Origin of the sequence: Lysobacter soli (assembly GCF_009755585.1) — a bacterium.
Classification (GTDB): Bacteria; Pseudomonadota; Gammaproteobacteria; order Xanthomonadales; family Xanthomonadaceae; genus Lysobacter_J; species Lysobacter_J soli.
The window spans coordinates 3,523,498-3,581,168 of the sequence record NZ_CP046603.1; the positions used below are offsets into that span (position 1 = coordinate 3,523,498).

Annotated in this window: 44 protein-coding genes, 2 tRNA genes, 3 rRNA genes, 1 other RNA gene and 1 riboswitch (1 of these 51 running past the window's edge); of the genes, 27 read left to right on the forward strand and 23 right to left on the reverse strand. The window is 67.0% G+C overall.

Annotated elements, in window-relative coordinates:
* Positions 1-11: 11 nt before the first annotated feature.
* Positions 12-551 (reverse strand): UPF0149 family protein, encoded by a 540-nt coding sequence (locus GOY17_RS16025; protein WP_157031766.1) that lies wholly within the window; start codon positions 549-551, stop codon positions 12-14.
* A gap of 133 nt (positions 552-684) precedes the next feature.
* Here GOY17_RS16025 and GOY17_RS16030 point away from each other — a divergent pair, with 133 nt between their 5' ends.
* From GOY17_RS16030 to GOY17_RS16065, 8 genes are all read left to right on the forward strand, one after another.
* A complete protein-coding gene (locus GOY17_RS16030; protein ID WP_157031126.1) occupies positions 685-5,247 on the forward strand; it encodes an EAL domain-containing protein in 4,563 nt (1,520 codons plus the stop codon).
* A gap of 77 nt (positions 5,248-5,324) precedes the next feature.
* Entirely contained in the window at positions 5,325-5,546 is a 222-nt protein-coding gene (locus GOY17_RS16035) for a TIGR02449 family protein (protein ID WP_115844110.1), read from the forward strand.
* Between the two features lie 7 nt (positions 5,547-5,553).
* Positions 5,554-5,853, forward strand: coding sequence for a cell division protein ZapA (locus GOY17_RS16040; protein ID WP_115844112.1), 300 nt, complete (start codon positions 5,554-5,556; stop codon positions 5,851-5,853).
* 125 nt (positions 5,854-5,978) lie between these two features.
* A non-coding RNA gene (ssrS, locus tag GOY17_RS16045) (6S RNA) lies at positions 5,979-6,165 on the forward strand.
* 161 nt (positions 6,166-6,326) lie between these two features.
* Positions 6,327-6,914, forward strand: a complete 588-nt coding sequence (locus GOY17_RS16050) for a 5-formyltetrahydrofolate cyclo-ligase (RefSeq protein WP_157031127.1) — start codon at positions 6,327-6,329, stop codon at positions 6,912-6,914.
* Positions 6,911-7,381 carry an EVE domain-containing protein gene (locus GOY17_RS16055; RefSeq protein ID WP_157031128.1) on the forward strand — a complete coding sequence of 157 codons (471 nt, stop codon included), beginning with the start codon at positions 6,911-6,913 and terminating at the stop codon, positions 7,379-7,381. The genes GOY17_RS16050 and GOY17_RS16055 overlap by 4 nt, the downstream gene beginning before the upstream one ends.
* A 49-nt stretch (positions 7,382-7,430) precedes the next feature.
* On the forward strand, positions 7,431-8,093 hold the full coding sequence (rpiA, locus tag GOY17_RS16060; protein ID WP_157031129.1) for a ribose-5-phosphate isomerase RpiA: 663 nt from the start codon (positions 7,431-7,433) through the stop codon (positions 8,091-8,093).
* Positions 8,094-8,225: 132 nt separating this feature from the next.
* Complete coding sequence (locus GOY17_RS16065; RefSeq protein WP_157031130.1) at positions 8,226-9,701, forward strand: DNA polymerase Y family protein; 1,476 nt, start codon at positions 8,226-8,228, stop codon at positions 9,699-9,701.
* Positions 9,702-9,855: 154 nt separating this feature from the next.
* Here GOY17_RS16065 and rrf read toward each other — a convergent pair.
* From rrf to GOY17_RS16090, 5 genes are all read right to left on the reverse strand, one after another.
* Positions 9,856-9,970, reverse strand: a 5S ribosomal RNA gene (gene rrf, locus GOY17_RS16070).
* A 160-nt stretch (positions 9,971-10,130) separates the two neighbouring features.
* A 23S ribosomal RNA gene (locus tag GOY17_RS16075) occupies positions 10,131-12,994 on the reverse strand.
* A 233-nt stretch (positions 12,995-13,227) separates the two neighbouring features.
* Positions 13,228-13,304: transfer RNA gene (locus tag GOY17_RS16080), tRNA-Ile, on the reverse strand.
* 21 nt (positions 13,305-13,325) lie between these two features.
* Positions 13,326-13,401, reverse strand: a tRNA-Ala gene (locus GOY17_RS16085).
* Between the two features lie 109 nt (positions 13,402-13,510).
* Positions 13,511-15,055 (reverse strand): 16S ribosomal RNA (locus GOY17_RS16090).
* Together the 16S, 23S and 5S rRNA genes with 2 tRNA genes alongside form the textbook arrangement of a ribosomal RNA operon.
* Positions 15,056-15,618: 563 nt before the next feature.
* On the opposite strand from GOY17_RS16090, the gene GOY17_RS16095 reads away from it, so the two are divergent.
* Positions 15,619-16,065: a DUF192 domain-containing protein gene (locus tag GOY17_RS16095; protein WP_157031131.1), complete on the forward strand. Its 447-nt coding sequence runs from the start codon at positions 15,619-15,621 to the stop codon at positions 16,063-16,065.
* Positions 16,066-16,083: 18 nt separating this feature from the next.
* Here the strand turns inward: GOY17_RS16095 and GOY17_RS16100 are convergent, their stop codons facing one another.
* A complete protein-coding gene (locus GOY17_RS16100; RefSeq protein WP_157031132.1) occupies positions 16,084-16,275 on the reverse strand; it encodes a rubredoxin in 192 nt (63 codons plus the stop codon).
* Positions 16,276-16,345: 70 nt separating this feature from the next.
* Here GOY17_RS16100 and thiE point away from each other — a divergent pair, with 70 nt between their 5' ends.
* Together thiE and hemL are read left to right on the forward strand one after the other, a co-directional pair.
* The gene (thiE, locus tag GOY17_RS16105; protein WP_157031133.1) at positions 16,346-17,014 is read left to right on the forward strand and encodes a thiamine phosphate synthase; all 669 of its coding nucleotides are present in this window, start codon (positions 16,346-16,348) and stop codon (positions 17,012-17,014) included.
* On the forward strand, positions 17,011-18,297 hold the full coding sequence (hemL, locus tag GOY17_RS16110; protein WP_157031134.1) for a glutamate-1-semialdehyde 2,1-aminomutase: 1,287 nt from the start codon (positions 17,011-17,013) through the stop codon (positions 18,295-18,297). The genes thiE and hemL overlap by 4 nt, the downstream gene beginning before the upstream one ends.
* A gap of 63 nt (positions 18,298-18,360) precedes the next feature.
* Here the strand turns inward: hemL and GOY17_RS16115 are convergent, their stop codons facing one another.
* From GOY17_RS16115 to GOY17_RS16130, 4 genes are all read right to left on the reverse strand, one after another.
* Positions 18,361-19,593, reverse strand: coding sequence for an acetylornithine/succinyldiaminopimelate transaminase (locus tag GOY17_RS16115; RefSeq protein WP_157031135.1), 1,233 nt, complete (start codon positions 19,591-19,593; stop codon positions 18,361-18,363).
* A gap of 65 nt (positions 19,594-19,658) precedes the next feature.
* Positions 19,659-20,756, reverse strand: a complete 1,098-nt coding sequence (locus GOY17_RS16120) for a glutathionylspermidine synthase family protein (RefSeq protein WP_157031136.1) — start codon at positions 20,754-20,756, stop codon at positions 19,659-19,661.
* 7 nt (positions 20,757-20,763) lie between these two features.
* Positions 20,764-21,150 carry a hypothetical protein gene (locus GOY17_RS16125; protein ID WP_157031137.1) on the reverse strand — a complete coding sequence of 129 codons (387 nt, stop codon included), beginning with the start codon at positions 21,148-21,150 and terminating at the stop codon, positions 20,764-20,766.
* On the reverse strand, positions 21,150-21,548 hold the full coding sequence (locus GOY17_RS16130) for a DUF350 domain-containing protein (RefSeq protein ID WP_157031138.1): 399 nt from the start codon (positions 21,546-21,548) through the stop codon (positions 21,150-21,152). The genes GOY17_RS16125 and GOY17_RS16130 overlap by 1 nt, the downstream gene beginning before the upstream one ends.
* A 109-nt stretch (positions 21,549-21,657) precedes the next feature.
* Here GOY17_RS16130 and GOY17_RS16135 point away from each other — a divergent pair, with 109 nt between their 5' ends.
* On the forward strand, positions 21,658-22,533 hold the full coding sequence (locus tag GOY17_RS16135; protein WP_157031139.1) for an ion transporter: 876 nt from the start codon (positions 21,658-21,660) through the stop codon (positions 22,531-22,533).
* 3 nt (positions 22,534-22,536) lie between these two features.
* On the opposite strand, the gene GOY17_RS16140 is transcribed toward GOY17_RS16135, so the two are convergent.
* Together GOY17_RS16140 and GOY17_RS16145 are read right to left on the reverse strand one after the other, a co-directional pair.
* On the reverse strand, positions 22,537-23,385 hold the full coding sequence (locus GOY17_RS16140) for an SDR family oxidoreductase (protein ID WP_157031140.1): 849 nt from the start codon (positions 23,383-23,385) through the stop codon (positions 22,537-22,539).
* Positions 23,386-23,447: 62 nt separating this feature from the next.
* Positions 23,448-24,116, reverse strand: coding sequence for a protein kinase family protein (locus tag GOY17_RS16145; protein WP_157031141.1), 669 nt, complete (start codon positions 24,114-24,116; stop codon positions 23,448-23,450).
* Positions 24,117-24,238: 122 nt separating this feature from the next.
* Between GOY17_RS16145 and GOY17_RS16150 the strand changes: the two genes are divergently transcribed.
* Positions 24,239-26,248 carry a bifunctional DedA family/phosphatase PAP2 family protein gene (locus GOY17_RS16150; protein ID WP_157031142.1) on the forward strand — a complete coding sequence of 670 codons (2,010 nt, stop codon included), beginning with the start codon at positions 24,239-24,241 and terminating at the stop codon, positions 26,246-26,248.
* Here the strand turns inward: GOY17_RS16150 and GOY17_RS16155 are convergent.
* The 3 genes from GOY17_RS16155 to GOY17_RS16165 all read right to left on the reverse strand — a co-directional run bounded on the left by GOY17_RS16155 (position 26,237) and on the right by GOY17_RS16165 (position 29,092).
* Positions 26,237-26,824, reverse strand: a complete 588-nt coding sequence (locus GOY17_RS16155; RefSeq protein WP_232338459.1) for an LON peptidase substrate-binding domain-containing protein — start codon at positions 26,822-26,824, stop codon at positions 26,237-26,239. The two genes, GOY17_RS16150 and GOY17_RS16155, sit on opposite strands and share 12 nt — an antisense overlap.
* Positions 26,825-26,878: 54 nt before the next feature.
* Positions 26,879-28,285, reverse strand: coding sequence for a Mur ligase family protein (locus GOY17_RS16160; protein WP_232338620.1), 1,407 nt, complete (start codon positions 28,283-28,285; stop codon positions 26,879-26,881).
* 228 nt (positions 28,286-28,513) lie between these two features.
* Positions 28,514-29,092, reverse strand: a complete 579-nt coding sequence (locus GOY17_RS16165; RefSeq protein ID WP_157031143.1) for an adenylate kinase — start codon at positions 29,090-29,092, stop codon at positions 28,514-28,516.
* Positions 29,093-29,283: 191 nt separating this feature from the next.
* Between GOY17_RS16165 and GOY17_RS16170 the strand changes: the two genes are divergently transcribed.
* The 3 genes from GOY17_RS16170 (at position 29,284) to GOY17_RS16180 (ending at position 32,106) form a co-directional block, all read left to right on the forward strand.
* Positions 29,284-30,540: a 6-phosphofructokinase gene (locus GOY17_RS16170; protein ID WP_157031144.1), complete on the forward strand. Its 1,257-nt coding sequence runs from the start codon at positions 29,284-29,286 to the stop codon at positions 30,538-30,540.
* A 165-nt stretch (positions 30,541-30,705) separates the two neighbouring features.
* A complete protein-coding gene (locus tag GOY17_RS16175) occupies positions 30,706-31,437 on the forward strand; it encodes a hypothetical protein (protein WP_157031145.1) in 732 nt (243 codons plus the stop codon).
* A gap of 3 nt (positions 31,438-31,440) precedes the next feature.
* The gene (locus GOY17_RS16180) at positions 31,441-32,106 is read left to right on the forward strand and encodes a hypothetical protein (RefSeq protein WP_157031146.1); all 666 of its coding nucleotides are present in this window, start codon (positions 31,441-31,443) and stop codon (positions 32,104-32,106) included.
* A 63-nt stretch (positions 32,107-32,169) separates the two neighbouring features.
* On the opposite strand, the gene GOY17_RS16185 is transcribed toward GOY17_RS16180, so the two are convergent.
* Positions 32,170-32,694: a hypothetical protein gene (locus GOY17_RS16185; protein WP_157031147.1), complete on the reverse strand. Its 525-nt coding sequence runs from the start codon at positions 32,692-32,694 to the stop codon at positions 32,170-32,172.
* A gap of 198 nt (positions 32,695-32,892) precedes the next feature.
* On the opposite strand from GOY17_RS16185, the gene GOY17_RS16190 reads away from it, so the two are divergent.
* Positions 32,893-34,920, forward strand: coding sequence for a sodium-translocating pyrophosphatase (locus GOY17_RS16190; protein WP_157031148.1), 2,028 nt, complete (start codon positions 32,893-32,895; stop codon positions 34,918-34,920).
* Positions 34,921-35,187: 267 nt separating this feature from the next.
* Positions 35,188-35,736: an inorganic diphosphatase gene (gene ppa, locus GOY17_RS16195; RefSeq protein ID WP_157031149.1), complete on the forward strand. Its 549-nt coding sequence runs from the start codon at positions 35,188-35,190 to the stop codon at positions 35,734-35,736.
* Between the two features lie 83 nt (positions 35,737-35,819).
* On the opposite strand, the gene GOY17_RS16200 is transcribed toward ppa, so the two are convergent.
* From GOY17_RS16200 to thiC, 6 genes are all read right to left on the reverse strand, one after another.
* A complete protein-coding gene (locus GOY17_RS16200; protein ID WP_157031150.1) occupies positions 35,820-36,809 on the reverse strand; it encodes an aspartyl/asparaginyl beta-hydroxylase domain-containing protein in 990 nt (329 codons plus the stop codon).
* Between the two features lie 147 nt (positions 36,810-36,956).
* Positions 36,957-39,761 carry a TonB-dependent receptor gene (locus GOY17_RS16205; protein ID WP_425482313.1) on the reverse strand — a complete coding sequence of 935 codons (2,805 nt, stop codon included), beginning with the start codon at positions 39,759-39,761 and terminating at the stop codon, positions 36,957-36,959.
* A 289-nt stretch (positions 39,762-40,050) separates the two neighbouring features.
* Positions 40,051-40,977 carry a helix-turn-helix domain-containing protein gene (locus GOY17_RS16210; protein ID WP_157031152.1) on the reverse strand — a complete coding sequence of 309 codons (927 nt, stop codon included), beginning with the start codon at positions 40,975-40,977 and terminating at the stop codon, positions 40,051-40,053.
* Positions 40,978-41,121: 144 nt separating this feature from the next.
* A complete protein-coding gene (locus tag GOY17_RS16215; RefSeq protein ID WP_157031153.1) occupies positions 41,122-43,503 on the reverse strand; it encodes a winged helix-turn-helix domain-containing protein in 2,382 nt (793 codons plus the stop codon).
* Positions 43,504-43,834: 331 nt separating this feature from the next.
* The gene (locus tag GOY17_RS16220; protein ID WP_181902869.1) at positions 43,835-44,521 is read right to left on the reverse strand and encodes a potassium channel family protein; all 687 of its coding nucleotides are present in this window, start codon (positions 44,519-44,521) and stop codon (positions 43,835-43,837) included.
* Between the two features lie 106 nt (positions 44,522-44,627).
* Positions 44,628-46,505 carry a phosphomethylpyrimidine synthase ThiC gene (thiC, locus tag GOY17_RS16225; protein ID WP_157031154.1) on the reverse strand — a complete coding sequence of 626 codons (1,878 nt, stop codon included), beginning with the start codon at positions 46,503-46,505 and terminating at the stop codon, positions 44,628-44,630.
* A gap of 66 nt (positions 46,506-46,571) precedes the next feature.
* Positions 46,572-46,669, reverse strand: a riboswitch (TPP riboswitch).
* A 351-nt stretch (positions 46,670-47,020) separates the two neighbouring features.
* Here thiC and thrA point away from each other — a divergent pair.
* The 9 genes from thrA to GOY17_RS16270 form a co-directional block, all read left to right on the forward strand.
* Positions 47,021-49,558 carry a bifunctional aspartate kinase/homoserine dehydrogenase I gene (gene thrA / locus GOY17_RS16230; RefSeq protein WP_157031155.1) on the forward strand — a complete coding sequence of 846 codons (2,538 nt, stop codon included), beginning with the start codon at positions 47,021-47,023 and terminating at the stop codon, positions 49,556-49,558.
* Positions 49,555-50,538: a homoserine kinase gene (locus GOY17_RS16235; RefSeq protein ID WP_157031156.1), complete on the forward strand. Its 984-nt coding sequence runs from the start codon at positions 49,555-49,557 to the stop codon at positions 50,536-50,538. The genes thrA and GOY17_RS16235 overlap by 4 nt, the downstream gene beginning before the upstream one ends.
* On the forward strand, positions 50,535-51,854 hold the full coding sequence (gene thrC / locus GOY17_RS16240; RefSeq protein ID WP_157031157.1) for a threonine synthase: 1,320 nt from the start codon (positions 50,535-50,537) through the stop codon (positions 51,852-51,854). The genes GOY17_RS16235 and thrC overlap by 4 nt, the downstream gene beginning before the upstream one ends.
* 76 nt (positions 51,855-51,930) lie before the next feature.
* Positions 51,931-52,122 carry a hypothetical protein gene (locus GOY17_RS16245; protein ID WP_157031158.1) on the forward strand — a complete coding sequence of 64 codons (192 nt, stop codon included), beginning with the start codon at positions 51,931-51,933 and terminating at the stop codon, positions 52,120-52,122.
* A gap of 103 nt (positions 52,123-52,225) precedes the next feature.
* Complete coding sequence (gene ilvD, locus GOY17_RS16250; RefSeq protein WP_157031159.1) at positions 52,226-53,980, forward strand: dihydroxy-acid dehydratase; 1,755 nt, start codon at positions 52,226-52,228, stop codon at positions 53,978-53,980.
* 37 nt (positions 53,981-54,017) lie between these two features.
* Positions 54,018-55,034, forward strand: a complete 1,017-nt coding sequence (gene ilvC / locus GOY17_RS16255) for a ketol-acid reductoisomerase (RefSeq protein WP_157031160.1) — start codon at positions 54,018-54,020, stop codon at positions 55,032-55,034.
* Positions 55,034-56,773: an acetolactate synthase 2 catalytic subunit gene (ilvG, locus tag GOY17_RS16260; protein ID WP_157031161.1), complete on the forward strand. Its 1,740-nt coding sequence runs from the start codon at positions 55,034-55,036 to the stop codon at positions 56,771-56,773. Before ilvC ends, ilvG begins: the two co-directional genes overlap by 1 nt.
* Positions 56,757-56,993 (forward strand): ACT domain-containing protein, encoded by a 237-nt coding sequence (locus GOY17_RS16265; protein ID WP_115844200.1) that lies wholly within the window; start codon positions 56,757-56,759, stop codon positions 56,991-56,993. The genes ilvG and GOY17_RS16265 overlap by 17 nt, the downstream gene beginning before the upstream one ends.
* A protein-coding gene (locus GOY17_RS16270; RefSeq protein WP_157031162.1) for an aminotransferase class IV crosses the window boundary here: on the forward strand, positions 56,984-57,671 show its 5' portion. Its footprint extends 269 nt past the window's final position; only the first 688 of its 957 coding nucleotides appear in the window; its start codon is at positions 56,984-56,986; its stop codon lies beyond the right edge, outside the window. Before GOY17_RS16265 ends, GOY17_RS16270 begins: the two co-directional genes overlap by 10 nt.

Consider the following 57,671-nt stretch of genomic DNA (forward strand, 5'->3'; position numbering starts at 1 on the left):
GGGCCACGACGTCAGTTCAACTTCTGCCGATGCTGCGCCGCCAGCACGCAGTCGCCGTGCAGCAGCAACACGGCCACGCGCACGAATTCCTCGATCTCCACCAGCGCTTCCTCGTCTTCCTCGTCGCCGTCGCTCTGCGGCTGCGCGGCGGCGAGCTTGGCCAAGTCGCCCAGCGCTTCGGCACCTTCGTCCGAGAGCTTCGGGCGCGAACCGGTCGACAGGCCGAAGCCGCCGAGGAAACCGCGGCACCACTCGAACAGCGCGCCGCTGCGCTCGGCGAGCGAGGCGTCGGGTTCCGGCAGCAGCAGGGCGAAGTCGAAGCTGCGGTCGGCCAGCTGCGCGGCACTGGCCAGGCGCAGTTCGTCCAGCGCGCTGCCCGCAGCGGGCGCGGGGAGCGCGTCGTCGGCCAGCACCTTTGCCGGCCATTCGCGCACCGAGGCGCCGCCGCCGGCCAGCCAGCCGCACAGGCCGCCGTGCAGTTCAAAGGGCGAAGCTGCGAGCGCCAGCTGGCGGCTCTCGGCCTCGATCGCGGAGACGGAAGGCAGTTCGATTTCGGACACGATCGGGCGCGAAGTGCGGGAAAGAGGGGGACGGGCGGCAGTGTAACAACCTGATGGTTGTTGCCGGCGCGAACGCCTGCCTACACTGCACGCAGCAACGCTGGAGTCGTTGCCGGGGGTGTTCGTGTTCCGCCAGACCTTGATGCCAGCCGCCCGGCTCGCCGGCGTGGTGTTCGTGCTCGCTGCAGCCCTGGCCGGGACGGCCGGCGCGGCCACGCGCGACTTCTATTTCGACCGCCCCGGCAGCGAGCGCGGCCTGGTCCAGAACACCGTCACCGCCTTCGCGCAGGACACGCAGGGCTACGTCTGGGTCGCCACCCAGGGCGGGCTGCACCGCTACGACGGCCAGCGCTACCTGCCCTACCGCCACAACCCGCGCGACGCCGCGAGCCTGCCTGACAGCCACATCACGGCGCTCGCAATGGACGGCGACCGCGCGCTGTGGGTCGGCACGTACTCGGAATACCTCAGCCGGCTGGACCTCGCGAACGGACAGATCAAGCGCTTCAAGGCCTCCGGCGCGGCGCATCCGCACCGGCAGGTGATGGCCGTGCTGCCGCAGCGCGGACAGGTGTGGGTCGGCACCGTCGCCGGCCTCGAACGCCTGGATCCGGCCACCGGCAAGCGCCAGACGGTCGTGCCGCTGGAGACGCAGGTCATCGGCAACGCCAGCCGGCAGAGCCTGCTCGCCGCACGCGACGGCGTGGCCTGGTGGGGAGGTCCGCAAGGCCTCTACCGGCTCGACGGCAGCCTGCCCGAGCGCATCGGCCCCGAGGACGCGGTCACCGCGTTGTTCCAGGACGCCGGCGGCCAGCTCTGGGTCGGACGACGCGACGGCCTGTTCCGCCTGCACAGCAATGGCCCCGAACTCATGCGCGCGTGGCCGGAACAGCCGATGCCGGGCGAGGACGCGCCGGTGGTGCGCGCGATCGCGCAGGCGCCGGACCGGCAGCTCTGGTTCTCCGTCTACGGCTACGGCCTGCGCCGGCTCGATCCGGTCAGCGGCCACGTCGAGGAAGTCCGCGAAGAACCTGGCATCGATGCCAGCCTTCCGGACGATTCGATCAACGCATTGATGATCGACCGAGGCGGCATGCTCTGGATCGGCGGGCAGTTCCGCGGCGTCGCCGTCGCCGATCCGCGCGGCACGCGCTTTCGCTACGTGTTCAACATGGAGCACCCGCGCCGCCCCGACAGTCCGGCGTCGGCCGACAGCATCCGTTCGATCGTCCAAGGCCAGGACGGCGCGCTGTGGCTGGGCACCGACAACGCGCGCCTGTTCCGCTACGCGCTGGACGACGACCGCTTCGAGGACCTGAGCGCGCTGCTGGCCGACCAGGGCCGCACGCCGCACGTCACCGGATTCGCGAAGGCGGGCCCGGATGATCTGTGGGTCGCCACCGACACCGGCCTCTATCGCCTCGATCCGCAGCGTCGCACCGCGCGCCCGCTGCCGATACCGGAACTTGGCCGCACGCCGCTTCGCACGCTCGCGCTCGGACGCGACGGCTCGCTCTGGATCGGCAGCCACGGCTACGGGGCGTACCGCTACCGGCCCGACACCGGCAAGCTCGCGCACTTCGCGTATCGCGAGAACGATCCCAGCGGACTGAGTTATCCGGTCGTGCACGCGATCGTCGAAGACCGCCACGGCCACGTGTGGTTCGGCACCGGCGACGGGCTGGACGTGCTCGATCCGGCGACCGGTCGCCTTCGTCACTTCCGCCATCTCAATACCGATCCCCAGAGCTTGCCCGGCAATCGCGTGCGCGCGTTGCACGTGGCCAGCGACGGTTCGCTGTGGGTCGGCACGCACGCCGGCCTGAGTCGCGTCGTCGAGGAGAAGGACGGCAGCGTGCACTTCGCGCATCCGCTCACCGGCACGCTGAGCAGCGACCTGGTGCCGGTGGTGTTCGCGATCGCCGAAGCGCCGGCGGGCCGGCTGTGGCTGAGCACGCAGGCGGGGATCATCAGCTACGACATCCGCGACGAGCGCACGCGCAGCTACGGCCTCGCCGACGGCCTGCAGGACCTGGAATTCCACGGCGGCTCGGTCGCGCAGCTGGGCGACGGACGCATCGCCTTCGGCGGCGTGCGCGGCCTGAACCTGTTCGATCCGCGTCGTATGCACGAATCCGGCTACACCGCGCCGCTGCGACTGCTGGGCGCATGGGTCGGCAACCAGGCGAAGGCCGATCCGAGTTCGCTGTGGCAGGCGCCGAAACTCGATCTGGACGAAGGCGACGGCCTGCTGCGACTGCGCATCGGCGCGCTGGATTTCGCACCCACCGCGGCCACGCGCTACCGCTACCGCATGGACGGTTTCGATCGCGACTGGATCGACAACGGCACCGCGCAGGACGTCACCTATTCGCGCCTGCCGTCGGGCAGCTACAACTTCCTCGTGCAGGCCACGAACCGGCCTGGCGCCTGGAACGAAGCGACCCTCGACATCCCGGTGCATGTAGCGCCGCCGGTGTGGCGGCATCCGCTGGTGATCGCCGCCGCCGTGCTGGCGTTCCTCGCATTCGTAGGCGGACTGACCTGGCGCCGCCTGCAGGACCGCCGTCGGGAGCGCGGCTACTTCGCGCAGATCCGCGAACGCGACGAGCGCCTGAAGCTCGCGCTGTGGGCATCGGGCGAACAGTTCTGGGACTACGATCTGGAGCGCCGCGTGCTGCGCCGCACGCGTGCCGACGAGCAGGCGGGCCTCACGACCGATCTCGGCGTGCAGACGCTGGTCGATGCGAACCTGCAGATCCATCCGGATGATCTGCCGCGCGCCATCGCCTCGCTGCGTCGCCATCTGCGCGGCGAAACGCCGCTGTACGTGTCCGAACACCGCGTTCGCGAAACCGACGGCAAGTGGGTCTGGATGCGCGCGCGTGGCCGCGTGGTCGAACGCGACGGCACCGGACGCGCCTTGCGCGTGGCCGGCACGGCGCGCGACATCACCGCCAACCGCAGCGCCGAGCGCGATCGCCGCATCGCCGGCCAGGTGCTCGACAGCATGATGGAAGCGGTGGCGGTGTTCGACCGCGAATTCCGCTTCGTGTCGGTCAACCCGGCCTTCACCCGCATGACCGGTTACAGCGACGCGGAAGTGATCGGCCGCCCAACGCGCCTGCTCGACAGCGACCAGCACGACCCGGCGTTCTACCAGCACGTACGCGCCGAGCTGCGCCGCAACGGGCGCTGGTCGGGCGAGATCTGGCAGCAGCGCAAGAACGGCGACGAATTCCTGTGCTGGTTCCAGGGCAGCGAAGTGCTCGACGCCGGCGGTCAGCACGGCCATTACGTCGCGGTGCTGGGCGACATCACCGACCAGAAGCGCGCCGAGCAGGAACTGCGCTACCTCGCCAACTACGACACCCTCACGAGCCTGCCGAACCGCGCGCTGCTGTCCGAGCGTCTGTCGCGCGCGATCGTGAAGGCGCGCCGCGGCAACACGCGCATCGCGATGCTGTTCCTCGACCTGGACCGCTTCAAGGACATCAACGATTCACTCGGCCACGCTGCGGGCGACCGCATCCTGCGCGCGGCCGCGCATCGCCTGCAGCATGCCGTCGGGCCGACGCACACGGTCGCGCGCCTGGGCGGCGACGAGTTCACGGTGTTGCTGGAAAACCTGGAAAGCATCGAACACGCCGAGCAGGTCGCGCGCGACGTGCTCGCCTCGTTCGAAGCGCCGCTGGACATCGACCAGCGCCACGACGTGGTGATCTCGCCGTCCATCGGCATCAGCCTGTACCCCGACCACGCGCTGGTGCCGACCGACCTGCTCAAGCACGCCGACACCGCGATGTACCAGGCCAAGGCCGCGGGACGACGCACGTTCATGCGCTACACCGAGGCGATGGACGTCGAGATTCGCGGGCGCGCCACTATTTCCGCTGCGTTGCGCGGCGTGCTCGACCGCAACGAGCTGCGGCTGGTGTTCCAGCCCAAGCTCTCGCTGGACCATTCGCGCATCACCGGCGTGGAAGCGCTGCTGCGCTGGACGAGCCCCGAACTCGGCGCCATCTCGCCGGCGCAGTTCATCCCGCTGGCCGAGGAAAGCGGCCTCATCCTCGACATCGGCGAATGGGCGCTGCGCGAAGCGTGCAGCGTGCTCAAGGGCTGGCGCATGAAGGGCCTGGACCAGCTGACGATGGCGGTGAACGTCTCCTCGCTGCAGTTGCTGCGCGGCAACCTGCCCAAGCAGGTCGCGCGTGCGCTGGTCGAAAGCGGCGTGCCGCCGGAGATGCTGCAGCTGGAGCTGACCGAGAGCGTGATCATGGCCAACGCCGGGCAGACCTCGGCGACGCTGGATGCGCTGCGCTCGCTCGGCGTGGGCCTGGCGATCGACGACTTCGGCACCGGCTATTCGTCGCTGGCCTACCTCAAGCGCCTGCCGATCCACACGCTGAAGATCGACAAGGAATTCATCGGCGACCTCACCCGCGACGCCGACGACGAGGCCATCACCACCACGGTCATCGCGATGGCGCATTCGCTGGGCCTGACGGTGATCGCCGAGGGCGTGGAAACCGAGGCGCAGATGCAGTTCCTGCGCGGGCGTGGCTGCGACGAGATCCAGGGGTACTGGCTCGCGCGTCCGCTGGAAGCGGCCAGCTGCCTGTCCTTCATCCGGGCCTGGACGCCGCACTCGGTGCCGGTCGGCAGCGGGACCGTGGACACGGTCTGACGGCAGGCGTGAACGGGCGCGCAGCCCCACCCGGCCGCGCCCTTGACCCGTCACCCCGCCCTGCTATCGTGCCCGGCATGGAACAGGCCCAACTCCTCGCGCAACTGCAGTCGCTCGCCGACCGTGTCGAGCAGTTGGCCGACCGCGCGCGTCGCCTCTCCGAGGAAAACCGCAGCCTGCGCCAGCAACAGGAACAACTGATGGGCGAACGCTCCGCGCTGCTCGCCAAGAACGAACAGGCGCGCACGCGGGTCGAAGCGATGATCGCGCGGCTGAAATCGCTGGAACAGCACACGTGAGATCGCAATGACCAGCGAAGTCGTCAGCATCCGACTGCTCGATCGCGAATACACCGTCGGTTGCGAACCCGGCGAGCGCGACAGCCTGCAGGCCGCCGCGAAGTTGCTGGACGGCAAGATGCGCGAGATCCGCGGCACCAACCGCATGGCCGCGCTCGATCGCGTCGCCGTGCTGGCCGCGTTGAACCTCGCGCACGACCTGCAGCAGATGCGCGACGAACTGGCCACGCGCGACCGCGAACTCGAACGCACGCTCAACACCCTGCATCGCCGCCTGGACGACCTGTTCGACGTACCGGCACGTTGAAGCGCGACGTTGCGTTCACACTGAATGCGCAGATCGAACTCAATGCATTCGTGCACTGAATCGTTCCCGAGCCGGCACCGACGAGCGGACACGCAGCGGTAGGTCGCCGCGCTATACTTTCCCCTCGTCCTCTGCTGTGCGCGACAGCGTGCGCAAACATTCGCCTTGTCCCTTAATGACGACCACGGGGGCGCGGCGGACGCCCGGAGTGCAGGTCCGCCTCGTAGCGGGAAGCCCGAAGGCATCCAAGCGTCCCCACTTGAACCCCGGGTTCAAGGTCGTTTCGCAAGCATCGCCATTGGCGGAGGACTTCCATCTCACGGTCGCGGCAGAAATGCCGCACCCCGGTTCGGGCGCGGATTCGCGCCCGAATTTTTATGTGGCCGCGCGCGGTCGCGCCCGGCTTTCGTAACTTCGTTGATTCCCGTCCACCGGCCGCCTTCGCGGCGCCGCACTACAGGATCCCGCGCTGCATGACGGTCGACCGCACGGCGCTGCGCCGCGAGCTCCGCAACCGCCGCCGTGAACTGCCTGCCGGCGAGCGCATCGCCGCCGCCGAACGTCTCGCCGCGCAGTTGCTCGCGCTCCCCTTCGCGCCCTCCTCGGGTTACGTCGCCGGCTACTGGGCCATGGATGGCGAGATCGCGCTGCACGTGTGGCAACTGCGCCTGCCGCGCGAGTGTGTCTACTGCCTCCCTGTACTCAACGACGATGGTCGCCTGCGCTTCGCGCCGTGGCGGCCGGGCGACGCGCTGGTGAGCAATCGCCACGGCATCCCGGAGCCGGACATCGCCGAAACCTCGATGCTCGAACCGGAACAGATGGACGTCGTCGTCGCTCCGCTCGTGGGCTTCGACGGTCGCGGCCATCGGCTCGGCATGGGAGGCGGCTGGTACGATCGCAGCTTCGCCTTCCGCCACCAGCGCCCTGGGCCGCCGTGGCTGGTCGGAGCCGCGTTCGACGTGCAACGGGTCGAGACGCTCGACCGCGCGGATTGGGATGTCGCCCTGGACGCGGTGTGCACGCAATCGTCCACGCTCGACTGCAGGAGTTCCGAATGAGCGCCCGTCGCCGTTACTGGCTGATGAAGTCCGAACCGGACACGTTCTCCATCGACGATCTCGAACGCGTGCGCACCGAACCCTGGAACGGCGTGCGCAACTACCAGGCGCGCAACTTCATGCGCGATGGCATGCAGGTCGGCGACGGCGTGCTGTTCTATCACTCCAACACCGACGTGCCGGGCATCGTCGGCACCGCGACGGTGGCGAGCAAGGCGTATCCCGACGAGACGCAGTTCGACCCGAAATCCGACTATTACGACGCCAAGAGTTCGCGTGAGGAACCGCGCTGGTTCCTGGTCGACGTCGCGTTCGAGCGCAAGTTCAAGCGCACCATCACGCTGGACGAACTCAAGCAGCACGCCGGCAAGCTCGGCGAGGACTTCGCGCTGATTCGCCGCGGCAATCGCCTGTCGGTGTTGCCGGTGTCGGCTGCGCAATGGAAGTATCTGCTGTCGCTCGAGTGACGCCGGCGCGCGTCGCGCCTTTCCAATTTCCACTACCCACGCAGCCCACATGAGCGAAAGCAAGCGCCTGGCCGGCGAACAGGCCATCGAGTACGTCGAGGACGGCATGATCGTCGGCGTTGGCACCGGTTCCACCGTGGCCTTCTTCATCGACGCGCTCGCGCGCATCAAGGACCGCATCAAGGGCGCCGTGTCGAGCTCCGACCAGAGCACCGCGCGTCTGCGCCAACACGGCATCGAGGTGCTGGATCTGAACGCGACCGGCCCGCTGTCGCTCTATGTCGATGGCGCGGACGAATGCGATCCGCACAAGCGCCTGATCAAGGGCGGCGGCGCGGCGCTCACGCGCGAGAAGATCATCGCCGAGGCGAGCCAGAAGTTCGTGTGCATCGTCGATCCGAGCAAGCGCGTGGACGTGCTCGGCAGATTCCCGCTGCCCGTCGAGGTGATCCCCATGGCGCGCAGCCTCGTCGCGCGCGAGATCCAGGCGATGACGCGCGGCCAGCCGGTGTGGCGCCAGACCGCAGACGGTGCGGGCGTGGTTACGGACAACGGCAACGTCATTCTCGACATCCATGGGCTCGCGATCGTCGATCCCGTCGGACTGGAGCAGGCGATCAACCAGATTCCGGGCGTGGTCAGCGTCGGCCTGTTCGCGCGCCGGCCGGCCGACGTGGTGATCGTCGGCGGCGAGCCGCCGATCGTCCTGTAATTCCGTGGTGGGCCGGTCTCAAGACGTGAGACCGGCAGCGTCGACAATCGGCTCGCATACACGCCGGCGACGCCGGCGCGCGACACTTTCCTCCGGTGCTCTCGCTTTTCCGGGTGCATTCGCCGGTACGCCATGACCCTGCGCTGCCTCTTCGTCGACTTCAATTCGTACTTCGCCTCGGTGGAGCAGTACGACGAGCCGGCGCTGCTCGGCCGGCCCGTTGCTGTCGTGCCCGTCATGTCGGCCACGACCTGCGCCATCGCCGCCAGTTATGAGGCAAAGGCCTTCGGCGTGAAGACGGGCACGCCAGTGTGGGAAGCGCTGGAGCTCTGCCCCGATATCGTCCTGCGCGAGGCGCGACCCGCCCGATACATCGCGATGCACCATCGCCTGATGGCCGCCATCGAGGAGTGCATTCCGCACGGCAAGGCCGAATCGATCGACGAGGTGCCGTGCTGGCTGATCGGCCGCGAGCGCGAGCGCGCCAATGCGGAGGCGATCGCCAAGCGCATCAAGCAGCGTCTGGTCGACGAGGGCTTCAGTCCGGCGATCCGTTGCTCGATCGGCATTGCGCCGAACCGGTTCCTTGCGAAGACGGCTTCGGACATGCGCAAGCCGGATGGACTGACCGTCCTGGAAGAGGCGGATCTGCCAGGTGCGCTGCATTCGCTGGCGCTTAGGGAGTTCTGCGGCATCGGGCCATCGGTCGAGCAGCGCCTGCTGCGCGCCGGGATCCATACGTCCGAGCAGCTCTGCGCTGCATCGCGATCCCAGTTGCGCGCCGCGTGGGGCAGCATCGAAGGTGAACGCTATTGGCTGCAGTTGCGCGGGCATGAATTACCGGGCCGGACCGAGCGCCGCGCGTCGCTGGGCCACTCGCACGTGCTCGGTCCTGAACTGCGCACGTTCGAGGGCGCGCGCGCCGTTCTCTTCAAGCTGCTGGCGAAGGCCGCGATGCGATTGCGGCATGAGCGCTACCTTGCGGGCGGGCTTTCGATCCGCATTCGTTTTGTCGGGATGGAAAACCGCTTCGAGCGCGACCTCACGTTTGCGCCCCTCGACGACACGCCGACCTTGTTGCGTTTACTCGGCGATGAACTCGCTTCGCTCGAAACCGCCATCCAGCGGAAGCGCTGGAACGCCAGGCGGCACCCGCCGCTATCCGTGGCCGTTACGCTGACCCAGCTCGAACCGGTTGGCAGCATCACCCAGGAACTGATGGCCACGCGCGGGCGCGCGAAGGCAATCAGCGCCACGCTCGACTCCATCAACCGGCGCTACGGCAACAACACGCTCTACTTCGGCGCAATGCAGGAGGCGCTGGAGCAGGACGCGGCGCCGATGCGGATTCCGTTCGCCACGATTCCGGAGGCGGGGCTGGAGGAAGACGTGGCGGCGCGCAGCAAGCCCACGGATTCAGTGGAAGAGCTGTGGCTCGAGCGCGAACGCCAGTTCAAGGTGCTGGCCGAAGAGGCGCACCGGAAAGCTCGGGAGCAGCCTGAGAGGATCAAGGCGGTTACCGCGAAGCCTTTTGGCGCTGGAGGTTGGACGCGCGGAACCTCGAAGGAACCACCTGCGGCACCGGGAACGACGGGATCGCTGTTCTGATTCTCGTGGCGCGGGGGATCGGCCGCCGTTGAATCTCGCAAGGTTCTGCAGCGCATGCCTGTGCTGACGTTCGTCAAGCGATGCGCCAGTTTGCTTTTTTGATCGCGCAAAAGAAGAAGGCCGGTCCTGATGGACCGGCCTTCTGGGGTAAAGCCCCCGGCGATGACCTACTCTTGCATGGCTTGAGCCACACTACCATCGGCGCATGTGCGTTTCACTTCCGAGTTCGGAATGGGATCGGGTGGGACCACACAGCTATTGTCACCAGGGAGAGGGTGGAGGGTCGCAATGCTCGGTGTACTGAGTTGCGCGCACGCTCTCGTTGGTTTGCTTAGGACGGCAAGCCGTCTTCAGCGGATAGGTTGGGATAAGTAGCGAGTGAGCCGAACGTCACGACGTTGTCGTAAGTCCAAGGCCACTTGAGGTTATATGGTCAAGCCACACGGATCATTAGTACTGGTTAGCTCAATGCATTGCTGCACTTACACACCCAGCCTATCAACCACCTGGTCTTGATGGTTCCTTCAGGGGAGTCAAGCTCCCGGGAGATCTCATCTTGAGGCGCGCTTCCCGCTTAGATGCTTTCAGCGGTTATCGCTTCCGAACATAGCTACCCGGCAGTGCCACTGGCGTGACAACCGGAACACCAGAGGTTCGTCCACTCCGGTCCTCTCGTACTAGGAGCAGCCCCTCTCAAATCTCCAACGCCCACGACAGATAGGGACCGAACTGTCTCACGACGTTCTGAACCCAGCTCGCGTACCACTTTAAATGGCGAACAGCCATACCCTTGGGACCGACTACAGCCCCAGGATGTGATGAGCCGACATCGAGGTGCCAAACACCGCCGTCGATATGAACTCTTGGGCGGTATCAGCCTGTTATCCCCGGAGTACCTTTTATCCGTTGAGCGATGGCCCTTCCATACAGAACCACCGGATCACTAAGACCTACTTTCGTACCTGCTTGATCCGTCGATCTTGCAGTCAAGCACGCTTATGCCTTTGCACACAGTGCGCGATGTCCGACCGCGCTGAGCGTACCTTCGTGCTCCTCCGTTACACTTTGGGAGGAGACCGCCCCAGTCAAACTACCCACCATACACGGTCCCCGATCCGGATTACGGACCTAGGTTAGAACGTCAAGCACATCAGGGTGGTATTTCAAGGATGGCTCCACCGAAGCTAGCGCCTCGGTTTCATAGCCTCCCACCTATCCTACACAGACGAACTCAACGTTCAGTGTAAAGCTATAGTAAAGGTTCACGGGGTCTTTCCGTCTTGCCGCGGGAACGCTGCATCTTCACAGCGATTTCAATTTCACTGAGTCTCGGGTGGAGACAGCGCCGCTGTCGTTACGCCATTCGTGCAGGTCGGAACTTACCCGACAAGGAATTTCGCTACCTTAGGACCGTTATAGTTACGGCCGCCGTTTACCGGGGCTTCGATCAAGAGCTTCGCCTTGCGGCTGACCCCATCAATTAACCTTCCGGCACCGGGCAGGCGTCACACCCTATACGTCCACTTTCGTGTTTGCAGAGTGCTGTGTTTTTGATAAACAGTCGCAGCGGCCTGGTCACTGCGGCCCTTCTCAGCTATGAACCAAAAAGGGCGCACCTTCTCCCGAAGTTACGGTGCTATTTTGCCTAGTTCCTTCACCCGAGTTCTCTCAAGCGCCTGAGAATTCTCATCCTGCCCACCTGTGTCGGTTTACGGTACGGTCTGCGTAAGCTGAAGCTTAGGAGCTTTTCCTGGAAGCGTGATATCGGCAGCTTAGTCCTAAAGGACTCGTCCTTAGTCTCAACGTTGCCCCCCCGGATTTGCCTAAGGGGACCGCCTCAACTCTCTCACCGGGACAACCAACGCCCGGCCTGCCTAACCTTCTCCGTCCCTCCATCGCACTTACGCGAGGTGCTGGAATATTAACCAGCTTCCCATCGACTACGCATTTCTGCCTCGCCTTAGGGGCCGACTCACCCTGCGTCGATTAACGTTGCGCAAGGAAACCTTGGGCTTTCGGCGTGCGGGCTTTTCACCCGCATTATCGTTACTCATGTCAGCATTCGCACTTCCGATACCTCCAGCGGACTTCTCAATCCACCTTCATCGGCTTACGGAACGCTCCTCTACCGCGCACACAAAGTGTGCACCCCAAGCTTCGGTTCCGTGCTTAGCCCCGTTAAATCTTCCGCGCAGACCGACTCGACCAGTGAGCTATTACGCTTTCTTTAAAGGGTGGCTGCTTCTAAGCCAACCTCCTGGCTGTCTGTGCCTTTCCACATCGTTTTCCACTTAGCACGAAATTTGGGACCTTAGCTGTGGGTCTGGGTTGTTTCCCTTTTCACGACGGACGTTAGCACCCGCCGTGTGTCTCCCATGCAGTCTGTCCTGGTATTCGGAGTTTGCCATGGTTTGGTAAGTCGCAATGACCCCCTAGCCATAACAGTGCTCTACCCCCAGGAAGATTCACATGAGGCGCTACCTAAATAGCTTTCGAGGAGAACCAGCTATCTCCGGGTTCGATTAGCTTTTCACTCCTAATCACACCTCATCCCCTACCTTTGCAACGGGAGTGGGTTCGGGCCTCCAGTTGATGTTACTCAACCTTCACCCTGGGCATGACTAGATCACCCGGTTTCGGGTCTACTGCCCGCGACTATGCGCCCTTATCAGACTCGGTTTCCCTTCGCCTCCCCTATACGGTTAAGCTCGCCACGAACAGTAAGTCGCTGACCCATTATACAAAAGGTACGCCGTCACCCTTGCGGGCTCCGACTGCTTGTACGCACACGGTTTCAGGGTCTATTTCACTCCCCTCTCCGGGGTTCTTTTCGCCTTTCCCTCACGGTACTGGTTCACTATCGGTCGGTCAGGAGTATTTAGCCTTGGAGGATGGTCCCCCCATGTTCAGACAGGGTTTCTCGTGCCCCGCCTTACTCGATTTCATCGAAAGAGCTCTTTCGCATACCGGGCTGTCACCGTCTATGGCCAACCTTTCCAGGTTGTTTTGCTAGAACTCAATCAACTTAAGGGCTGGTCCCCGTTCGCTCGTCACTACTTAGGGAATCTCGGTTGATTTCTTTTCCTCCGGGTACTTAGATATTTCAGTTCTCCGGGTTTGCTTCCAGCAGCTATGTATTCACTGCAGGATACCTATTGCTAGGTGGGTTTCCCCATTCGGACATTGCGGGATCAATGCTTGTTGCCAGCTCCCCCGCACTTTTCGCAGGCTGCCACGTCCTTCATCGCCTCTGACCGCCAAGGCATCCACCGTGTGCGCTTATTCGCTTGACCATATAACCCCAAGTCGCCTCAGGGTCGTCTGTGTTCGGGGGTACAAAGCCCAAACGCGAATTCAACGACTCAATTATAAGGTGCCTTTCGGCACCCGCCTTAGCCTCACGACACGTCATGGACATTCGTCTCAAAACGCTCGCTACTTTCCCAGTTTTCAAAGAACGCGATCCGGCCTCAGCGCCGTACCGCTTCAATTCTTGATGTGTGCGCAATCTAGTTTCGTTCGGGAGTGGTGGGTCTGGGAGGACTCGAACCACCGGCCTCACCCTTATCAGGGGTGCGCTCTAACCACCTGAGCTACAGACCCAAAAGTCGTGCACGGCTGGTTTGGTGGAGCTTGTCGGGATCGAACCGACGACCCCCTGCTTGCAAAGCAGGTGCTCTCCCAGCTGAGCTAAAGCCCCTTGTTCAAACGAGGGACGCTCCCGCGGACTTCCCCCTTGGGAGGTCCCGGAACTAGATGCAGGTCACTTGTGCGGACGTCCGGCCAGCAATTTGCTGTCTTTAGTCTCTAAAGGAGGTGATCCAGCCGCACCTTCCGATACGGCTACCTTGTTACGACTTCACCCCAGTCATCGGCCACACCGTGGCAAGCGCCCCCCCGAAGGTTAAGCTACCTGCTTCTGGTGCAACAAACTCCCATGGTGTGACGGGCGGTGTGTACAAGGCCCGGGAACGTATTCACCGCAGCAATGCTGATCTGCGATTACTAGCGATTCCGACTTCATGGAGTCGAGTTGCAGACTCCAATCCGGACTGAGATAGGGTTTCTGGGATTGGCTTGCCCTCGCGGGTTTGCAGCCCTCTGTCCCTACCATTGTAGTACGTGTGTAGCCCTGGCCGTAAGGGCCATGATGACTTGACGTCATCCCCACCTTCCTCCGGTTTGTCACCGGCGGTCTCCTTAGAGTTCCCACCATTACGTGCTGGCAACTAAGGACAAGGGTTGCGCTCGTTGCGGGACTTAACCCAACATCTCACGACACGAGCTGACGACAGCCATGCAGCACCTGTGTCACGGTTCCCGAAGGCACCAATCCATCTCTGGAAAGTTCCGTGCATGTCAAGGCCAGGTAAGGTTCTTCGCGTTGCATCGAATTAAACCACATACTCCACCGCTTGTGCGGGCCCCCGTCAATTCCTTTGAGTTTCAGTCTTGCGACCGTACTTCCCAGGCGGCGAACTTAACGCGTTAGCTTCGATACTGAGGGCCAAGTTGCCCCCAACATCCAGTTCGCATCGTTTAGGGCGTGGACTACCAGGGTATCTAATCCTGTTTGCTCCCCACGCTTTCGTGCCTCAGTGTCAGTGCTGGTCCAGGGTGTCGCCTTCGCCACAGATGTTCCTCCCGATATCTACGCATTTCACTGCTACACCGGGAATTCCACACCCCTCTACCGCACTCTAGTAAGCCAGTTTCCAATGCAGTTCCCAGGTTGAGCCCAGGGCTTTCACATCAGACTTAACAAACCACCTACGCACGCTTTACGCCCAGTAATTCCGAGTAACGCTTGCACCCTTCGTATTACCGCGGCTGCTGGCACGAAGTTAGCCGGTGCTTATTCTTCCGGTACCGTCATAACACCCGAGTATTAATCGAGCGCTTTTCTTTCCGGACAAAAGTGCTTTACAACCCGAAGGCCTTCTTCACACACGCGGCATGGCTGGATCAGGCTTGCGCCCATTGTCCAATATTCCCCACTGCTGCCTCCCGTAGGAGTCTGGACCGTGTCTCAGTTCCAGTGTGGCTGATCATCCTCTCAGACCAGCTACGGATCGTCGCCTTGGTGGGCCTTTACCCCGCCAACTAGCTAATCCGGCATCGGCTCATCTATCTGCGTGAGGCCCGAAGGTCCCCCACTTTCTCCCGTAGGACGTATGCGGTATTAGCGTAAGTTTCCCTACGTTATCCCCCACAAATAGGCAGATTCCGATGCATTCCTCACCCGTCCGCCACTCGCCACCCAAGGAGCAAGCTCCTCTGTGCTGCCGTTCGACTTGCATGTGTTAGGCCTGCCGCCAGCGTTCACTCTGAGCCAGGATCAAACTCTTCACTTAAAATTGCAGAACCCGAAGGTTCAATATCTTGAGTGCAGAGCCCGTTCCAGGCATCAATTACTCGCTTGCATTTGCATGCTTTGAATCATTAATGCTTGTTACAGGACATCTGCTGATGGACAACCATCCACTAGCCAGACGCCCGCACAAGTCACCTGCGCACACTGTCAAAGATCTCGGGGCCGGCCTCAGCGCCTTTCCCTTGCCTCACCCCGCCGCACCGAAGTGCCCGAGGGAGCCGACTACTATACAGCGAATTTCGATTCCGTCAACACCGTGTCGAGATCTTTTTCGCTGCCCCCGCCTCCCGTTCAGCGCCTCGTTTCAAGGCCGTCCCGTCAGCAGGGCCGCGCATCTTACAGCACCTTCGAAGTTCGTCAACCGCCCTTCGAACAACGCCGCTTCAACCGCGTCCCGCGTCAGTGATTCACCTCGGCGGGGCGCGCATTGTGCACATGCGTTCCGGGTTTGGGAAGGGGTGCGTCGAATGTTTTTTCATTGACTCGCGAAAGGCGTTGCCGGATGTTCCGGTCTTCCCTGTTCCCGGCGCCCTGGAGCCACATATGACCGCCTTCCGACTGCTGTTCGTGTGCTGTGGCCTCGCCCTGTCCGGTTGCGCCAGTGGCGCCGACACCTGGGTCGAGCTGGGCGGCCAGCGCTATGCGGTGGAAGTGGCCGACGATGAGGCCGAACGCGAGCGCGGCCTGATGTTCCGCGACGAAATGGCTGCCGATCGCGGAATGCTCTTCATCCACGAGCGCCAGGAGCCGCTCGCCTACTGGATGAAGAACACGAAGATCCCGCTGGACATCCTCTATTTCGATTCGGCCCGCAAGCTGGTCTCGCAGCAGCGTGACGTACCGCCCTGCTCGCTGGGCGACCGCTGCCCGCCGTATCCCAGCGACGCGCCGGCGCGTTACGTGCTCGAACTCAACGCCGGCCAGGCGGCGCGGCTGAAGCTCCAGGACGGCGCGGAACTGACGTTCAGCCCGGGCCTGGTGAAGCCCTGAACCGCCCCATGAGCCGCCTCAGAGCGGCATCATCTCGAAATCGTCCTTGGTGACGCCGCAGTCCGGGCACGTCCAGGTGTCCGGAACGTCCTCCCAGCGGGTGCCCGGGGCAATGCCCTCTTCCGGCAGGCCCAAGGCTTCGTCGTAGATGAAGCCGCAGACGACGCACATCCAGGTGCGGAACGTGGTGGTCGCAGCGGTCTCGGACATGGGCGGATAATGCGGGCTTTGCGGGAACGCGCATTGTCCCACCGCGCCCGCGCCCACGGAAGCTTCCCGCATGAATCCGCCCTGGCCGCCGCGCGGCCTCTACGCCATCACGCCTGACGAAACCGACACCGACCGCCTACTGGCCCGCGTGAAGGTCATTCTGGCTGCCGGCGCCACCTGGCTGCAGTACCGAAACAAAGCCGCGGACGGGGCCCTCCGCGCCACTCAGGCCCGGAAGCTCCTGCCTCTGTGCCGCCGCTACGGCGTGCCGCTGATCGTGAATGACGACTGGCGCCTTGCCGCGGCGATCGGCGCCGACGGCGCGCACCTGGGCGAGGACGACGGCGAGCTCGCCGCGGCCCGCGCCGCACTGGGCGACGCGGCGATCATCGGCGCCTCGTGCTACGACGATCCCGAACTCGCTCGGCTGGCCGCCGCGTCCGGCGCCAGCTACATCGCGTTCGGGGCGTTCTTTCCCTCGCCGACAAAACCCAACGCGCGGCGCGCGACGCTCGACCTGCTGCGCGACAGCGCGCCGCTCGGCCTGCCGCGCGTGGCGATCGGCGGGATCACGCCGGACAATGCTCGCCCGCTGGTCGAGGCGGGCGCCGACCTGCTCGCCGTGATATCCGGCGTGTTCGACGCGGCCGATCCGGCGGCTGCCGTGCGCGCCTATCTCGACTGCTTCGATGCGCGGCCTGCGCATTCCTCTTCCACGACGGACATTTCCACGCCATGAACCACGAACGCTCGCATGCCCTGTTTTCCCGCGCCCGCGAACTCATTCCCGGCGGCGTGAACTCGCCGGTGCGCGCCTTCAAGTCGGTCGGCGGCGAACCGTTCTTCGCGCAGAGCGCACAAGGCGCATACATCGTCGACGTCGACGGCAACCGCTACGTCGATTACGTCGGCTCGTGGGGCCCGATGATCGCCGGTCACGCGCACCCTCAGGTGCTCGCCGCGGTGTCCGAAACGATGGTCAACGGCCTCAGCTTCGGCGTGCCCAACGCGCTGGAAGTGACGATGGCCGAGCGCATCGCGCAGATTGTGCCGAGCTGCGAGATGGTGCGCATGGTGAACTCGGGCACCGAAGCGACGTTGTCGGCGATTCGCGTCGCCCGCGGCGCCACCGGGCGCACGCGCATCGTGAAGTTCGAAGGTTGCTACCACGGCCATGGCGACAGCTTCCTGGTGAAGGCCGGCAGCGGCGTGATGACGCTGGGCCTGCCGAATTCCCCGGGCGTCCCGTCGGCACTGGCCGACCTGACCTCGACGATCCCGTACAACGATTTCGACGCGGCCACGAAGCTGTTCGACGAAATCGGCAGCGAAATCGCGGGCCTGATCATCGAACCCATCGTCGGCAACGCGAACTGCATCCTGCCGCGCGATGGCTACCTGCAACACCTGCGCGAACTGTGTAGCAAGCACGGCGCGCTGCTGATCTTCGACGAGGTGATGACCGGTTTTCGTGTCGCGCTCGGCGGCGCGCAGGCGCTCTACGGCATCACGCCGGACCTGTCGACGTTCGGCAAGATCATCGGCGGCGGCATGCCGGTGGGCGCGTACGGCGGTCGTCGCGACCTGATGGAGCAGGTCGCACCGAGCGGCCCGATCTACCAGGCCGGCACGCTGAGCGGCAATCCGGTGGCGATGGCCGCGGGTCTTGCGACGCTCGACCTGATCCAGGTGCCGGGTTTCCACACTGAACTGGAGCGCCGCACGCACGTGCTGTGCGACGGCCTCGAAGCCGCCGCGCGCGATGCCGGCATCGCGTTCACCACCACGCGCGCGCCGGGCATGTTCGGCCTGTATTTCCGCGAAGGTCCGGTGGAAACGTTCGAGGACGCGAAGGCGTCGGACACCGCGCGTTTCAACCGCTTCTTCCACGCGATGCTGGGCCGCGGCGTGTACCTGGCGCCGTCGGCGTTCGAAGCCGGCTTCGTCTCGAGCGCGCATGGCGATGCGGAGATCGCGCACACGATCGACGCGGCACGCGCGTCGTTCGCCGAACTGGGCTGAGATCCGCGAAATAAAGAATCCCCGCGTCAGCGGGGATTTTTGCTTGCAGGCGTTACGTCCGGATCAGCCCGCGTTCGCGACGAACGCGCGCAACGACGAACGCAGGCGCTGCAAACCTTCGGCGATGTCGTCATCGCCGATGTTCAACGCCGGGACGAAACGCAGCACGTCGGGCCCGGCCTGCAGCAACAGCAGGCCGTGGTCGCAGGCGATATCGAGGATCGCGCCCGCCTTGCCCGCATGCGCTTCGCGCAGCTGCGCGCCGAGCATCAGGCCCATGCCGCGGATTTCGGAGAACAGGCCCAGTTCCGCGTCGACTTCAACCAGCGCATCGCGAATCGCCTGCGATTGGCGCGTCACGTTCGCGAGCAGCTGCGGCGATGACAACTCCGCCAGCGCAGCGCGTGCCACCGCGGCGGCGAGCGGGTTTCCGCCGAAGGTCGTGCCATGCGCGCCGAACTGCATCGTTTCTGCGGCCTGCTCGCCCACCAGCATCGCGCCGATCGGGAAACCGCTGCCCAGCGCCTTCGCCAGCGTCACCACGTCCGGCGTCACGCCATAGGCATGGCACGCGAACAGGTGGCCCGTCCGGCCCATGCCGCACTGGATTTCGTCGAGCATCAGCAGCGCGCCGAAACGGTCGCACAGCTCGCGCAGGCCGAGCAGGAATTCCGCCGTCGCCGGCGTCACGCCGCCCTCGCCCTGCACCGGTTCGACCAGCACGGCGCACACGCTGCCCGACGCCATCGCGGCTTCGGCTGCGGCCAGGTCGTTGAAATCGCTGTAGACGAAGCCCGGCGGCAGCGGTTCGAACCCTTCGTGGTACTTCGGTTGCGCGCCGGCGGTGACCGCCGCGAGCGTGCGGCCATGGAAGCTGCCGCGGAACGTGAGGATGCCGCGCTGCGCCGGCGCGCGGCCCTGCGATGCCGCCCACTTGCGCGCGAGCTTGATCGCCGCTTCGTTCGCCTCGGCGCCGGAATTGCAGAAGAACACGCGCTGCGCGAAACGCGATGCGGTGACGAGTTCTTCAGCCAGCCGCAGCGGCGGTTCGCTGACGAACACGTTGGAGGTATGCCAGAGCTTGCCCGCCTGCTCGGTCAGCGCCGCGACCAGCGGCGGATGCGCGTGGCCGAGCGCATTCACCGCGATGCCGGCGCCGAAATCCACGTACTCACGACCATCGCGATCCCACACGCGCGCGCCGCGACCGTGGTCGAGCACGATCCGGCGCGGCCGGTAGACCGGCAGGTAGTAGCGTTCGGACAGCGAGAACAGGTCGGTGGAGGAAGCGCTCATCGATCGGGCGGATAGGTCGTCGTGGGAGAGACATTGTCGCGCATCGCCGCGCCAAGGGGGCCGCGTCAGTCGAAACAGTGCGGCACGAAGCGGCTGGTGTTCCGGGTGACCGCGTCGTCGTCCTCGCGTATGCCCAGGCCCACCGCTTCGTCGCCCACGATCCACGCACCCAGCAGCGCATGCCCGCCCTCGCCCCGGAACAGGGGCGCGAAAGCCTGGTACACGACCCCGGGCTCGGCGAACGCGATGCCACGCTCGGCGATGAAGACGCCTTCGCCTTCGCGCCCGTGGCGAGGCTTGGCGACGACCGGGCCGCCGATGTCGCGCGGATCGTGCGACGCCGGCAGCAGGTTCGGATGGTCGGGGAACAGCTGCCACAGCAGCGGCAACAAGGACTTGTTCGACAGCACCTGCTTCCACGCCGGTTCGATCCAGCGCGTGGCCGCCATGCCCAGATGCGCGGCGAATGGCTCGGCCATCATCCATTCCCACGGATAAAGCTTGAACAGCTGCGTGATCGGGCGGTCGGCAAGGTCGACAAACGCGGCGTCGCGCCAGCCGATGTCCGAAATGTCGAGCCAGCGGGCGTCGAATCCCGCCTGCGCGCAGGTTTCGCGCAGGTATTCGAGGGTCGCTTCGTCCTCCCGCGACTCCAGGCATCCGGCGAAGTGCACCGACGCGTGCTCCGGCAGTACGTCGCGCCAACGCTCCACGAGCTTCTCGTGGATCAGGTTGAACTGGTCGCCGCCGGCGCGTGTTTCCTCGAGCCAGTACCACTGCACCACCGATGCCTCGAACAATGAGGTCGGCGTATCGGCGTTGTACTCGAGCAGCTTCGGTTCGCCATGGCCGTCGTAGGCCAGATCCATGCGTCCGTACAGCGCCTTCTCGCCAGCGCGCCAGGTGCGTTCGACCAGCGTCGCCGCGCGATCGTCGAGACCGAGCGGCGCATAGTCGCCACGCTCGACGACGCGCGCCACCGCCTCCAGGCACATCGCGTGCAATGCATTGCCGGCCGCTTCGATGCGCTCGATCTCGGCGGCGTTGAAGCGATAGCACGCATCCTCGACCCAATACGGGCCGTCGGGCGTGTGGAAGTCGAAGCCCAGCGCTTCCACACGCGCGCGCCAATCCTCACGCGGCGAAATCGATTCGCGACGCATGTGGCGCTCAGGAACCGGCGGCGTGGATACGGCCGGTGCCACCGAATCCGCCGCGATACCCCTGCTGCACGCCAATCGGCGGGCGGTAGCCACCCGATCCACCGCCGCCATAGTAGTAACCACCGCCCCGGTACTGATGGCGACAGGCGCCTTCACCCGGATCGTCCGGCTTGCGGTCGCCGGCGTTGCTCGCGTACCACGGGCCGACCCACGATCCGCCTTCGTAATCGCGCTCGCAGCGGTTTCCGTAGTCGCACTCGCAGCTCGAACGGTCGTAGTACCGGTTGCGCGACATCGGATCGCGCGTGGCCTCGTACACGATCGGCAATCCAATCAGCGCGACGGCACCGATCGTGAGCCACGGTATTTCGAGCGAACGCTTGCGCCGGGCCATCAGTACACCATCGCCGCGGCGTTCAGCAGGCCGACACCGACGTGCAGCGTCGCCGACAGCACCGCCGCGGCCTGCTCGCCGCGCTCGATGCGCGCCGGGAAGGCAGGCAACAGCAGGCGCGTGAAGCCATAGGCGGCGGCCTGAGCAAGCAGCGCGACCGCGCCCCACACGGCCAGGTCCACCAGGCTCACGCTGTGCGCCATCGCGCTGGCCAGCGGCAGGCAGAATCCGATGAGGGCGCCCGACAACGCCGTGCCCGCTGCGAGATTGCCCTCGCGGATCAGCCGGAGTTCGCGATGCGGCGTGAGGTGCAGGTACAGCGCCAGGAACAGCGCGACGAAGCCCAGGCCCACGGCGAAATAGCCGGCGAAGGCCGGCAGTCCTTGCAGATACGACATTCCTTTCCCCCGATTTGCGCGGCGACGTTACCGCGGTCGCATGCCCGCGACAAGCGGCTTGGCGCGCCGTGCACGTCCGGGCTGCGCACAATCGCGGCGGGAGGCCCGCATGCCCACGCTGCTGATGGATCCGGAACTCAAACCCGCACGCGAAACAGGCTGGCGTCGCCGCTGGTTCGACATCGTGTTCCGCCATGACACACGGCGTTCGCGCAACTTCGACCTGGTGCTGATCGCGGCGATCCTGGTCAGCGTCGTGGTGATCATGCTCGACAGCGTCGCGCGCATCCATGCGCGCCACGGCGACCTGCTGCACGGGCTGGAGTGGGGATTCACGCTGCTGTTCACCGCCGAGTACGCGCTGCGCCTGGCGGTGCTGCGCAATCCGTGGCGGTACGCGATCAGCCTGTGGGGCCTGGTCGATCTGGCATCGATCCTGCCGACGTACCTGTCGGTGCTGCTGCCCGGCAGCCAGAGCCTGCTGGCGTTGCGCATCCTGCGCATGCTGCGGCTGTTCCGCATCCTCAAGCTCACGCACTACGTCGAGGAAGGCGGTGTGCTGGTCGGTGCGCTATGGCGCAGCCGCCGCAAGATCTTCGTCTTCGTATGCGCGGTGATGACCATCACCGTGATCTTCGGTGCGCTGATGTACGTCGTCGAAGGTCCGGAACACGGTTTTTCCAGCATCCCGACGAGCATGTACTGGGCCGTGGTGACGATGGCGACGGTCGGCTTCGGCGACATCGCGCCGCAGACCACGCTGGGGCGCTTCATCACGTCGCTGCTGATCCTCATCGGCTACAGCATCATCGCCGTGCCGACCGGCATCTACACCGCGGAACTGGCCAGCAGCCTGCGCGAGGCGAGCGGCGACGCGAGTCGTCTCGATCGCCGCGGCTGCGCGGGCTGCGGGCTGGAAGGCCACGATCCGGCCGCGCACTTCTGCCGTCACTGCGGCACTACGCTGCCGTCGGCCACGGGATGAGACTCAGCGCGGCGGCCGCGCGAGCTGCGCGTCGGTGAGGAACAGGTCCGGCAGCAGATGCTTCGCGTCCGGATCGACGGCGTACCCGCTGAAGTCGGTGACGCCGGCGGCGGAAAGCACGTCGTCGTCGATCAGGAACTGGCCCGAGTAGCCTCCGGACGGCTGCGTCAGTACGACGTGCGCGGCGTCGGCGACGATCTCCGGCGTGCGGCAGAGTTCGGGGCGGACACCGGGAATCATGTTGATCGCGTCGGTGGCGATCACCGTGCGCGGCCACAGCGCGTTGATCGCCACGCCGTGCGGGCCGAATTCCGCGGCCAGGCCCAGCGTCACGAAGCTCATGCCCATCTTCGCCAGCGTGTAGCCGGTGTGCGGCGCCCACCACTTCGGATCCAGGTTCAGCGGCGGCGCGAGCGACAGGATGTGCGGATCTGCGGCCTTCAGCAGGTGCGGCAGACAGGCCTGCGAACACAGGAACGTGCCGCGCGCGTTGACCTGCTGCATCAGGTCGAAGCGCTTCATCGGCGTGTCGAGCGTGCCGCGCAACCAGATCGCGCTGGCGTTGTTGACCAGGATGTCGATGCCGCCGAACGCGTCGACCGTCGCGGCGACAGCGGCGCGAACCTCGTCTTCCTCGCGGATGTCGCACTTGATCGCCAGCGCCTCGCCGCCAGCGGCGACCACTTCCTCGGCCACGGTGTGGATCGTGCCGGGCAGTTTGGGATTGGGAACCGACGACTTCGCGACGATCGCGACGTTGGCGCCGTCGCGCGCGGCCCGCAGCGCGATGGCGCGGCCGATGCCGCGCGAGGCGCCGGTGATGAAGAGCGTTTTTCCGGACAGGGTGCGCATGGCGCGTCTCCTACGTTGCGCGCGCCTTAGGCGCGCCGATCGCCGCGATTATGGCCGGAAGGTCACGGCTTGGGTCCCTGACCTTCGTTGTCTTCCCATTTCAGGATGCGCCGCGTCACGAACCGGTAGGCCGGCTTTCCCGTGGCGAACCACGCCTCGCGCAGCCACGAATGGCGCTTGAGCACGCGCCGCTCCACCGGCGTCAGCGCGTGCGGGCAATAGGTGCGCTTGTGCTTGAGCAGATGACGCAGGTCCTCGCGCGCGAGCAGCCGCATCCAGCGCGAACGCGGCTGCCCGCGCGTGGCGAGCTGAAAGTCGATGATCCCGGGCCGGCCGTCGGCGAGCACCAGCCAGTTGGCCTCCTTCGCCAGGTCGTTGTGCGCCAGTCCGCGCCGATGGAGTTGCTGCAGCAGGCGGCGCGCGCGACGGAAATACGCGAGGTCGCCATGCGGCGGGCGCTGGTACATCGCCGCGCCGTCCATGTAGCTGCGGTCGAGCCGTCGGCCGTCCCAGCGCAGCAGCTGCGGCACGTCGTGCAGGCCGTGGACCTGCTGCAGCGCGCGCGCCTCGCGCCGTGCGAGCCACCACGCGGGAACGCGCAGCCACAGTGGCACATGGCGAAGGTCGCGACGCACGAACAGGCCGCGGTCGTCGCGCATGAGCGCGATGCGGCCGAAGCTGTCGGCCTTGAGCGCCTGGACTTCGATGGCGTCGTCGGATGATGAAGACATCGCGCCAGTGTACGGAATCGCGATTCACGGACGGGACGGCCGAGGGTTCTCCCCGCGGATGCCGATCGTCACCGTGACCGTCGCCATCGCGTCGTCATGGACGCGCTGCCTATAATCGCCCGATGGAACCGGCCTGGATCGAAAGCGCGACCACATGGATCGCGGAGCACCCCGTCGCCGCCGGCGCCGTCATCTTCCTCATCGCCTTCTGCGACGCCGTGGTGCTGCTGGGCATCGTCGTGCCGGCGCTGCCGCTGCTGTTCGCGGTCGGCGCATTGGTGGGCCTGGGGCACATCAGCGGCCCGTATGCGCTGGTGTGCGCGACGCTCGGCGCCTTCATCGGCGACGCCCTGAGCTACTGGGTCGGCCACCGATGGGGCCCGCAGTTGCGATCGCGATGGCCGTTCTCGCGCTATCCGCAGTGGCTCGATCGCGGCGAGGCGATGTTCCGCCGCCATGGCGTGAAGAGCATTTTCATCGCGCGCTTCGTCGGCGCAGTGCGGCCGTTCGTACCCGCCATCGCCGGCATGCTGCACATGCCGCTGCGGCGCTACGCCCTTCCGAGCCTGGTCGCCTGCATCGCATGGTCGGCGCTCTTCCTCGCGCCCGGCTGGGTGCTGGGGCGGTCCTACGACGCGGTGGCCGCGGTGGCCGATCGCCTTGCGCTGGTGCTCGGCGCGCTGGCAGTCGCGGTCGCGCTGGTCTGGGCGGTGGTGCTGTACACGTGGCGATGGTTCGCCGACCACGCGGACACCCTGCTCGCGCGCGCCCTGCGCTGGACCCGCCAGCATCCGCGGCTGGGGCCGTACGCGGCCGCGCTGATCGATCCGAACCGGCCCGAATCCCCGTCGCTGCTGATGCTCGCCGTGTGCCTGCTGGCGATCAGCTGGGCGTGGTTCACGCTGGTCGCCTCGCTGCTGGCCAGCGGCGGGCCGCTGGCGCTGGACCACACCATCCACGACTTCATGTGGAGCCTGCGCAACCCGCTCGCCGACCGCCTGATGGCCGCGCTCGCCTGCATCGGCGATGCCTCCGTGCTCGGCCCGGCGGTGCTGGTCGCGCTGGCCTACCTGCTGTGGCGCAAGCGCTGGATGGCGGCGGCGCATTTCGCGGCGGCGATCGTGTTCGGGCTGGTATTCACGTCGCTGCTGGAAGCGGTGATCGACATGCCGCGTCCGCCGACCGCGCCGGCCGGCTTCGGCTTCCCGTCGGTGGCCGTGACGATGTCGACCATCGTGTTCGGCTTCTTCGCAGTGCTCATCGCGCGCGAATTGCCCGGCCGCACGCGCGTGTGGCCGTACCTGCTCGCGGGCGTGATCACCACGCTGGTCGCGTTCTCGCGCCTGTACCTGGGCGCGCACTGGCCCAGCGACCTCGTCGGCGGCACGCTGTTCGGCGTGCTTTGGCTGCTGGCGCTGGGCATCGCGTATCGCCGCCACGTGCAGCGCTCGTTCTGGATGCGCCCGCTGGCGTGGCTGTTCTACGGCACCTTCGCCATCGCCGCGCTGTGGCATGCGCCGCGCACCGCCGACACGCTGCTGGCGCGCTTTGCCGCCGCGACGCCGACGTCGGTAATGGATGCCGAGGCATGGTGGCGCGAGGGATGGAGCGAGCTGCCGGCGCAGCGCAACGAACGCGACCAGCGCCGCCGCTGGCCGCTGGACGTGCAGGTCGCCGGCTCGCTCGACCCGCTGCGCGAACGCCTGGAAGCGCGCGGCTGGCACGTGCAGCCGCAGGCGGACTGGATCGCGACGCTGGGCCTGCTCGACGACGACACCTCGGCAAGCGAGCAGCCCGTGCTTCCGGCCACGCTCGACGCGCAGGCCGAGACGCTGCTGATGGTGCATCCGGGCGGAAGCGACGACGAAGAGTTCGTGCTGCGCCTGTGGCGCGCGCCGGTGCGCCTGGACGACGGCACGCCGCTATGGATCGGCACGAGTCAGACGTTGCGCCTGAACAAGCCCCTCGCGGTGGCGGCGCTGTGGTTGCCGGTCAGCGACGACGGACGCGCGCACGCGATGGTGCGCGAAGCCCTGAAGGACCTGGACACCGCTGAGGACGCGCATCCGCACGGCGACACGCCCGTGCTGCGCGTGCGCACGACGACGCCGGCAAACGCGTCAGGGAAGTAGCGCGAGGAGCCGGTCGAGCCGCGCGTGCGGATCGTCGGTCTGGAGCAGCACCTGCCGTTGCGCGTTTTCCAGCGGCAGCAGCTCGGCGAGTCGCCAGCCGACCCAGGCCGCATCGTCGAAGCGCGAGTGCGGCGCCTTGGCGTGTTCGCCGCCGATCTGCTCCACGATCTGTTCCAGCAACTTGCCGAGCAGCCCGTGCTCGGGCCGCAGCGGATCGTCGGGATCGGGATCGCACCAGTTCACGTCGGCGACCTGCAGGCCGTTGTCGCGAACGCGCACGCGGTGCGCATGGAAGCGGCGCGTGCCGCGAACCTGCAGCGTCAGCAGGCCGTCCTCGCCGCGGTCGAAGTCCTCGATCACCGCCTCGGTGCCGTATGCGGCCGCGCTCGCCGGCGCGCCCGCTTCCTCGCCGTCGATGATCAGGCAGACGCCGAAGCCGCGGCCGGCGCGGGTGCAATCGCGGACGAGGTCGAGGTAACGCGGTTCGAACACGCGCAACCCGAGCGCCGCGCCGGGAACCAGCACGGTGTGCAGCGGAAACAGCCCCAGCGGTTGCGGCATGGCGTCGTCGGACATTGCGGCCAGTGTAGGGCCGATCCAGTGCCCGCGACGCGAAGGCCGCGCGCCGCGTCAGCGCGCGGCGGCGTCCTTGAGCACGGCGAAGAAGCGGCGCGGTGCGCCGTCGAAGCCGCCATTGGACATGAACACGACGTGGTCGCCGTCGCGCACGCGTTCGCGCAACGCGGCGATCAGCGCGTCGGCGTCGGGCACGGCAACGCCTTCGTGGGCCAGCGCGGACACGACCTTGCCGGCATCCCACGCCAGTTCCGGACGATGCAGGAACACCACCGTGTCGGCGAGGTCGAGCGACGGCGCCAGCGCATCGGAATGCGCGCCCAGGCGCATCGAATTGCTGCGCGGTTCCATCGCGACCACGATCCGCGCATCGCCGACCTTCGCGCGCAGGCCCGCCAGCGTGGTGGCGATCGCGGTCGGATGGTGCGCGAAATCGTCGTAGATGGTGACGCCCTGCGCCTGGCCGATCACTTCCAGCCGGCGCTTCACGCTGCGGAACTCCGACAGCGCGCCGAGCACGCCGGCCACGCCGACACCGACCGCGTTCGCCGCGGCGAGCGCGGCCAGCGCGTTCATCACGTTGTGGCGGCCGAGCAGCGGCCATGTCACTTCGCCCAGTTCCACGCCGCGATGCACGACGGCGAAGCGGCTGCCGTCCTGTTCGATCAGGCGCGCGATCCAGTCGAATGCGGCGCGCGCTACGCTGCGGTCGTCGGCGCGGTCGCCGTGGCTGCGTTCGCCGGCGGATGCGGGGATCTGGCTCGCATCCAGGCCGAAGGTCTCGACCGGCGTCCAGCACCCCATCGCCAGTACTTCGGCCAGGTGCGCGTCCTCGCCGTTGACGATCAGGCGGCCGCGGCGCGGCACGGTCCGCACGAGGTGGTGGAACTGGCGCTGGATGGCGGCCACGTCCGGGAAGATGTCGGCGTGGTCGTATTCCAGGTTGTTGAGGATCGCGACCAGCGGGCGGTAGTGCACGAACTTGCTGCGCTTGTCGAAGAACGCGGTGTCGTACTCGTCGGCTTCGACCACGAACTCGCGGCCCTGCCCCACGCGCGCGGACACACCGAAGTCTTCCGCGACGCCGCCGATCAGGAAGCCTGGTTCACGACCGGCCGCCTGCAGCAGGTAAGTCAGGATGGTCGTGGTGGTCGTCTTGCCGTGCGTGCCGGCGACGGCGAGCGTGTCGCGGCCGGGCAGCAGGTTCTCGCTGAGCCACTGCGCGCCGGACGTGTAGCGGCGGCCGTCGTCGAGCACCTGCTCCACCGCCGCGTTGCCGCGGGAGAGCGCGTTGCCCACGACGATCTGTTCGCAATCGGCCGAGATGTGGTCGGGCGTGTAGCCCTGCTTCAGCGCGATGCCGAGGTTTTCCAGCTGCGTGGACATCGGCGGGTACACCGCCTGGTCGCTGCCTTCGACGTCGTGACCGAGTTCGCGCGCGAGCGCGGCGACACCGCCCATGAAGGTTCCGGCGATGCCAAGGATATGGATCTTCAAGATCGAGACTTCCTGGAGGGTGGCGGCACGGCAAACCGGAGTGTGCACCGCACGGCCATCACTCCCCCTCTCCCGCCTGCGGGAGAGGGCAAGGGGTGAGGGACGTTGGCCAGTGACTTCGATCGAAGCGCATCGGCGGTTTGCCCTCACCCCAACCCTTCTCCCGCAAGCGGGAGAGGGGCTTGAATCAAATCACCCGATCTCTTTCGCCGGCGCAAGCGCCTCGACGATCCGGGTGAACACGTCGTCCAGCGAACCCACGCCGTTCACGACGGTGAGCTGGCCGTGCTGGCGGTAGAAATCGACGACCGGCGCGGTCTGGTCGTTGTAGACCTGCAGGCGACGGCGCACCGATTCCGGGCTGTCGTCCGCGCGGCCTTCGGCCTTGGCGCGGCCGGCGATGCGCTCGACGAGCATCTCGGTCGGCACTTCCAGCTGCACCGCGTAATCCATCGGCTGCCCGATGCGCTGCAGCAGCTGGTCCAGCGCCGCGGCCTGCGCGAGGTTGCGCGGATAACCGTCGAGGATGAAGCCGCCCTTCGTGTCGTCGCGCGAGAAGCGGTCTTCCAGCATGCCCAGCAGGATCTCGTCGCTGACGAGGTTGCCCGAGGCCATGATTTCCTTCGCTTCCAGACCCAGCTTGCTGCCCGCGGCCACTTCGGCGCGAAGCAGGTCGCCGGTCGAAATGTGCGGGACCTGCAGATGGTCCTTGAGTCGCGCGGCCTGCGTGCCCTTGCCGGAGCCGGGCGCGCCCAGAAGTACCAATCGCATCAACATCACTCCTAGAACGGAAAAATCGGGGTGCCGCTGGGGCCGGCGCACGCCGGACCAGGTCCGGGATCGCCGCCCGCCGACCGGCGCTACACTCGCAGCAGCCTGCCCCGGCGGGCAAATTCGCGGTCACTTTACCGCATCCTGCCCAGCCTCCCTCACCCGATCCGCCCACGGACCAGGAATTGGACATGCCCTCCGGAACCCTGCTTTACGCGCAGTCGGGCGGTGTCACCGCTGTCATCAACGCCACCGCCTCGGCCGTGATCCAGACCGCCCGCGCGCACAAGGTCCGCGTGCTCGCCGGCCGCAACGGCATCCTGGGCGTGCTTCGCGAAGAGCTGATCGACACCTCGAAGGAGCCGGCGGGCGTGATCCGATCGCTCGCCCACACGCCCGGCGGCGCGTTCGGCTCGTGCCGGGTGAAGCTGAAATCGCTCGATCAGGACCGGGCGAAGTACGAACGCCTGCTGGAGGTCTTCCGCGCCCACGACGTGCGCTGGTTCCTCTACAACGGCGGCAACGATTCGGCCGACACCGCGCTGAAGGTCTCGCAGCTCGCTGCCGAATTCGATTACCCGCTGACCTGCGTCGGCGTGCCGAAGACGGTCGACAACGACCTGGCCGTGACCGACTGCTGCCCGGGTTTCGGTTCCGTCGCCAAGTTCACCGCGGTGTCGGTGCGCGAGTGCGCGCTGGACGTCGCGGCGATGGCTGATACGTCGACGAAGGTTTTCGTCTACGAGGCGATGGGCCGCCACGCCGGCTGGATCGCCGCCGCCGCGGGGCTGGCCGGCAACGGCGAGGACGCCGCGCCGCATCTCATCCTCTTCCCCGAACGTCCTTACGACGAAGCCGACTTCTTCGCGAAGGTGAAGGCCACCGTCGAGCGCGTCGGCTACTGCGTCGTCGTCGCCAGCGAGGGCATCCAGACGGCCGACGGCAAGTTCGTCGCCGACGCCGGCGGCGGCAAGGATTCCTTCGGCCACACGCAGCTCGGCGGCGTGGCGTCGTTTCTCGCGGGCCGGGTGAAGGACGCGCTCGGTTACAAGGTGCACTGGGCGTTGCCCGATTACCTGCAGCGTTCGGCGCGCCATCTCGCGTCGAAGACCGACCTCGACCAGGCGCAGGCGGTGGGCCGCAAGGCCGTGGAGTTCGCGCTGAAGGGCATGAACTCGGTGATGCCGGTGATCGTGCGCACGTCCGACATGCCGTATCGCTGGAAGGTCGAAGCCGCGCCGCTGTCGCAGATCGCCAACCACGAAAAGAAGATGCCCGACGACTTCATCCGCGCCGACGGTTACGGCATCACCGCACCGGCACGGCGGTACCTGGAACCGCTGATCCGCGGCGAAGCGCCGCCGCCGTACGGGCGCGACGGCCTGCCGAAGTACGTGTCGCTGAAGCACACGCTGGTCGAGAAGAAGCTGCCGCCCTACGCCGGCTGATCGGGCATTGCGAAATCGCCGGGTGTCGGTGAAGCTTTCAGCACCCGGCGCCTGCCGGGGCCCTCGGGGGGAGGGTACAAATCGTTTGGACGTCCGGGGCTGAGGGGAAGTCAGTCGCTGCGCGTCGTTCCCTCGAGGTGAACCACTCACTCAGGGGACGTCGTAATGAAATGGAATCCGCTGCGCACGCTGTGCGCCCTCGCCTTCGCCTCGATCCTGACCGGCTGCGTCAGCATGCCCAAGCAGCAGGCGTTCAACCGCGAAACCCACACGACGATCAAGACGATCGCCGTGCTGGAGACCCACGAAACGCGTCCGGCGGTGTTCATGATGAACCACCCGGGCGCGAACTTCGGCCTGATCGGCGGCCTCATCGCCGCAGGCGACATGGCCAGCAAGGAAAAGAAGCTCAACGCGTTGATCGAACAGGCGCAGTTCCAGCCGCTCGGCTACTTCCGCGAACGCCTCACCGTGCGCATGGAAGAGCGCGGCTATACCCTGGTCTGGCCGCAGTCGCAGGTCGAGAAGACGAAGGCATCGCGAGGCACCTTTGGCCTGCGCAAGGCCTATACGGGCACGCAGGGCGCAGACGCGCAGATGGACATCAACTTCGGCTTCTTCGGTTACGCAGCCGCCGGCGCCGGCGACGCCGCGCCCTATCGCCCGACGGCGACGATGGCCGTGCGCCTGGTTAGCCCCGACGGAAAGCAGAACTATTACACCGACTATTTCGCGTACAACAATGTGTTCAACATGCGCGATGCGGTCGCGATGAACGCCGACCCGGAGTTCAGCTACCCGGGCTTCGACGAACTGCAGGCCGCCGGGCCGCGTTCGGTCGACGGACTGAAACTGGCGATCGATTCGATCGCGTCCGAAATCGCGCGGCAGCTGTAAGCCATGACGATGCGCATCCGAATGACGACCGCGCTGGCGTGCCTGCTCGCCAGCGGATGTTCCAGCATCGCCTACAAGGCGCAGATGCCCGACGTGAGCGCGAACTGCGTCGACAGCCTGCCGGCGATCGCGGTCTCGGGCACGCCGTTGCGCTTCCCGGCCGAAGGCAAGAAGCCGGACGCGAAGTACCTCGAGTTCGCGCAGGTGGCGCGTTGTTATCGCTCGAACGATGGCGCGCCCCGACCGGTTGCGTTGTACCGGCTCGATGCGATCACGCCACCGGCCGAGGTCGACGTCTCGGTGAGCCTGTCCACCGGCGGCACATTCGCGGCGGCGGTCGAAGTGCTCGATGCGGACTTCCAGCCGGTCCGGCGCTACGGCTTCAGCGATTTCGTACGGCGCGGCTCGCTGTACTCGCTCACGCTTTTCCTCAATCCGTCCGGGCGCGCACCTGCGTACCTGATGCTCACGCCGGATGATGGACAGGTGGGTAAAAGCGATACGGCGGTAGGTTCGTTCACCAACGTCGTGTCGGCGCCAGTCGCGGCGACCGGTGCGGTCTTCATGTACAGCACCGGCACCGAGACGCGCACGGTCAGCCCGTTCCTGCAGGGCGGGAAGGTGCTGGTGGTCGCACGACCGCAGTCGAGCGAACTACCCAAGCTGTAATGCCCGACACGTGACGCGACGAAGGCCGCTCCGGCGGCCTTCGTCCTTTCCGAGGCGCGAAAATCAGGGCGCGCAGGGTTTGCCCTCGACTTGCATCTGCGCGGCATACATCGGGATCGCGTCGAGCTTGCCGGCCTTCGCCTTCTGCGACTGCTCTTCCAGGTAGATGCGCTGCTGTCCCTGGCCGTCGAGCTTCGCCGTCTTGTCCACCGGCTTCCGCCAGATGTGCACGACCGCCTGCTGCGACGGACACGCGGCGTTGGGCACGCGGATGAGGTCGTTGAGCACCCATCCGTTTTCGGCCGGCTTCGCCTTCGCCGCATCGACGAAACGCGCGCGCGGCTGGCACTGCGGCGAAATGCGCACCACGGTAAACGCATACGGATCGTCGGCCTGTCCGGTGAACATGCCTTCCAGTCGCGCGCAGGCTTCGGGAATCTGCCGCAGCGTGTGCACGGCGCCCTGCGCCTGCGGCTGGACCGGACCACGCGCGATTTCCGGCTTCGCATCGGCCTTCGCATCGGTCCTGGGAGTGGCTGCCAGCGCCGGCAGCGTGAAGAGCAGGAGAAGGAGCGGCGACACTCGCATGGCGGCGGGAATCCCTTTCCGTGACGGGGACCGCAGGCTGGCACGGGTGCGCTGAATGCTGCGTCTACAGCGTGCGTCGGGCCTGCGGCCTGTGCGATAGTCGGGCCGTTGTCGCGGTGGCCCACGACCCGCGCAGCTCACAATTCGATTGCGCAGTACTCGTTTTCCTGGTGTTTCCACTTCTACGGGGAGGGATTCATGCTGGAGCAGTACGGTTTGGTTCTGGCGCTGGTATGCGCCGTCATCGCGATCCTCTACGGGATCATCTCCGCGCGCTGGATCGGCGCACAACCCGCCGGCAACGAACGAATGCAGCAGATCGCCGGCGCGATCCAGGAAGGCGCGCGCGCCTACCTCAACCGGCAATACACGACGATCGCGATCGCGGGCGTCGTCCTGTTCGTCCTCATCGGCTTCTTCCTCGGCTGGGCCACGGCAGTGGGTTTCCTGCTAGGCGCGGTGCTGTCGGGTGCCGCCGGCTACATCGGAATGAACGTATCGGTGCGCGCGAACGTGCGCACGGCGGAAGCCGCGCGCAAGGGCATGAGCCAGGCGATGGACGTCGCGTTTCGCGGCGGCGCGATCACCGGCATGCTCGTGGTCGGCCTCGGTCTGCTCGGCGTGGCCGGTTACTACCTCGTGCTGCAGCGCATGGGCTTCACCGGCGAGCACGCCTTGCATGCACTGGTCGGCCTGGCGTTCGGTTCGTCGCTGATCTCGATCTTCGCGCGACTGGGCGGCGGCATCTTCACCAAGGGTGCCGACGTCGGCGCCGATCTCGTCGGCAAGGTTGAAGCCGGCATTCCGGAAGACGATCCGCGCAACCCCGCGGTCATCGCCGACAACGTGGGCGACAACGTCGGCGACTGCGCGGGCATGGCGGCGGACCTGTTCGAAACCTACGCCGTCACGGTGATCGCGACGATGCTGCTCGGCGGCCTGATGCTCGCCGAAGCCGGACGCAACGCGGTGCTGTATCCGCTGGTGCTCGGCGGCGTGTCGATCATCGCCTCGATCATCGGCGCGTTCTTCGTGAAGGTGAAGGCCGGCGGCTCGATCATGGGCGCGCTGTACAAGGGCGTGATCGTGTCGGCGGTGCTCGCGGCGATCGCGTTCTACCCGATCACCACGCAGCTGATGGGCGACAACACGCACGGCGCCATGAACCTTTACGGTTGCGCGCTCATCGGCCTGGCGCTCACCGGCGCGATCGTGTGGATCACCGAGTACTACACCGGCACGCAGTACAAGCCGGTGCGCCACGTCGCCGCCGCATCCACCACCGGCCACGGCACCAACATCATCGCGGGCCTGGGCGTGTCGATGAAGTCCACCGCGCTGCCGGTCGTCGCGGTGTGCGTGGCGATCTGGCTCGCGTTTTATCTCGGCGGTCTGTACGGCATCGCGATCGCCGCCACGGCGATGCTGTCGATGGCCGGCATGATCGTCGCGCTCGATGCATACGGCCCGATCACCGACAACGCCGGCGGCATCGCCGAAATGGCCGAACTGCCGCCGGAAGTGCGCAACGTCACCGACCCGCTCGACGCCGTCGGCAACACGACCAAGGCGGTGACGAAGGGTTACGCGATCGGCTCGGCCGCGCTCGCGGCGCTGGTGCTGTTCGCCGACTACACGCACAACCTGTCGGCCGCCAATCCGGGGCGCTCGTTCGCGTTCGACCTGTCCGACCATTACGTGATCATCGGCCTGCTGATCGGCGGCCTCATCCCGTACCTGTTCGGCGCGATGGCGATGGAAGCCGTCGGCCGCGCGGCCGGCGCGGTGGTGGAGGAAGTGCGCCGCCAGTTCCGCCAGATCCCCGGGATCATGGAAGGCACGGGCAAGCCGGAGTACGACAAGGCCGTCGACATGCTCACCCGTTCGGCGATCAAGGAAATGATCGTGCCCTCGCTGCTGCCGGTGATCGTCCCGATCGTCGTCGGCCTGCTGCTGGGACCGACGGCGCTGGGCGGCCTGCTCATCGGCACGATCGTCACGGGCCTGTTCGTGGCCATCTCGATGACCACCGGCGGGGGCGCGTGGGACAACGCCAAGAAGTACATCGAGGACGGCAACTTCGGCGGCAAGGGCTCCGACGCACACAAGGCGGCGGTGACCGGCGACACCGTCGGCGACCCTTACAAGGACACGGCGGGCCCGGCGATCAACCCGCTGATCAAGATCATCAACATCGTGGCGCTGCTGCTAGTGCCGCTGCTGTAAGGCGAACTTCCCCCTCTCCCGCTCGCGGGAGAGGGGCCGGGGTGAGGGAGGCGGCCCGGCGCCTGGTCGAAGTCGACCACCCTCCCCCTCACCCCAACCCCTCTCCCGCACGCGGGAGAGGGGCTTCGTTCCGCCCGGCGTGAGGGTCCATCGCCGCGGCCAACGCCACTGCTGCGCCGCAGCAGCCAGACACGTAAAATACCGGCCCCGCTATCCCAAACCCCCGCCCCGCCGTCCTGGCGCGGCCTTCAGCAGTCGGAGCAACGCATGGGCCTGGACCTCGTCCCCACCGGCAAGAACCCGCCGGATGAGATCAACGTCATCATCGAAATCCCCAAGGACGCCGAGCCGGTCAAGTACGAGGTCGACAAGGCGTCGGGCGCGATCTTCGTCGATCGCATCCTGTCCACGCCGATGCGCTATCCGTGCAACTACGGCTACGTCCCGCACACGCTGTGCGGCGACGGCGACCCGGCCGACGTGCTGGTGATCCTCCCGCTGCCGCTGGTGCCCGGTTCGGTGATCCGCGCCGTGCCGGTGGGCGTGCTGAAGATGAGCGACGAGGCCGGCTCCGACGAGAAGCTGATCGCCGTGCCGGTGCCCAAGATCTTCGGCGGCTATTCGCACATCACCGACATCGAGCAGGTGTCCAAGCACTGGCTCGAGCGCATCGGCCACTTCTTCGAGCACTACAAGGACCTGGAGAAGGGTAAGTGGGTGAAGATCGAAGGCTGGGGCGACGCCGCCGAGGCCAAGGCGATCCTCAACGACGCCATCGCGCGCTACAACGCGGAAGAAGACAAGCCGAAGTTCTGATCGTCGGCTTTCGCTGAGAAAAAAAGGCCGCCTCACGTGCGGCCTTTTTCGTTGTGTGCGTCAGTGTTTCAGGCGACGTGGAATCACGCGTTGTCGCCGACCTCGCGCTGTCGCGCCGCGGTGGCCGGTGCCTGCGAGGCGGCATCGCTCACCGCGAACTTGCCGACGATCGTCATCAGTGCATTGAACCAGCGCAGCTCGTTCTTCAGCACCATCGGCTGGCTCGGGCCGCGGATGTCGTCGAGGAAGCGCTGCAGGGCGGCGGCGTATCGCGCGCGGCCTTCCTCGCGTTCGCCGAATTCGAACCACAGCCCCTGCCATTGCCGCGAGAAACGCATCGCGATCTGACGCACCTGTGGCAGGTTCGGATGTGGCACCGCATCGCCGATGAGCAGGCCGAGGTGGTCGTTGAGTTCCCATGGACTCATCACGACGGGCACGTTCACACGCTCGCAGGCGAAGGACGCCACCTCGCCCGGCTTCGGCGCGATGCGCACGTTCTGCCAGCCGGTGCGCGGCGCATCGTGCGGGCGTCCGTGGTTGACCAGGTCCCAGAAGCGTCCGCCCCCGACCGTGTCCACCACCAGGTGCACGCGTGACTGCACGGCATCGTTGAGCACGCGGTGCTGGCGCCAGGTGTCGAAGATCCAGCATTCGCCCGCGGCCATGTTGATGACGGCGCTGTCGCATTCGAAGCGCACTGTCGGCTGGGTGACGACGGGAATGTGCACGCGCACGCGCTCGGCCCAGTAGTAGCCCTGGTCGGCATGGCGCGTGACTTCGGCGTGGCCCGACAGGCGCATCAGCCGGCTGCGGCCGACCGTGGCGCCCAGGCTGGCGAAGACCTGCGTCAGGTACGGGCAGCGCAGCAGGTGCGGCGTGGGCTGCATCGTGCCGGCGAAGGCCTCGTTGTCGGGATCGCCGTCGGCCGCCACCAGCGGCAGCATCGAGTTGCCGGCGAATCCCTGCGGATGCGGTTTCCAGGGTCCCTCGCCGAGCGCGCCGATTTCCGCCTCGAGCGCGGCGGCATCGAAGCTCATGGGCAACTGGATGAAGGGCACCTGCAGTTTCATTGCGGATCCGGGCGAACCATCAGCCACTATCGTAGCGCCCGCGGCGCCGTGCGCCACACTCCGCAAAGCGCAGGTTACGAGCCCCGGAAAGAACTACGGCCCCTTTCGGGGCCGTAGTGGTGTTGCGTGTTGCTATGCAGCGATCGATCAGAAGCGCTGACGGTACTGCACGTAGTAGTACGTGCCCGGCAGGTCGTACTGCGGATCGAACTGGTTGTACGGCGCACGCAGCGACAGCGGCGGTTCCTTGTCGAACACGTTGTTCGCGCCAACCGAGACGGTCGCGTTCCACGGCGTGTTGTAGCGAACCTGCATGTCGTGGTACGTCGTCGCGCCCAGGTGGTTACGCGGGGCCGGACCATCGGCGGTCACGCGATCCGGATCCGAGCAGTAGGCCTCGGCGTTGGTGCTGCCGCCAGCGTACGGGCAGCTCTCGTCCAGGCCGGACTTGTAGCGCATGCCCCAGGTCGCACCCCAGTCGCCCATCGTCCAATCCAGGTACAGGTTGGACTTGATGCGCCAGTACGGATCCTGCGGCAGGTACAGGCCCTGGCGCTGCTCTTCCGCCGAGTCGGCAGTCGCCTTCGTCGACCAGTTCGAGGTGTAGGTGCTGTCCCAGGTCACCGAGAACTTACCGAAAGACGTTTCCGGGAACTTGTAGTTCACGGTCATGTCCCAGCCCTCGACGTTGTACTCGGCGAGGTTCAGCAGCGGCATCTCGAGCTGCGTGATGATGTTCGGATCACCCGGGTAGTTCGGATCGCGCGAGAACAGGCCGCAGTAGATCGCCTGCTCACCCGGCGTACCGGCGTAGCACTTGTCCAGGATGAACTGAGCTTCCGGACGGCTGATGGCGTTCTCGATCTCGATCTTCCACCAGTCCAGCGAGATGTCGAAGCCTTCCAGCCAGCTCGGGTTGTAGACGAAGCCCAAGGTGCGGGTCGTCGACGTTTCCGGCTGCAGGTTCTCGTTGGAGGACCAGGTGAACGGCTCAAGCGTCTGGCGCGACGAACCGTCGCCCGGCTGCTCGAAGTTCGCCGGCACGCCCTGCGCGTCGCAGAGCTGGGCCGTCTGGCCGGTACGCATGCCCGAGTGGGTCGAGCACGGGTCGATGTAGCTCTCGAACGAATCGGAGTCACCGGCGTACAGGTTGTTGATCGTCGGAGCCCGGAAGCCCTCGGACCAGTTACCGCGGACCATCAGGTCGTCGATCGGCTTCCAGCGGAAACCGAACTTGCTGTTCAGCGTGTTGCCGAAGTTGCTGAAGTCCGAGTAGCGCGTGGCCAGCGAGAAGTCGAGCAGCTTGGCGCCCGGCAGGTCGGCGAGGACCGGCACGGCCAGCTCGAGGTAGTACTCGTCGAGCTTGTAACCACCAGCGGTCGGCTTGGAACCGTTACCCGTGCTCAGGCCGGCGGCGATAAACGCGTCCGGATCGTACTGACCGTCTTCGGTGCGGTGCTCGTAACCGGCTGCGAACGCAAGCGGGCCGGCCGGCAGGTCGACGATGTCGCCGCTGACGTTGGCGTAGTAGCTCTTCGACGTGACGCGGCTGGAATCGTGCGCGGTGAAGGCGGTGTAGTCGATGGCCTCCTGCGAGATCGCGCCGTTCGGACCCAGAGCGTTGACCGGCACGCAGCCGGCGATGACGTCGCCCGGGGTACCGCACTTGACGACGCCGTCGGCGTCGAGGAACGACGGGCCGTAGGCGGACTCAAGGTTGGCGAGGTTGAACAGACCGTAGGTCAGGTCGTTCTCGTCGGTACGGTCATAGCGGTAGCCCGTATCCCAGTCGAACGAGCGATCGCCAATCTCGAAGAAGCCTTCGAAGCCACCGTAGAAGTGCCAGTTCTTGACGTTCTGGTTGAACGAACGGCCACCCGATTCCTGGAAGCGGCGGTTCACGCCGATCAGGTCGCGAGCCGTGCCGCCGAGAACGTTGCCGTACTGGCCGTCAGGGTTCGTCGGGTTGTAGTAGCTCTGCGCGTCGAGCGTCATGCCGGTAACCGGCATGGCAGCCAGCAACTGCTCCGAGATGCGCTCGTTGTAGAGCATCTCGGTCTTGAAGCGGAAGTTGTCGGTGATGTCGTAGTTCGCCTGCGCGAACAGCGAGGTGCGCTCCTGCGGGGTGAGCAGGTAGTTGTCCGGTGCAGTGTTGTAGCCGTGCACCGACGAGACGTACGGGACCGGGTTGCCGCTGCTGTCGAGGACGTAACGGGTGTCGTCGGAAGGATCGACGAAGGAGCCCGGGAAGCCCGTGCCCGACTGGCCACCGAAGAACGGGGGACCGCCAGCGGAGATCTTGCGATCGCCGGCCATGACGGCGTCTTCCTTCACGTACGACGCGCCGATCATCACGTTGCCGCGATCGCTGCCGGTACCGATGGTGAAGTCGTAGGCCTCGCGGTTGCCGTCGCCCTGCGAGTACTGGCCGAGGTAGGCGCCCGCTTCGGCACCTTCGAAGTTCTGGCGGGTGATGATGTTCACCACGCCGGCGATGGCGTCCGAACCGTAGATGGTGGAGGCGCCGTCCTTCAGGACTTCCACGCGCTCGACCATCGCCGCCGGGATGGTGTTCAGGTCGACGCTGCCGCCCAGACCCTGGGTCCAGCGACGGCCGTTGACCAGCACCAGGGTGCGGCCTTCGCCGAGGTTGCGCAGGCTGATGCCGGACGAGCCGTCACCGCCGTTGTTGAACGTGGTGTTGAGTGCTGCGCCGTTGGTGGAAATGCGCTGCAGCACGTCGGCGACCGAGGTCACGCCCTGCTTCTGGATCTCGGCGCGGGTCAGGGTGAAGATCGGCTGCGAGGTCTCGACGTCGGCGCGCTTGATGCGCGAACCGGTGACTTCGATGCGATCGAGGGTGGTCGCCTGCTGCTCGCCGCCTTCCTGCGCGACGGCAAATGCCGGCGCCAGTGCGATCGCGATACCCGCCGGCAGCATGCCGACGCGCATCGCGGTGCGCAAATTGCGATGGTTCATCTATCTCTCTCCAGATATCTGTTATGGGCGTGTTAAACGCCCATCAAACTTAAGTTCTGAAGAGGACGATCGCTTTGCGGCTAGCGTTGAGAGACTTTGCGCAATCTGCCAGTGAGGACACGACCTTAACGATTGCGGCGCTCCGCAACGCGCATTGGGAGTGGGCCCGTGCGTCGAAGCTGCGACGACGTTGGCGGTTTTCGCGCACAAACGAAAACGGCCGGCGTTGCGCCGGCCGTTGCGTACTGCAATGTGCGATCGATCAGCCGTTGGTGGCGAGCGACTTGCGCTCCAGCGACTTGCGCGCCGCGGCCTGCGCCTTGCCCGGCTCGCCGCGCGTGGCGGCGGCGGCGCGGTAGCGCGTGGCCGACACGCCGAAGCGTGCGCGGAAGGCGCGCGCGAAGCTGCAGCAGTTGTCGAATCCGCTGGCCGCGGCGACCTCGCCGATCATCATCGACGTGCTGGTGAGCAGGTCCGCCGCGTGCTCCAGGCGCATGCGCGCCGAGGCCGCCTGCGGGCTCTCTTCATAAAGACTGTGGAACGTCTTGGAGAAGTACCAGCTGGAGAAGCTGGTCAGTTCGGCCAGTTCGCTGATGCGGACCACGCGGTCGCAATTACCTTCAAGGTACAGGCGGGCGCGCTGGAGGCGGCCGAATACCTGGCGCTTGCGGCTGCGCGAGCGGCCCGGGCAGCGCGGGATGCGCGCAGCCAGGTCGCGCTGGACGCCGGCCAGGTGGAGCAGGATCGGGCGCAGCAGCGAGGCGTCGAAGCCGGCACCGGGGTTCTCGGCCAGGCGGGCCGCCGCCTCGCGCCACAGGCGCAGGCCGATGCGGGCATCGTGGCGGGACATCTGGCCGCGGCCGGCATACAGGCCACGGTCGGCGAAGCGGGTCATCTCGCGCAGCGCCTCGCCGGTCAGCGTCAGACCGACGCAGACGCCGAAGCGGTCCGCCTGGACGGTCGGCTTGGAGTCCTTCTCGAAGGCGATCCAGTCGCCGCTGCGCAGCCGGAACTTGCCTTCCTTCGCCTCGACCCACGAGCTGCCGTGCAGCTGCAGCCAGAACGAGAAGCCTCCCGAAGACTGGACGCTGCCCAGTCGCGAGACGCCGATGCAACCGCCCTGAACCGCGCCCTCAGGCGTTTCGAGCTGCAGCAGCTGCCCGCGGTCCGCCCATTGCACTTGCTCCATTGGTCCACCTCATGTGCCGAGAATGGTCAATGGATTTGCCGCACACACCCACTTCACATCAGGAAAGTTGGTGGAGACTTATCCGAAATCGCACCGAATGCAAAACCGAAGGATTTCCGATAGCACTTTTCCCAGCTGCATCAATTACTTGACCCATCCCGGGACAACCTCCGTCGTTTCCTTCGGAAGCTCCATGTAACCGATATCGGCCCCGTCCCAGTCGACCAGGGCCAGATAGGCCGCCTCATTGCGCGGCCCGCCGAGGCTGAATCCGTTCACCGCGGAGCGTCGCAGCTGGTCCAGGCAGCGGGGCGGAGCGGGGTCGGCAGGCACGATCCGGCGGAGGCTGGCGGCGCAGTCCTGCAGCCGTTCGAGGTAGCGGATCTCGCCATCCGGTGCGACGGTCCACATGCGATACCGGTCGGCGGTGGGCACGCTTGCGCTGACCTGGCGGACCGAGGCGGCACCCAGGTCCAGCGGAGCCTCCCAGAGCCCCGCTTCGGTCAACCGCGTGAACAACACCCGGTTGCGCGCTCCGTCCACCTCGAAGTGCGACACGCCGTCGATCCGGCCCAGCACCCGCCAGGGCGTCGCGGACCGGTCGTACAGCCGGAGCTGCGGCGCCCCTTCCTCACTGGCCGCCAGCACGAACAGCCGGTTCGGATCGACCGAATACTGGGCCTGCAGGGGTTCGGCGTCCGGCACCGACAACGTCGAGACCTGACCGCTCGCCGCCAGCACTTCCTGCACGACGCCTCGGCCCTGGGCGTCGATGCCGGTCGCCAGCAGACGGCGCGAGTCGGGCGACCATGCCGGCGCGTAGCGCGTGCCCGGGCGGACGCCGCCCATCATGCGGAGGGTGTCTGGCTGGGACACGTCGCCAACCCAGAGCCCGTTGCTGCCAGAGCGGTCGGAGACGAACGCGAGCTGCCGGCCGTCGGGGGCGATCGACGGCAGCAGGTCGCGCGCCGCCGACGCGAACAGCGGTTCGACCACGTGCACCCGGCCCGGGCCGTCGCCATCGGTCAGCTGGACGCGGTAGAGACCGAAATACGGCCTGCGTTGTACGAAGGCGATGGCGTGGCGGGAGCGCGCGGCCACCGGCGCCTGGCCATCGTCCACGCCCATCTGCCGGGCTTCGCCGGTGCTGGTATCCAGGCGGAACAGGCGGTACTCGCCGTCGACCATGGCGCTGAAGATCAGCCCGCGCCCGGTCGGCGACCAGTCCCAGCCACGCAGGTCGGCGCGCAGCCGGCTCAGGCGCTCGGCGTTGCCGCCCTGCGCCGGGATGCGCCAGAAGTCGCCCAGCGGCGCGTTGCGCACGAACACGATCCAGCGTCCATCGGGCGAATAGCGCGGGTCGGTGTCGAGTTCGTCGGGATCGTGGGGATACTCGATCGGTCGCCATTGGCCGCTGTCGAGGTTCAGCACGCGCAGCCCGACCGTGCCCTGGTCGGTGCTCATGCTCCCGAAGATCAGCCCGTTGCTGTCCGGGGTCCAGTCGAAGGTCGGCGGACTACGGCGATCGCAGACGCCGACCTCGTGCTCGGCGCGCGCGTTGGGCGTGACCAGGCGGATGCTGCAGCTGCTCTCCGACAGCCGCATGAAGGCGATCCAGCGGCCGTCGGGCGACCACACCGGGGAAGCGTCGTCGGTGCCTTCCGGCGGACGCGTGAGCTGGCGCGGCTGCGTCTGCTCGGTGGTCTGCACCATGATCGCAGTGCCGCGCTGGCCCTCGGGGATGGCGACGTACGCCACCAGGCCGGCATCGGGCGAGAGCGCCGGCGACAGCTCGAAGCCCGGCGCGGAGGTGATCAGGCGGTAGGGCCGCTCGCTGCGCAGGCCCTGCATGCCAGTGACGGCGACCGGCGCCACTTCCGGCTGCGCCGGGGCGCGGATCAGCGCCCAGGCCACCAGTCCGGCCACCAGCAGCGCCACGACGAAGATCACCGACGCGATCGACGTCCAGGTGCCGCGCGGCGTGGAAGACGCCGGGAACGGCACCGGGGCGAGCGGTTCGCTCGGATCGGCACCCGCGATGGCGGGGTATTTGGCCGTGGTGCGGGTCGGATCGGACCAGCGTTCGTCGCTGGCGACCACGTCCGCGCTGGCGGCCGGGCCACCGGTATGGATCCATTCGATCGGCGCGAGCAGGCGATAACCGTTCTTCGCGATCGTCTCGATGTAGCGCGGATTGCCGCGCTCGTCGTCGAAGGCCTTGCGCAGCTGAGTGATCGCCTGCGTGACCACGTCGTTGGTCGGCAGCGTGTCCGGCCAGACCTCGGTCATCAGCGAATCGCGGCTGACCACGCGCCCGGCCTGCTCCACCAGCACCAGCAGCACGCCCATCGACTTGGGCGTGATGCGCAATGGACGACGCTTGCCCGGCGCGCGGATCTCGCGCAGCGGCACGTCGACCACGCACTCGCCCACGCGCAGTCGCTCGGACGGCAGGGGCGGTGTGGAGGGTTCGAGGGTTCTTTGCATGAATCCGAAATGGTGAGCGGCAAGCTGAACGGCCGTCATGTGCCGAATGGATCAGATACGACTACTCGGCAAACCCGGCAAAGAGGCCAGACCCGACGGGGAAAGCAATGCTCGCCCGGACATTCTAACGTCGGCAGGCTTACTCCCGTTTACACGGGGGTGGCTTCAGGCCCTCTCTCGCCGACGTATTACAGAACGTAACGTTCCAGCATTCGCGCCACCCGGCGCGAATCTTTTTCTCCGGCACGGTCGACTCCCCATCCCCTCGCCTTCCGAAAGCACCTGAGGAAGGACGCTGCGTGCTTCATAGCACAGCCGTGTTAAGAGCCCTTTAAAGCCCTGCGGAGCGCGGCTGCAGCGATGCGCTGCCCTACTTCGTAGCGCGCAGCATGGTCAGGCCGACCAGGCGCGACACCACCACCGCGATGTACGCCACGCCGGCGAACTGCTGCAGCATCACCAGAACGCGCGCGGGCGAGGACAGCGGCAGGATGTCGCCGAGCCCGGTGGCCGACAGCGTCGTGAAGCTGAGGAACAGCAGTTCGAGCCACGTGCGCGGCTCGCCCGGGCGCAGCGCGCCGGTAAAGCTGCCCGGATACCACGCCTGGCAGACGAAATACGCGTAGGCGAAGCCCCACGCGAGCAGTGTGAACGTTGCGCCGGCGGCGAACAGTTCGTCGGCGGTCACGCGATGGTCGCCGAGCATGTAGGCGATGAGGCTCGACGCCGCATACAGATAGAGCAGCGCCTCCAGCGCGGAGGACACGACCAGCAGCGTGTCGTTCGCGAGCACCACCGACAGCACCGACAACCCCAGTGCGGGCGCGGCCAGGAGCCAGGCGACCCACACCTTCGCGGGGCTGCGGTTCACCACCCATACCGCGAGCATCAGCACCACCACGCCGAGCGCGCCGAACAGCACGCGCCCGCTGCTGCGCGTCTCGTCGAAGATGGGATAGAGGATGAGGCTCAGCAGCTGCGCCGCGAGCAGAAACGCCGACGGATGGCGCCGCGCCTGCACGCGCCAGCGCAACAGGCCGATGCGGTTTTCCGCCATGGTCGCGATCCTTCGAATGGGTCGCGCAAAGCCTAGCCGAAGGCGGGCGGGAATGAGCGGGGCGGGAAACGAGGGCGCACCCTCGTTCCCCGTCTGACGGCCATCGTCAGGCCTTGCGGTACACCTGGGCGCCCTGCGCGCGGAACTCCGCCGACTTCTCCGCCATGCCCTCGCTGAGCGCGGCTTCCTCGTCGACGCCGTGTTCCTTCGCGTAGTCGCGCACGTCCTGCGTGATCTTCATCGAGCAGAAATGCGGGCCGCACATCGAACAGAAATGCGCGACCTTGTGCGCGTCCTTCGGCAGCGTTTCGTCGTGGTATTCGCGTGCGCGCTCCGGATCCAGGCCGATGTTGAACTGGTCTTCCCAACGGAACTCGAAACGCGCCTTGCTCATCGCGTTGTCGCGCGCCTGCGCGCCCGGGTGACCCTTCGCGAGATCGGCCGCGTGCGCCGCGATCTTGTACGCCATCAACCCTTCGCGCACGTCGTGCTTGTTAGGCAGGCCGAGGTGTTCCTTCGGCGTGACGTAGCAGAGCATCGCGGTGCCGAACCAGCCGATCATGGCGGCACCAATGGCGCTGGTGATGTGGTCGTAGCCGGGCGCGATGTCGGTGGTCAGCGGACCAAGCGTGTAGAACGGCGCCTCGCCGCATTCGCGCAGCTGCTTGTCCATGTTTTCCTTGATCAGCTGCATCGGCACGTGGCCGGGGCCTTCGATCATGGTCTGCACGTCGTGCTTCCACGCGATCTTCGTCAGTTCGCCCAGCGTTTCGAGTTCGCCGAACTGCGCCGCGTCGTTCGCGTCGGCGATCGAGCCCGGACGCAGGCCGTCGCCCAGCGAGAAGGCCACGTCGTAGGCCTTCATGATTTCGCAGATCTCTTCGAAATGCGTGTAGAGGAAGTTTTCCTTGTGGTGCGCCAGGCACCACTTCGCGAGGATCGAACCGCCGCGCGAGACGATGCCGGTTACGCGGCCTGCGGTAAGCGGCACGTAGCGCAGCAGCACGCCGGCGTGGATCGTGAAGTAGTCCACGCCCTGCTCGGCCTGTTCGATCAGCGTGTCGCGGAAGATCTCCCAGTTGAGTTCCTCGGCGCGACCGTCAACCTTCTCCAGCGCCTGGTAGATCGGCACCGTGCCGATCGGCACCGGCGAATTGCGGATGATCCATTCGCGCGTTTCATGGATGTGCTTGCCGGTCGACAGGTCCATCACCGTGTCGGCGCCCCAGCGGATCGACCACACCAGCTTCTCCACTTCCTCGGCGATGCCCGAGGACACCGCGGAATTGCCGATGTTCGCGTTGACCTTGGTGAGGAAGTTGCGGCCGATGATCATCGGCTCGCTTTCGGGATGGTTGATGTTGTTGGGGATGATCGCGCGGCCGCGCGCCACTTCATCGCGCACGAATTCCGGCGTGATCAGCTTCTGGATGTTCGCTCCGAAGCTCTCGCCCGCATGCTGGCGCAGCAGGTGCGCTTCGCGGATCGCCTCGATCCGCTGGTTTTCGCGGATGGCGATGAACTCCATTTCCGGCGTGACGATGCCGCGTCGCGCATAGTGCATCTGCGTGACGTTCGCGCCGGACAGCGCACGGCGAGGCATGGGGCGATTGCGGAAACGCACCGCATCGAGCTTCGGATCGTGCTCGCGCCTGCGCCCGAATTCCGACGACAGCTCCGACAGCACGCCGGTATCGCCACGCTCGGCGATCCACTCCGCGCGCAGCGGCGCCAGGCCGCGCGCGAGGTCGATCTGCGCGTTCGCATCGGTGTACGCGCCGGAGGTGTCGTACACCGCCAGCGGCGCGTTCTCCTCGCCGCCGAACATGGTCGGCGTCTTCGCGAGCACGATCTCGCGCATCGGGACGCGGATGTCCGGGCGCGAGCCTTCGACATGGATCTTGTGCGAGCCGGGAATCGGGCGCGTGACGTCGGCCGAGAGCTGTTCGGCCTGCTGGATGAGCTGGGAGGGGACTGCGTTCATTGGGTTCGTCCTGTGGAGCGCCCTCGCGGGCCGGGACGAAGCGGGCAGCGACGGACGCGACGGTAGATCGCATCCGGCGAAGCTTCCCTACGGCGGTCTCAACCGCGTCAGGTTCGAAGGGTCTTTCTCAACCGGTCGACCGACCGGTACCCCCGCTTCGGCGCGCATTTCACCACGCGCCGCCGCGCGGGTCCAACGCCGCGCGAGGCGGCCCTGTTCACGTCGGCGGCCCCAAGCGGCCTCCGGTTGCGTATGTAACTGTTGACAGTCCCCGAAACCGCGTGATCTTCTCGGCGCATGACGCATCGCAACACGCTGCCGCAGACCGACCGAACCGCGCCGATCGACGCGGCGTTCGCGGCCGTCGTTGCGATTACCACGGGTACCGGTACCACTCGCTTGCGGGTGCGGACGGGCGTGTCCAGGTGATCTGAAGACCACGCCTCCGCACCCCGACCCGGGTGCGCAGGCCTGGCACCCGGACGGTTCGCGGGGCCCAACAGGAGCCCGCCGCAATGCCGCCCGCCGATGCTTCACGACCTTCCGCCCCGCCGTGCCATGTGCACAAGTTCGGCGGCAGCAGTCTTGCCGATGCCTCGCTCTATCGCGCCGCCGCGGCGCTGGTGGACGACCCTTCCCGCACGCGCGTGGTCGTCGTGTCGGCGATGCAGGGCGTCACCGATGCGCTGATCGCGCTGCTCGAAACCGCGCAACGCAGGGACGCGTGGCACCCCGCGTTTCATGCGCTGCGCGAGCGACATGCGAATGCCGCAACGGCGCTCGATCCGGATGGACACTTCGCGCTTCAGCCCGCGCTGGATGCCGAATTCGAAACCCTGCGCCGCCATCTCGATGCGATCGGCGCGGGCGAAGCCGACGCGGCGGTTCTCGCCGCCGGCCTGCCCGGCTTCGGCGAGGTGTTCTCCTCGCACCTGATGCACGTCGCGCTCGGCGGCGATGCCGCATCGTGGCGCCGGCTCGACGCGCGCGACGTGCTCGTCGTCCACGCGGGCGAAATGGGCATGGCGGTGGACTGGCCCGAGAGCCGCGCGCGACTCGCAAAGTGGCGTGCGGGCAACGCCGAAGGCAATGTCGTCATCACCGGCTTCGTCGCGCGCGACGCGCAGGGCCACGCGACGACGCTGGGCCGCAACGGCAGTGACTACTCCGCCGCGATCTTCGCCAACCTGTTCGATGCCGACGCGCTGACGATCTGGACCGACGTCGACGGCGTGCTGTCCGCCGATCCACGCCTCGTGCCCGAAGCGGTCTGTCTGCCATCAATGTCCTACGCGGAAGCGTGCGAACTGGCGTATTTCGGCGCGAAAGTGCTGCATCCGCAGACGATGGCCCCGGTGCAGGAGCGCGGCATCCCGCTGTGGATCCGCAACACGAAGCGGCCCGAAGCGCCGGGCACGCTGATCGCGCCCGACAGCGGCCGCGACGGCACGCCGGTGAAGGGCCTGAGCCTGGTGCGCGACCTCGCCATCGTCGAACTGGTCGGCAACGGCATGGTCGGCGTGCCCGGCGCGGCCGAGCGCCTGTTCGGCGCGCTGCGCGGCGCGGGCGTGTCGGTGACGATGATCTCGCAGGGCTCGTCCGAACATTCGATCTGCTGCGTATTGCGCGCCGACCAGGCCGAACGCGCGCGCGACGCGGCCGCCGCGGCGTTCGCCGACGCCATCGCCGACGGGCAGGCGCAGGGCGTGACGCTTACGCGCGACATCGCGGTGCTCGCGGCGGTGGGCGACGGCATGGTCGGCACGCCAGGCGTCGCGGCGCGATTGCTGGGCGGGCTCGCACAGGCGCGCGTCAACGCGCGCGCCATCGCGCAGGGTGCGGGCGAACGCAACATCTCCGTCGCCATCGGCGCGAACGACGCCACGCGTGCCTTGCGCGCCGCGCATGCGGCGTTCTGGCTGTCGCCGCAGACGTTGTCGGTGGGCGTGATCGGGCCCGGCCAGGTCGGCACCGCGTTGCTCGTGCAGATGTCCGCCGCGTTGCCGCAGCTCCGGCAGCGATCCGGCCTCGACCTGCGTCTTCGCGCCATCGCCAACAGCCGCGCGATGGTGCTGGACGAACGCGGCGTCGAGCCCGCCGATGCCGCCGCGCGGCTCGAAGGCGGCGCCGCGCAGCCGGTGGACCTGGAGCGCTTCGCCGACCACGTCCGCGGCGAACACCTGCCGCACGCGCTGATCGTCGACTGCAGCGCGAGCCCGCGCGTGGCCGCGCAATACCCGCGCTGGCTCGCGCGCGGCATCCACGTGGTCACGCCGAACAAGCAGGCCGGCAGCGGCGCGTGGGATCATTACGCCGCCATCCAGGACGCCAGCCGTCGCGGCGGCGGGCGCTTCCGGTACGAGGCGACCGTCGGCGCCGGCCTTCCGGTGATGCTCACGCTGCGCAACCTGCTCGACACGGGCGACGAGCTGCACGGCATCGACGGCATGCTCTCGGGCACACTGGCCTGGCTGTTCAACCGGTTCGACGGGACGGTGCCGTTCTCGCAACTCGTGCGCGAGGCGCAGGCGCTCGGCTACACCGAACCGGACCCGCGCGACGACCTGTCCGGCCTGGATGTCGCGCGAAAACTCGTGATCCTGGCGCGCGAGGCCGGTCGTGCGCTGTCGCTGGAGGATGTGGACGTGGAAAACCTGGTGCCGCCGGCACTGCGCGAAGTCGGCCGCGAGGAATTCCTCGCGCGCCTTGCCGAAATGGACGAGCCGATGCTCGCGCGCCAGCGCGATGCCGCGCGTAAGGGACGCTCGTTGCGGCACCTGGCGCAGCTCGATCGCGACGGCGTCGCGCGCGTCGGCGTAGTCGCGCTGCCGGCCGAACACGCCTGCTGCCACACGCGACTGACCGACAACATCGTCCAGTTCCGCACGCGTCGCTACTCGGAGAATCCGCTCGTCGTGCAGGGTCCGGGCGCGGGCCCCGATGTCACCGCCGCGGGCGTGTTCGGCGATGTGCTCGCCATCGCGCAGTCGCTCGGCGTGTCGTCGACGTGGTCGTCGCCGCCGGTCGAAGCGCGCGTCGAGGTCAACGCATGAGCGGCGACATCGACGCACAACGCAACGCAACCCGGCCCCGCATCGCGCGCGCCTTCGCGCCGGGCAGCGTCGGGAACATCGGCGTGGGATTCGACCTGCTCGGCCACTCCATCGACGGCGTGCGCGATGTCGCCATCGTGCGGCGCATCGAAGAACCGGTCGTGCGCATCGCGGCCATTCGTGGTGATGTCGAAGGCGCCGACACGTTGCCGCTGCAGGCCGAACGCAACACCGCCGGGCAGGCGCTTATCGCCTTGCGCGACAAGCTTGGCCTCGCGCACGGCTTCGAACTCGAACTGGAAAAAGGCATTCCGCTCGGCTCGGGCCTGGGCGGTTCGGCGGCCTCCTGCGTCGCGGCGCTGGTCGCGGCGAATGCCGTGCTCGACGCGCCGCTCGCGCGCGAGGCGCTGTACGACTTCGCGCTTGACGGCGAATCGGTGTCCAGCGGCAGTCGCCATGGCGACAACGTGGCGCCGATGCTGCTCGGCGGCGTGGTGATGGCCACCGCGACGCGCATGATCCCGCTCGACGTTCCATCGTGGCTGCATGCGGTGGTCGTGCATCCCGACCAGGTGCTCGAGACGCGCCGCGCGCGCGCCGTGCTCGCCGATCCGTATCCGCTGCATGTCGTGGTTGAACAGAGCGCGCATCTCGCGCTGTTCCTCACCGGCTTGCAGCGCGGCGATGCGACGCTGTTGCGCGAGGGGCTGCGCGACCTGCTGGTCGAGCCGCGCCGCGCGCCGCTGATTCCCGGCTTCGCCGAAGCGAAGGCCGCGGCGCTCGACCACGATGCACTCGGCGCCAGCATTTCCGGTGCGGGACCGAGCACGTTCGCGTGGTTCGCCTCGCGCGCGCAGGCCGACGCCGCCGCGCCTGCGATGCAGGCCGCGTTCGCATCGGCCGGCTACGGTTCGCGCGCGTACGTCACCCCGGTCGCGGGCCCGCGCGCGGACGTGATCTCGGCCGGAGCGTACGCATGAAATTCGTGAGCACGCGCGGCAACACGCCGCCAACGCAGATTGACGCCGCACTCGTCGCGGGCCTCGCGCCGGACGGTGGGCTGTACGTTCCCGAACGCATTCCGGCGGTCGATATCGAGCCCGTCGACACGCTCGCGCAGACGGCGCAGGCGGTGCTCTCGCCGTACTTCGTCGAGTCGTCGTTGCGCGATGCGTTGCCCGCGATCTGCGCGCACGCCTATTCGTTCGATGCGCCGCTGCGTGCGATGACCGGCGACGGCGATCACCTGCTCGAACTCTTCCACGGGCCGACCGCTGCCTTCAAGGATTATGCCGCGCGCTTCCTCGCCGAAGCCTTGTCGCGGCTGCGGCCATCGGATGCGGCGCCAACGACGATAGTCGTCGCGACCTCCGGCGACACCGGCGCGGCCGTCGCGTCGGCGTTCCATCGGCGCGATGGCTTCAACGTCGTCATCCTGTATCCCGAAGGTCGCGTGTCGCCGCGCCAGGCGCACGGGCTGGAATGCTGGGGCGACAACGTGCGCACGTTCCGCGTGCAGGGCACGTTCGACGATTGCCAGCGCATGGCGAAGCAGGCGTTGTCGGACGAAGCGCTGCGACGCGAGGTGTCGCTCAGCTCGGCCAACAGCATCAGTCTGGGGCGCCTGTTGCCGCAGGTGGCGTACTACGCGCACGCCGCGCTGCATTTCGCACGACGGCACGGGGAAGCGCTCAATCTCATCGTGCCCACCGGAAACCTGGGCAACGCGTGCGCGGCGTTCGTCGCGCGGCGAATGCGACTTCCTATCGGCGACCTGGTGCTCGCCTGCAACGCGAACGACGTGCTGCCTCGTTACTTCGCCGGCGATCCGTACGAGCCACGCGCGACGACGGCGACGCTCGCCAGCGCAATGGACGTCGGTGCGCCGAGCAACTTCGAGCGCCTTCGCCATTGGCATACCGGCGACGACGAACTCCGCGGTTCGCTTCGCGCATTCACCGTCGACGATGCGACGATCACCGACGTCGTGCGCGAGGCGCCTCGACGCCATGGCGTCGTCGCCGATCCGCATACCGCTGCGGGCCTGCACGTGCTGGAAACGTTCCGGTCGCGAGGCGACTCGCGACCGTGGGCGGTGGTCGCCACCGCGCATCCGGCGAAGTTCGACACCATCGTCGAACCTCTAGTCGGGCACGAAGTCCCGGTGCCACCATCGCTCGCGCAGTGCCTCGCGCGGCCGGCATCGGCGCAGCGATTGCCCGCCGATTACGCCGCGCTGCGCGATGCGCTGCGTACCGGTGCAGTTACATCCGAAACCATCGGGCCCTCAACGTGAGGCGCATGCCGCACTTCTTCGCAGTTACGAAAGAAACTGTTGACACGGCCATTCCGGCCGTGTTTCTCTCGATCCCATGACGCAGCGCAGCAACCACTCGCAGACCGCATCGGGCCGGGGCCAACGCTCCGCCGCCGCCGCGTCGCAGGCTGACGCGCGTCGCATCGCCATCGCACTTCTGATGAAGGCCGCGCCCATCGCGGCCTCGCTCATTCTTGTACTCGTACTTATTACCGGGCTTGCCAGCGCGGAGTACGGGTTTGTGTAAGTAAGAACCACACACCCAGGTCGATACCCAAGACCCCGCGCCCGAAACGGCGCGGGGTTTTTGTTTTCGCCCTGCGGAACGTCCAGCCAGGAGATCGCCGTTCGTGAGAAGCAACGCCATCAAGCAGGGCCCCGCACGCGCTCCCGCACGCGCCATGCTGCGCGCGACCGGATTGAGCGACGAGGCGATCGCCAAGCCGCTGGTCGCGGTCGTGCATACGTGGTCGGACGTCTCGCCGTGCAACTACACGCTGCGCGATCTGGCGCAGCACGTTCGCGCGGGCGTGATCGAGAACGGCGGCACGCCCATTGAATTCAACACGATTGCGGTGACCGACGGCATCGCGATGGGCTCCGACGGCATGCGCGCCTCGCTGCCCTCGCGCGAGACCATCGCCGATTCGATCGAGCTCGCGGTGAACGGCCATTGCCTCGATGCGATGGTGCTGCTCGTCGGCTGCGACAAGACGATCCCGGCGGCGGCGATGGCGGCGGCGCGACTCGATATCCCGACCGTGATCCTGTACGGCGGCACGATCCTGCCCGGCCATTGCCGCAAGGACGCGAGCGACAAGCCCCTGACGGTGCAGGACGTGTTCGAGGCCGTCGGCGCGCATTCGGCCGGCCGCATCGACGATGCCGAACTGCATCGCATCGAGTCGCACGCCTGCCCCGGCGCGGGCGCGTGCGGCGGGCAATTCACCGCAAACACGATGGCGATGGTGCTGACCTTCCTCGGCCTGTCGCCGTTGCAACTCAACGATATTCCCGCCGTGCATGCCGACAAGCCCGCCGCCGCGCGGGCCTGCGGCGCGCTGGCGATGCAGCGTTTGCGCAACGGTGGTCCGGGACCGCGCGAGATCCTCTCTCCCGCAGCGCTGCGCAACGCTGCGTGCGCGGTCTCGGCCACCGCGGGTTCGACGAACGCGGCGCTGCACCTGCTGGCGATCGCGCACGAAGCCGGCGTCGCGTTCGACCTGGAGGAATTCGAAGCCGCTGCGCGCACGCCGGTGATCGCCGACCTCAAGCCCGGCGGGCGCTACACCGCCGCGGAAATGTTCGAGATGGGCGGCGCGGCGCTGGTCGCGCGCGAACTGCGTGCCGCGGGCCTGATCGAGGACATCCCGACCGTCACCGGCCGCAGCTTCTTCGCCGAACTCGACGACGTGCCCGCGCCGGGCGCGCAGGACGTGGTGCGTCCGGTGTCGGACCCGTTCAAGCCGCGTGGCGGCTATTCAATCCTCTACGGCGATCTCGCGCCGGAAGGCTGCATCCTCAAGCTCGCCGGCCACGGCATCGAACACTTCGAGGGCACCGCGCGCGTCTTCGATTCGGAAGAAGCCGCGTTCAACGCCGTGCAGGCGCGCCAGATCCGCGCGGGCGATGTCGTCGTCATCCGCTTCGAAGGCCCCGCGGGTGGCCCGGGCATGCGCGAGATGCTCGCCGTCACCGCTGCGCTCGTCGGCCAGGGCCTGGGCAACGACGTCGCGCTGATCACCGACGGCCGCTTCAGCGGCGCGACGCACGGCTTCATGGTCGGCCACATCTCGCCCGAAGCCGCGCGCGGCGGCCCCATCGCGAAGCTGCGCGACGGCGATCGCGTGCGTATCGACGTCAAGACGCGCCGCATCGACGTCGATGCCGACCTGCGCACGCGCCCCACGGCACGCATCGCGCCGCGCGTCGCCACGGGCGTGCTCGCGAAGTACGCCGCGCAGGTGAGTTCGGCCTCGCGCGGCGCGGTCACGGCGCCCGGCCCGCTCGATGCGGCCCGCGCGAAGTCGCGCGACATCCCCGTGCAGTTCATCGAGGAAGCGCCCGTGACGCCCGAAGAAACGAAGGAACTGTTCCTCGCCTGACCCTCCGCACCGCCCTCCATCCACTACGGACACGATCATGACCACCCAGCAAAAACCCCGCGTCGCCATCGTCGGTTACGGCAGCCAGGGCCGCGCGCATGCCTTGAACCTGCGCGATTCCGGCTTCGACGTCACCGTCGGCCTGCGTCCGGGCGGCCCGACCGAGATCAAGGCGAAGGCCGACGGCTTCACCGTGAAGTCGCCAAGCGAGGCGGTGAAGGACGCCGAACTCGTCGCCGTGCTTACGCCCGACATGGTGCAGCCGCAGCTCTACGGCGAAGTGATCGAGCCCAACATCGCGCAGGGCGCGTGCCTGCTGTTCGCGCACGGTTTCAACGTGCATTACGGGCAGATCACGCCGCGCGAGGACCTGGACGTCGTGCTCGTCGCGCCGAAGGGCCCGGGCGCGCTGGTGCGTCGCGAATACGAGATCGGCCGCGGCGTCCCGTCGGTCTATGCCGTCTACCAGGACAAGAGCGGAAACGCCGAGCAGCTCGCGCTGACCTACTGCGCCGGCATCGGCGGCGCGCGCCAGAACGCGATCCGCACCACCTTCAAGGAAGAAACCGAAACCGACCTGTTCGGCGAGCAGGCCGTGCTGTGCGGCGGCGCGACCAAGCTGGTGCAGGCCGGCTGGGAAACGCTGGTCGAAGCCGGCTACCAGCCGGAGGTCGCGTACTACGAGTGCCTGCACGAGCTGAAGCTGATCGTCGACCTGTTCTACGAAGGCGGCATCACGCGCATGCACGAGTTCATCAGCGAGACCGCGCAGTACGGCGCGCTTACGCGCGGCACCTACGTGGTCGACGACAACACGCGCGCGCAGATGAGGAAGGTCCTCGCCGAGATCCAGGACGGCACGTTCGCGCGCCAGTGGATCGCTGAATACGCCGCTGGCAATGCGAACTACAAGGCGCTCAAGGAAGGCGACCTGACCCATCCGATCGAAGCGGTCGGCAAGAAGCTTCGCGCGAACATGAAGTGGCTTTCGACCGCGCCGCAGGCCGCGCCTGCCGCAGCCGAAAAGCGCCAGGCGCAGACAGAGGCCGCGTGATGAACGGTGCCCGCTGGCTGGTGCAGGCCCTGGCGGCCGAAGGCGTCGATACGCTCTTCGGCTACCCGGGCGGCGCGATCATGCCCTTCTACGATGCGCTGCACGGATCGCAGCTCAGGCACGTGCTGGTCCGCCACGAACAGGGCGCGGCCTTCGCGGCGAACGGGTATGCGCGGGCCAGCGGGCGCGTAGGTGTGTGCGTGGCGACGTCCGGTCCGGGCGCGTCGAACCTGGTCACCGGCATCGCCGACGCGATGCTCGACTCGGTGCCGATGGTGATCATCACCGGGCAGGTCGCCACGCCGCTGATGGGCACCGACGCGTTCCAGGAACTGGATGTGTTCGGCATGACGATGCCGATCGTGAAGCACAGCTTCCTGCTGCGCCGCGTCGACGAACTGCCGAATGTCGTCGCCGAGGCGTTCCGCATCGCGCGCTCGGGTCGCCCGGGCCCGGTGCTGATCGACCTGCCCAAGGACGTGCAGGTCGGCGACGCGTCGCATCTTCCGCTGCACGTGCCGGCGGAAATCGACGACGTGCCCGCGCCGAAGGACGCCTCGCTGCACGCGGCGCTCGCGATGATCTCGCAGGCGAAGAAGCCCGTCGTCTACGGCGGCGGTGGCATCGCGCTGGGCGATGCGGTGCAGGCGTTCCGCACGTTCGTGGATGCGACGCAGATCCCGACCGTGCTGACGCTGAAGGGACTGGGCGCGCTGCCGTCGAACCACGCGCTGAACCTCGGCATGCTCGGCATGCACGGCAGCCGCGCGGCGAACCTGGCGGTGCAGGAAAGCGATCTTCTTATCGTCGTCGGCGCACGCTTCGACGATCGCGCCACCGGCAAGCTGGCGGAGTTCGCGCCGAACGCGCGCGTCGTCCACATGGACCTGGACGCGTGCGAGATCGGCAAGCTGCGCCACGCCGATGCCGCCGTGTGCGGCGACATCCGCCGCACACTGACCGCGCTCACCCTGCCCTGCGCCGCGCACCTGCACGGTCGCAACGGCGCGGCGCGGCGCGAATGGCGCGCGACCTGCCAGCAGCGCATGCACGAATTCGCCGCGCGCTACGACGCTCCGGGCGAGACCGTGTACGCGCCGGCGCTGCTGAAGCGGCTGTCGGAACTGGCGCCCAACGCGATCGTCGCCTGCGACGTCGGCCAGCACCAGATGTGGGTCGCGCAGCACTGGCGCTTCGGTACGCCGCGCCAGCACCTCACCAGCGGCGCGCTCGGTGCGATGGGCTTCGGCCTGCCGGCGGCGATCGGCGCGCAGTTGCAATCGCCCGACGCGCCGGTCGTGTGCGTCAGCGGCGACGGCTCGTTCCTGATGAATGTGCAGGAGCTGGCGACGCTGCGCCGCTATGGCCTGCCGGTGAAGATCGTGCTGCTCGACAACCAGGCGCTCGGCATGGTGCGCCAGTGGCAGGAGCTGTTCTTCGACCGGCGCTATTCCGAGATCGACCTGTCCGACAACCCCGACTTCGGCGCGGTCGCGGCGGCGTTCGGCGTGCAGGCGCTGCACGTCGATCGCGCCGATTCCGTCGAAGCCGCCCTGCAGGCGCTGCTCGCGACCGACGGCCCGGCGCTGCTGCACGTCGCCATCGACCAGGCCGCGAACGTGTGGCCGCTGGTGCCGCCCAACCACAACAACGCGCAGATGCTCGATCCGGAGCTTGAGGCTGGCGCGTCGAACGAACCCACCCCCACCGAGGATCCCCGCCATGCGATACCAGCTTGATCTCACGCTCCGTCAGGCCGAAGGCGCGCTGTCGCGGGTACTGGGCGCGGCCGAACGCCGCGGTTTCCGTCCGCTCGCCGTCGACGGCGAAGCGCAGGCCGACGGCGACCGCTGGTACCTGCGGCTGACCGTCGAAGGCGAACGCGACGAAGCCAACCTGCAGCACCAGCTCGAGAAGCTCTACGACTGCCTCGCGGTGGAGGTGTCGCCATGTCGGTGATCGCTCCCGAAGCCATCGCCTCGCGACAACCCGCGGGCAAGCCCATCGAGCTGCGCGACGAAGCGCGCCGTCCGGGCATGCCGCTGCTGTGGTTCGACGGCGAACTGACCGCCGCCGATACGCCGCACGCGCCGCTGACCACGCACGCGATGCATTACGGCACCGGCGTGTTCGAAGGCATCCGCAGCTACGCCACACGCGATGGCGCGGCGGTGTTCCGCCTGCCCGAGCACCTGGAACGCATGCGCAAGGGCGCGGACCTGCTCGGCATCGACTTCGACGTCGATGCAGCGTTCGATGCGACGCTACAGACGCTGCGCGCGAACGGGCATCGCGATGCGTACGTGCGCCCGCTCACGTGGCTGGGCAACGGCGCGGACGGCGTGACCGTCGGACTGGACGTGCCGGGCCTGAGCCAGCATTTCATGGTGATGACGCTGCCCACCGTCGTGCACCTCAACGGCAAGCGTTCGCGCCTGACGGTGTCGCCGTGGAAGCGCAATCCGGCCTCGTCGTTGCCGCCACTGAAGCTGTGCGGCGCGTACATCAACTCGATCCTCGCCAAGCGCGAGTCGCGCCTGCGCGGCTTCGACGAAGCGCTGTTCGTCGACGAAGACGGTTACGTGGTCGAGTGCACCGGCGCCAATGTGTTCATGGTGCGCGGCGGTGAAGTCACGG

Bases quoted from the DNA above. Each gene is read 5' to 3' on its own strand.
- GOY17_RS16035 (WP_115844110.1), top strand. From the start codon at position 5,325: ATGGAACAGGCCCAACTCCTCGCGCAACTGCAGTCGCTCGCCGACCGT.
- GOY17_RS16040 (WP_115844112.1), top strand. From the start codon at position 5,554: ATGACCAGCGAAGTCGTCAGCATCCGACTGCTCGATCGCGAATACACC.
- GOY17_RS16050 (WP_157031127.1), top strand. From the start codon at position 6,327: ATGACGGTCGACCGCACGGCGCTGCGCCGCGAGCTCCGCAACCGCCGC.
- GOY17_RS16055 (WP_157031128.1), top strand. From the start codon at position 6,911: ATGAGCGCCCGTCGCCGTTACTGGCTGATGAAGTCCGAACCGGACACG.
- rpiA (WP_157031129.1), top strand. From the start codon at position 7,431: ATGAGCGAAAGCAAGCGCCTGGCCGGCGAACAGGCCATCGAGTACGTC.
- GOY17_RS16065 (WP_157031130.1), top strand. From the start codon at position 8,226: ATGACCCTGCGCTGCCTCTTCGTCGACTTCAATTCGTACTTCGCCTCG.
- GOY17_RS16095 (WP_157031131.1), top strand. From the start codon at position 15,619: ATGACCGCCTTCCGACTGCTGTTCGTGTGCTGTGGCCTCGCCCTGTCC.
- GOY17_RS16100 (WP_157031132.1), bottom strand. From the start codon at position 16,275: ATGTCCGAGACCGCTGCGACCACCACGTTCCGCACCTGGATGTGCGTC.
- thiE (WP_157031133.1), top strand. From the start codon at position 16,346: ATGAATCCGCCCTGGCCGCCGCGCGGCCTCTACGCCATCACGCCTGAC.
- hemL (WP_157031134.1), top strand. From the start codon at position 17,011: ATGAACCACGAACGCTCGCATGCCCTGTTTTCCCGCGCCCGCGAACTC.
- GOY17_RS16115 (WP_157031135.1), bottom strand. From the start codon at position 19,593: ATGAGCGCTTCCTCCACCGACCTGTTCTCGCTGTCCGAACGCTACTAC.
- GOY17_RS16120 (WP_157031136.1), bottom strand. From the start codon at position 20,756: ATGCGTCGCGAATCGATTTCGCCGCGTGAGGATTGGCGCGCGCGTGTG.
- GOY17_RS16125 (WP_157031137.1), bottom strand. From the start codon at position 21,150: ATGGCCCGGCGCAAGCGTTCGCTCGAAATACCGTGGCTCACGATCGGT.
- GOY17_RS16130 (WP_157031138.1), bottom strand. From the start codon at position 21,548: ATGTCGTATCTGCAAGGACTGCCGGCCTTCGCCGGCTATTTCGCCGTG.
- GOY17_RS16135 (WP_157031139.1), top strand. From the start codon at position 21,658: ATGCCCACGCTGCTGATGGATCCGGAACTCAAACCCGCACGCGAAACA.
- GOY17_RS16140 (WP_157031140.1), bottom strand. From the start codon at position 23,385: ATGCGCACCCTGTCCGGAAAAACGCTCTTCATCACCGGCGCCTCGCGC.
- GOY17_RS16145 (WP_157031141.1), bottom strand. From the start codon at position 24,116: ATGTCTTCATCATCCGACGACGCCATCGAAGTCCAGGCGCTCAAGGCC.
- GOY17_RS16150 (WP_157031142.1), top strand. From the start codon at position 24,239: ATGGAACCGGCCTGGATCGAAAGCGCGACCACATGGATCGCGGAGCAC.
- GOY17_RS16155 (WP_232338459.1), bottom strand. From the start codon at position 26,824: ATGTCCGACGACGCCATGCCGCAACCGCTGGGGCTGTTTCCGCTGCAC.
- GOY17_RS16160 (WP_232338620.1), bottom strand. From the start codon at position 28,285: ATGGGCGGTGTCGCCGCGCTCGCGCGCGAACTCGGTCACGACGTCGAA.
- GOY17_RS16165 (WP_157031143.1), bottom strand. From the start codon at position 29,092: ATGCGATTGGTACTTCTGGGCGCGCCCGGCTCCGGCAAGGGCACGCAG.
- GOY17_RS16170 (WP_157031144.1), top strand. From the start codon at position 29,284: ATGCCCTCCGGAACCCTGCTTTACGCGCAGTCGGGCGGTGTCACCGCT.
- GOY17_RS16175 (WP_157031145.1), top strand. From the start codon at position 30,706: ATGAAATGGAATCCGCTGCGCACGCTGTGCGCCCTCGCCTTCGCCTCG.
- GOY17_RS16180 (WP_157031146.1), top strand. From the start codon at position 31,441: ATGACGATGCGCATCCGAATGACGACCGCGCTGGCGTGCCTGCTCGCC.
- GOY17_RS16185 (WP_157031147.1), bottom strand. From the start codon at position 32,694: ATGCGAGTGTCGCCGCTCCTTCTCCTGCTCTTCACGCTGCCGGCGCTG.
- GOY17_RS16190 (WP_157031148.1), top strand. From the start codon at position 32,893: ATGCTGGAGCAGTACGGTTTGGTTCTGGCGCTGGTATGCGCCGTCATC.
- ppa (WP_157031149.1), top strand. From the start codon at position 35,188: ATGGGCCTGGACCTCGTCCCCACCGGCAAGAACCCGCCGGATGAGATC.
- GOY17_RS16200 (WP_157031150.1), bottom strand. From the start codon at position 36,809: ATGAAACTGCAGGTGCCCTTCATCCAGTTGCCCATGAGCTTCGATGCC.
- GOY17_RS16205 (WP_425482313.1), bottom strand. From the start codon at position 39,761: ATGCGCGTCGGCATGCTGCCGGCGGGTATCGCGATCGCACTGGCGCCG.
- GOY17_RS16210 (WP_157031152.1), bottom strand. From the start codon at position 40,977: ATGGAGCAAGTGCAATGGGCGGACCGCGGGCAGCTGCTGCAGCTCGAA.
- GOY17_RS16215 (WP_157031153.1), bottom strand. From the start codon at position 43,503: ATGACGGCCGTTCAGCTTGCCGCTCACCATTTCGGATTCATGCAAAGA.
- GOY17_RS16220 (WP_181902869.1), bottom strand. From the start codon at position 44,521: ATGGCGGAAAACCGCATCGGCCTGTTGCGCTGGCGCGTGCAGGCGCGG.
- thiC (WP_157031154.1), bottom strand. From the start codon at position 46,505: ATGAACGCAGTCCCCTCCCAGCTCATCCAGCAGGCCGAACAGCTCTCG.
- thrA (WP_157031155.1), top strand. From the start codon at position 47,021: ATGCCGCCCGCCGATGCTTCACGACCTTCCGCCCCGCCGTGCCATGTG.
- GOY17_RS16235 (WP_157031156.1), top strand. From the start codon at position 49,555: ATGAGCGGCGACATCGACGCACAACGCAACGCAACCCGGCCCCGCATC.
- thrC (WP_157031157.1), top strand. From the start codon at position 50,535: ATGAAATTCGTGAGCACGCGCGGCAACACGCCGCCAACGCAGATTGAC.
- GOY17_RS16245 (WP_157031158.1), top strand. From the start codon at position 51,931: ATGACGCAGCGCAGCAACCACTCGCAGACCGCATCGGGCCGGGGCCAA.
- ilvC (WP_157031160.1), top strand. From the start codon at position 54,018: ATGACCACCCAGCAAAAACCCCGCGTCGCCATCGTCGGTTACGGCAGC.
- ilvG (WP_157031161.1), top strand. From the start codon at position 55,034: ATGAACGGTGCCCGCTGGCTGGTGCAGGCCCTGGCGGCCGAAGGCGTC.
- GOY17_RS16265 (WP_115844200.1), top strand. From the start codon at position 56,757: ATGCGATACCAGCTTGATCTCACGCTCCGTCAGGCCGAAGGCGCGCTG.